At 36.3% G+C, this 57671-nt stretch carries 50 protein-coding genes (2 of these 50 cut by a window edge); 22 read left to right on the forward strand and 28 right to left on the reverse strand.

Features of this window, described 5'->3' with window-relative positions:
• From ACSVH5_RS08100 to ACSVH5_RS08130, 7 genes are all read left to right on the forward strand, one after another.
• Positions 1–1511, forward strand: partial view of a serine hydrolase gene (locus ACSVH5_RS08100; RefSeq protein WP_438060938.1) — the 3' portion only. The gene continues 40 nt to the left of window position 1, outside the view; the window shows 1511 of its 1551 coding nt (coding positions 41–1551); its start codon lies off the left edge, out of view; the stop codon is at positions 1509–1511.
• A 158-nt stretch (positions 1512–1669) separates the two neighbouring features.
• Complete coding sequence (locus tag ACSVH5_RS08105; RefSeq protein WP_438060939.1) at positions 1670–3892, forward strand: RelA/SpoT family protein; 2223 nt, start codon at positions 1670–1672, stop codon at positions 3890–3892.
• 83 nt (positions 3893–3975) lie between these two features.
• Positions 3976–4434, forward strand: a complete 459-nt coding sequence (locus ACSVH5_RS08110) for a Fur family transcriptional regulator (protein ID WP_438060940.1) — start codon at positions 3976–3978, stop codon at positions 4432–4434.
• 78 nt (positions 4435–4512) lie between these two features.
• A complete protein-coding gene (locus tag ACSVH5_RS08115; RefSeq protein ID WP_438060941.1) occupies positions 4513–5784 on the forward strand; it encodes an adenylosuccinate synthase in 1272 nt (423 codons plus the stop codon).
• 58 nt (positions 5785–5842) lie between these two features.
• Positions 5843–6463, forward strand: a complete 621-nt coding sequence (nudK, locus tag ACSVH5_RS08120; protein WP_438060942.1) for a GDP-mannose pyrophosphatase NudK — start codon at positions 5843–5845, stop codon at positions 6461–6463.
• Between the two features lie 289 nt (positions 6464–6752).
• Entirely contained in the window at positions 6753–7841 is a 1089-nt protein-coding gene (gene meaB, locus ACSVH5_RS08125) for a methylmalonyl Co-A mutase-associated GTPase MeaB (RefSeq protein WP_438060943.1), read from the forward strand.
• 85 nt (positions 7842–7926) lie between these two features.
• Positions 7927–9855 (forward strand): LTA synthase family protein, encoded by a 1929-nt coding sequence (locus ACSVH5_RS08130; protein WP_438060944.1) that lies wholly within the window; start codon positions 7927–7929, stop codon positions 9853–9855.
• A 74-nt stretch (positions 9856–9929) separates the two neighbouring features.
• Here the strand turns inward: ACSVH5_RS08130 and ACSVH5_RS08135 are convergent, their stop codons facing one another.
• The 3 genes from ACSVH5_RS08135 to ACSVH5_RS08145 all read right to left on the reverse strand — a co-directional run bounded on the left by ACSVH5_RS08135 (position 9930) and on the right by ACSVH5_RS08145 (position 12660).
• The gene (locus ACSVH5_RS08135; RefSeq protein WP_024982332.1) at positions 9930–10160 is read right to left on the reverse strand and encodes a hypothetical protein; all 231 of its coding nucleotides are present in this window, start codon (positions 10158–10160) and stop codon (positions 9930–9932) included.
• A 141-nt stretch (positions 10161–10301) separates the two neighbouring features.
• Complete coding sequence (locus ACSVH5_RS08140; RefSeq protein ID WP_438060945.1) at positions 10302–11207, reverse strand: prohibitin family protein; 906 nt, start codon at positions 11205–11207, stop codon at positions 10302–10304.
• Between the two features lie 70 nt (positions 11208–11277).
• Positions 11278–12660: an MATE family efflux transporter gene (locus tag ACSVH5_RS08145; RefSeq protein WP_438060946.1), complete on the reverse strand. Its 1383-nt coding sequence runs from the start codon at positions 12658–12660 to the stop codon at positions 11278–11280.
• Between the two features lie 203 nt (positions 12661–12863).
• Between ACSVH5_RS08145 and ACSVH5_RS08150 the strand changes: the two genes are divergently transcribed.
• Positions 12864–13703: a DUF6929 family protein gene (locus ACSVH5_RS08150; RefSeq protein ID WP_438060947.1), complete on the forward strand. Its 840-nt coding sequence runs from the start codon at positions 12864–12866 to the stop codon at positions 13701–13703.
• Between the two features lie 280 nt (positions 13704–13983).
• On the opposite strand, the gene mtaB is transcribed toward ACSVH5_RS08150, so the two are convergent.
• From mtaB to ACSVH5_RS08230, 16 genes are all read right to left on the reverse strand, one after another.
• Entirely contained in the window at positions 13984–15312 is a 1329-nt protein-coding gene (gene mtaB / locus ACSVH5_RS08155; protein ID WP_438060948.1) for a tRNA (N(6)-L-threonylcarbamoyladenosine(37)-C(2))-methylthiotransferase MtaB, read from the reverse strand.
• A 189-nt stretch (positions 15313–15501) separates the two neighbouring features.
• Positions 15502–16296 carry a Cof-type HAD-IIB family hydrolase gene (locus tag ACSVH5_RS08160; RefSeq protein ID WP_438060949.1) on the reverse strand — a complete coding sequence of 265 codons (795 nt, stop codon included), beginning with the start codon at positions 16294–16296 and terminating at the stop codon, positions 15502–15504.
• 321 nt (positions 16297–16617) lie between these two features.
• Positions 16618–17805 carry an NRAMP family divalent metal transporter gene (locus ACSVH5_RS08165; protein ID WP_438060950.1) on the reverse strand — a complete coding sequence of 396 codons (1188 nt, stop codon included), beginning with the start codon at positions 17803–17805 and terminating at the stop codon, positions 16618–16620.
• Positions 17798–18547: a 5-oxoprolinase subunit PxpA gene (locus tag ACSVH5_RS08170; RefSeq protein WP_438060951.1), complete on the reverse strand. Its 750-nt coding sequence runs from the start codon at positions 18545–18547 to the stop codon at positions 17798–17800. The genes ACSVH5_RS08165 and ACSVH5_RS08170 overlap by 8 nt, the downstream gene beginning before the upstream one ends.
• Entirely contained in the window at positions 18528–20168 is a 1641-nt protein-coding gene (gene pxpB, locus ACSVH5_RS08175; RefSeq protein ID WP_438060952.1) for a 5-oxoprolinase subunit PxpB, read from the reverse strand. Before pxpB ends, ACSVH5_RS08170 begins: the two co-directional genes overlap by 20 nt.
• Positions 20169–20288: 120 nt before the next feature.
• Positions 20289–20507 carry a putative signal transducing protein gene (locus ACSVH5_RS08180; RefSeq protein ID WP_159682878.1) on the reverse strand — a complete coding sequence of 73 codons (219 nt, stop codon included), beginning with the start codon at positions 20505–20507 and terminating at the stop codon, positions 20289–20291.
• 71 nt (positions 20508–20578) lie between these two features.
• Positions 20579–21220: a DEAD/DEAH box helicase gene (locus ACSVH5_RS08185; RefSeq protein WP_438060953.1), complete on the reverse strand. Its 642-nt coding sequence runs from the start codon at positions 21218–21220 to the stop codon at positions 20579–20581.
• A gap of 91 nt (positions 21221–21311) precedes the next feature.
• Positions 21312–22475 carry a sigma-54-dependent transcriptional regulator gene (locus ACSVH5_RS08190; protein ID WP_438060954.1) on the reverse strand — a complete coding sequence of 388 codons (1164 nt, stop codon included), beginning with the start codon at positions 22473–22475 and terminating at the stop codon, positions 21312–21314.
• Positions 22476–22529: 54 nt separating this feature from the next.
• Entirely contained in the window at positions 22530–23846 is a 1317-nt protein-coding gene (locus tag ACSVH5_RS08195) for an ABC transporter permease (RefSeq protein WP_438060955.1), read from the reverse strand.
• A gap of 14 nt (positions 23847–23860) precedes the next feature.
• The gene (locus tag ACSVH5_RS08200; RefSeq protein WP_438060956.1) at positions 23861–24781 is read right to left on the reverse strand and encodes an ABC transporter ATP-binding protein; all 921 of its coding nucleotides are present in this window, start codon (positions 24779–24781) and stop codon (positions 23861–23863) included.
• Positions 24782–25575: 794 nt separating this feature from the next.
• Positions 25576–26685, reverse strand: a complete 1110-nt coding sequence (dnaJ, locus tag ACSVH5_RS08205; RefSeq protein ID WP_438060957.1) for a molecular chaperone DnaJ — start codon at positions 26683–26685, stop codon at positions 25576–25578.
• 50 nt (positions 26686–26735) lie between these two features.
• Positions 26736–27311 carry a nucleotide exchange factor GrpE gene (locus tag ACSVH5_RS08210; protein ID WP_438060958.1) on the reverse strand — a complete coding sequence of 192 codons (576 nt, stop codon included), beginning with the start codon at positions 27309–27311 and terminating at the stop codon, positions 26736–26738.
• Positions 27312–27627: 316 nt separating this feature from the next.
• The gene (gene hisS / locus ACSVH5_RS08215) at positions 27628–29001 is read right to left on the reverse strand and encodes a histidine--tRNA ligase (protein ID WP_438060959.1); all 1374 of its coding nucleotides are present in this window, start codon (positions 28999–29001) and stop codon (positions 27628–27630) included.
• 108 nt (positions 29002–29109) lie between these two features.
• The gene (locus ACSVH5_RS08220; protein ID WP_438060960.1) at positions 29110–29997 is read right to left on the reverse strand and encodes a CorA family divalent cation transporter; all 888 of its coding nucleotides are present in this window, start codon (positions 29995–29997) and stop codon (positions 29110–29112) included.
• Position 29998: 1 nt separating this feature from the next.
• Positions 29999–31399 carry an McrC family protein gene (locus ACSVH5_RS08225; RefSeq protein WP_438060961.1) on the reverse strand — a complete coding sequence of 467 codons (1401 nt, stop codon included), beginning with the start codon at positions 31397–31399 and terminating at the stop codon, positions 29999–30001.
• The gene (locus ACSVH5_RS08230) at positions 31353–34139 is read right to left on the reverse strand and encodes an AAA family ATPase (protein WP_438060962.1); all 2787 of its coding nucleotides are present in this window, start codon (positions 34137–34139) and stop codon (positions 31353–31355) included. Before ACSVH5_RS08230 ends, ACSVH5_RS08225 begins: the two co-directional genes overlap by 47 nt.
• Before the next feature lie 390 nt (positions 34140–34529).
• Between ACSVH5_RS08230 and ACSVH5_RS08235 the strand changes: the two genes are divergently transcribed.
• On the forward strand, positions 34530–35774 hold the full coding sequence (locus ACSVH5_RS08235; protein ID WP_438060963.1) for an ABC transporter permease: 1245 nt from the start codon (positions 34530–34532) through the stop codon (positions 35772–35774).
• 465 nt (positions 35775–36239) lie between these two features.
• Here ACSVH5_RS08235 and prmC read toward each other — a convergent pair whose 3' ends face one another.
• The gene (prmC, locus tag ACSVH5_RS08240) at positions 36240–37094 is read right to left on the reverse strand and encodes a peptide chain release factor N(5)-glutamine methyltransferase (protein WP_438060964.1); all 855 of its coding nucleotides are present in this window, start codon (positions 37092–37094) and stop codon (positions 36240–36242) included.
• A gap of 34 nt (positions 37095–37128) precedes the next feature.
• Positions 37129–37614 (reverse strand): GNAT family N-acetyltransferase, encoded by a 486-nt coding sequence (locus tag ACSVH5_RS08245; RefSeq protein WP_438060965.1) that lies wholly within the window; start codon positions 37612–37614, stop codon positions 37129–37131.
• Positions 37615–37924: 310 nt separating this feature from the next.
• Here ACSVH5_RS08245 and ribD point away from each other — a divergent pair, with 310 nt between their 5' ends.
• From ribD to ACSVH5_RS08260, 3 genes are all read left to right on the forward strand, one after another.
• Positions 37925–38974 (forward strand): bifunctional diaminohydroxyphosphoribosylaminopyrimidine deaminase/5-amino-6-(5-phosphoribosylamino)uracil reductase RibD, encoded by a 1050-nt coding sequence (gene ribD, locus ACSVH5_RS08250; RefSeq protein ID WP_438060966.1) that lies wholly within the window; start codon positions 37925–37927, stop codon positions 38972–38974.
• Positions 38967–39572, forward strand: a complete 606-nt coding sequence (locus ACSVH5_RS08255; protein WP_438060967.1) for an HAD family hydrolase — start codon at positions 38967–38969, stop codon at positions 39570–39572. Before ribD ends, ACSVH5_RS08255 begins: the two co-directional genes overlap by 8 nt.
• Positions 39573–39827: 255 nt before the next feature.
• Positions 39828–40454 carry an IMPACT family protein gene (locus ACSVH5_RS08260; protein ID WP_438060968.1) on the forward strand — a complete coding sequence of 209 codons (627 nt, stop codon included), beginning with the start codon at positions 39828–39830 and terminating at the stop codon, positions 40452–40454.
• A gap of 29 nt (positions 40455–40483) precedes the next feature.
• Here the strand turns inward: ACSVH5_RS08260 and ACSVH5_RS08265 are convergent, their stop codons facing one another.
• A complete protein-coding gene (locus tag ACSVH5_RS08265; protein ID WP_438060969.1) occupies positions 40484–40888 on the reverse strand; it encodes an acyl-CoA thioesterase in 405 nt (134 codons plus the stop codon).
• Positions 40889–41076: 188 nt separating this feature from the next.
• Here ACSVH5_RS08265 and dnaA point away from each other — a divergent pair, with 188 nt between their 5' ends.
• From dnaA to scpA, 7 genes are all read left to right on the forward strand, one after another.
• Entirely contained in the window at positions 41077–42504 is a 1428-nt protein-coding gene (gene dnaA / locus ACSVH5_RS08270) for a chromosomal replication initiator protein DnaA (protein ID WP_438060970.1), read from the forward strand.
• Positions 42505–42513: 9 nt separating this feature from the next.
• A complete protein-coding gene (locus tag ACSVH5_RS08275) occupies positions 42514–42981 on the forward strand; it encodes a low molecular weight protein-tyrosine-phosphatase (protein WP_438060971.1) in 468 nt (155 codons plus the stop codon).
• Positions 42982–43023: 42 nt separating this feature from the next.
• Positions 43024–43746: an SAM-dependent methyltransferase gene (locus tag ACSVH5_RS08280; RefSeq protein WP_438060972.1), complete on the forward strand. Its 723-nt coding sequence runs from the start codon at positions 43024–43026 to the stop codon at positions 43744–43746.
• 302 nt (positions 43747–44048) lie between these two features.
• Positions 44049–44657 (forward strand): uridine kinase, encoded by a 609-nt coding sequence (gene udk / locus ACSVH5_RS08285; RefSeq protein ID WP_438060973.1) that lies wholly within the window; start codon positions 44049–44051, stop codon positions 44655–44657.
• 29 nt (positions 44658–44686) lie between these two features.
• Positions 44687–45019 (forward strand): FtsB family cell division protein, encoded by a 333-nt coding sequence (locus ACSVH5_RS08290; protein ID WP_438060974.1) that lies wholly within the window; start codon positions 44687–44689, stop codon positions 45017–45019.
• Positions 45020–45029: 10 nt separating this feature from the next.
• Complete coding sequence (locus ACSVH5_RS08295; protein WP_438060975.1) at positions 45030–46394, forward strand: methylmalonyl-CoA mutase subunit beta; 1365 nt, start codon at positions 45030–45032, stop codon at positions 46392–46394.
• A gap of 40 nt (positions 46395–46434) precedes the next feature.
• Positions 46435–48561, forward strand: coding sequence for a methylmalonyl-CoA mutase (gene scpA / locus ACSVH5_RS08300; RefSeq protein WP_438060976.1), 2127 nt, complete (start codon positions 46435–46437; stop codon positions 48559–48561).
• Positions 48562–48903: 342 nt separating this feature from the next.
• Here scpA and ACSVH5_RS08305 read toward each other — a convergent pair whose 3' ends face one another.
• The 5 genes from ACSVH5_RS08305 to dapF all read right to left on the reverse strand — a co-directional run bounded on the left by ACSVH5_RS08305 (position 48904) and on the right by dapF (position 52917).
• Positions 48904–49536, reverse strand: a complete 633-nt coding sequence (locus tag ACSVH5_RS08305) for a peptidoglycan-binding protein LysM (protein ID WP_438060977.1) — start codon at positions 49534–49536, stop codon at positions 48904–48906.
• Between the two features lie 97 nt (positions 49537–49633).
• Positions 49634–50512, reverse strand: a complete 879-nt coding sequence (locus ACSVH5_RS08310; RefSeq protein WP_438060978.1) for a DUF2279 domain-containing protein — start codon at positions 50510–50512, stop codon at positions 49634–49636.
• Positions 50513–50532: 20 nt separating this feature from the next.
• On the reverse strand, positions 50533–51573 hold the full coding sequence (gene mltG, locus ACSVH5_RS08315; RefSeq protein ID WP_438060979.1) for an endolytic transglycosylase MltG: 1041 nt from the start codon (positions 51571–51573) through the stop codon (positions 50533–50535).
• Positions 51574–51584: 11 nt separating this feature from the next.
• On the reverse strand, positions 51585–52118 hold the full coding sequence (locus ACSVH5_RS08320) for a GNAT family N-acetyltransferase (protein ID WP_438060980.1): 534 nt from the start codon (positions 52116–52118) through the stop codon (positions 51585–51587).
• A gap of 16 nt (positions 52119–52134) precedes the next feature.
• On the reverse strand, positions 52135–52917 hold the full coding sequence (gene dapF, locus ACSVH5_RS08325; protein ID WP_438060981.1) for a diaminopimelate epimerase: 783 nt from the start codon (positions 52915–52917) through the stop codon (positions 52135–52137).
• Positions 52918–53053: 136 nt separating this feature from the next.
• Here dapF and ACSVH5_RS08330 point away from each other — a divergent pair, with 136 nt between their 5' ends.
• Positions 53054–54454 (forward strand): Do family serine endopeptidase, encoded by a 1401-nt coding sequence (locus tag ACSVH5_RS08330; protein WP_438060982.1) that lies wholly within the window; start codon positions 53054–53056, stop codon positions 54452–54454.
• A gap of 156 nt (positions 54455–54610) precedes the next feature.
• The gene (locus tag ACSVH5_RS08335; protein ID WP_438060983.1) at positions 54611–56059 is read left to right on the forward strand and encodes a glyceraldehyde-3-phosphate dehydrogenase; all 1449 of its coding nucleotides are present in this window, start codon (positions 54611–54613) and stop codon (positions 56057–56059) included.
• Positions 56060–56258: 199 nt separating this feature from the next.
• Here the strand turns inward: ACSVH5_RS08335 and ACSVH5_RS08340 are convergent, their stop codons facing one another.
• Positions 56259–56717, reverse strand: coding sequence for an Lrp/AsnC family transcriptional regulator (locus ACSVH5_RS08340; RefSeq protein WP_159682727.1), 459 nt, complete (start codon positions 56715–56717; stop codon positions 56259–56261).
• Positions 56718–56917: 200 nt separating this feature from the next.
• Here ACSVH5_RS08340 and ald point away from each other — a divergent pair, with 200 nt between their 5' ends.
• Positions 56918–57671 carry the 5' portion of an alanine dehydrogenase gene (gene ald, locus ACSVH5_RS08345; RefSeq protein WP_438060984.1) on the forward strand. 377 nt of this gene lie beyond the right edge of the window, so only the first 754 of its 1131 coding nucleotides appear in the window; the start codon lies at positions 56918–56920; its stop codon lies beyond the right edge, outside the window.

Genomic DNA, 57671 nt, shown 5'->3' on the forward strand with positions numbered 1-57671 from the left:
GTGTTTTCAGCACTTTTGCTCAAATTACCTCAGAGCAAATCGACCAAGTAACCGAGAAAGCCATTCAAACCTTTAATGTACCTGGAATTGCCGTAGCAGTCGTAAAAGATGGCAAAGTAATTCATTCCAAAGGATATGGCGTAAAATCTATTTTGACCAAAGAAAAAGTAGATGGCAATACCTTATTTGGGATTGCTTCCAACAGTAAAGCCTTTACCACATCCGCATTAGCCATGCTGGTTGAGGAAGGAAAGCTACAATGGGACGATAAAGTAATTCAGTACTTGCCCAATTTCAAAATGTACAATGACTATGTTACCAACGAATTTACCATTCGAGATTTAGTAACGCATCGAAGTGGATTAGGACTTGGCGCGGGTGATTTAATGATTTGGCCTGACGGAAGCGATTTCACTTCAAAAGATATCATCGAAAATCTACAGTACTTAAAACCTGTTTCTGGCTTTAGAACCAAATTTGATTACGACAATCTTTTGTACATCGTGGCTGGTGAAATTATTCACAAAGTAAGTCAGCTGAGTTGGGCTGATTTTGTAGAGCAACGCATGATGAAACCTCTAGAAATGAACAATAGTGTAGCCTCATACAAAAGGTTAAAAGATACTACAAACGTAATTGCTCCACACGTTCCTGTAAACGGTCAATTAAAAGTAATCAAGCCATACACCAATCAGCTTTTTGATGGGGCAGCGGGTATTTATTCTAGCGTAAATGACTTGAGCAAATGGGTGCTTTTGCAACTCAACAAAGGAAAATACGGACCCGAAAACAAAGCTTTATTCTCTGAAGCGCAGCAAAATGAAATGTGGCAATTACAAACCATCATTCCAGCTACCACTCGCCCACCTTACAACACTCACTTCAATGGTTACGGATTGGGATGGTTTTTGAATGATGTTAAAGGATATAAGCAAGTTTCACATACCGGAGGTTTAGAAGGCAATGTCACTCAAGTAACACTACTTCCAGAGCTACAATTAGGGATAATTGTTCTGACCAATCAACAAGAAGGAGCAGCTTTTACAGCGATAACCAATACGATTAAGGATAGTTATTTAGGTATTCCTGCTCAAGACTATGTAACGCTGTATCATAATCGCATCAAAGCCAATGTTGCTACTGCCGACAAAGTGACCGAAGAAGTTTGGACTACTGTTGCAAAAAACAAAAAAGACAAAGTAAAAACCGATTGGAAATCTATTGTTGGAACTTACAAAGACAATTGGTTTGGTACCATTGAACTTTCAGAAAAGAAAGGAAAAATTTATTTTCAATCGAAACGTTCTCCGCAATTAGCTGGCGAAGTTTTCTTTTACAAATCAGGTAATCTTGTGGTGAAATGGAACAATGCTTTTTTCAATGCAGATGCCCATTTATTCCTAGAAAATGATGCTTCAGGAAAAACGATTGGCATCAAGATGAAACCAATTTCAGACTTAACGGATTTTAGTTATGATTTTCAAGACTTAGACTTCAAAAGAGTCAATTAGTCGCCATCAAAATATTTTATTTTTGTCCGATAAAAAATGATTGTGCTTTTTTTATCGGACAAGTTACTTTTAAAAGCTTTTAAATAAACTTTATTAGTCAATTTCGCCTTGCAAAAATGGGATTTATTGCTTAGTTTTAGAAATTGAACCATGCCGTTATGACAGAATTAGAAATAGAGAAAGAAAACAAAGCGATTGCGCAAGAATACAAAGAATTATTGCGCATTAGTTACCAAACTTTAACACCTACCGACAAAAAACTGATTCGAAAAGCCTTTGATGTAGCCGTTGATGCACACAAAGACCAAAGAAGAAAATCAGGAGAAGCTTATATTTTTCATCCCATTGCTGTGGCGAAAATCGTTGCTTCTGAAATTGGTTTAGGTGCCACCTCTATTGCCGCTGCATTGCTGCATGATGTTGTAGAAGATACACCCATTACTGTACACGACATTGAAAAACTTTTCAATCCAAAAGTAGCGCAATTGGTTGAAGGACTTACCAAAATTTCTTTGGTTCAAAAAGACCTAAACGCCTCCATTCAAGCTGAGAATTTTAGAAAAATGATTCTTACTTTGAATGATGATGTCCGAGTAATCTTGATTAAACTTGCGGATCGCTTGCACAACATGCAAACCATGGATTCGATGCGCGAGGACAAACAAACCAAAATCGCATCTGAAACACTCTATATTTACGCACCCTTAGCGCATCGATTAGGTCTATACAATATTAAAACCAAGTTAGAAGATTTGGGTTTAAAATATACCGAACCCGAAATTTACAATGAAATTGTTAGCAAAATAAAAGAAACTAAAGAAGAGCAAGATGCCTACATTAAAGACATCTCAGATATTTTAAAAGATTCCTTAGACAAAGAAGGAATCGATTATATCATTAAAGGCAGACCAAAATCCATCTACTCTATTCGTAGAAAAATGCGTGCACAAAACGTAAGTTTTGATGAAGTCTATGACAAATTTGCACTCAGAATCGTATACAAATCAGAGCCTAACGAAGAAAAATTTCTGGCTTGGAAAATCTATTCTATAGTTACTGACCACTACAGACCAAGTCCAAGTCGATTGAGAGATTGGATTTCGTCCCCTAAATCTACAGGTTATGAAGCTTTGCACATTACGGTTATGGGACCAAGAGGACGCTGGGTTGAAGTGCAAGTGCGTAGTGAAAGGATGGACGAAATTGCAGAAAAAGGGTATGCAGCACATTACAAATACAAAAACGGCGCTACCGAAGAAAGCGGTTTAGACGTTTGGTTGAATTTACTAAGAGAAGCTTTAGAAAATTCTGAAACAAATGCAGTAGATTTTGTCGAAGATTTCAAAATGAATCTCTATTCTAAAGAAATTTTTGTGTTTACCCCAAAAGGAGAAATCAAATCATTGCCAAAAGGTGCTACTTCGTTAGATTTTGCCTTTAGTATTCACTCTGAACTAGGGATAAGAACAAGAGGAACACGCGTTAACGGAAAGTTAGTGCCTTTGAATTACGAACTCAAAAGTGGGGACCAAATTGAAGTTATCACCTCTCAATACCAAAAACCAACCGCTAACTGGTTGGATTATGTAACTACTTCAAGAGCCAAAACAAAAATTAAAAACGTTCTTAACGAAAACACTAAAAAAATTGGTGAGGAAGGAAAAGAAATTCTAACACGTAAACTCAAACATCTAAAGATTACTTTAAATGAAAATGTAACAAATGAATTGGTGAATTTTTTCAAACTTAAAACCAGTTTGGATTTGTATTATAGAATTGGTATTGGCGCCATTGAAAATCAGCAATTGAAAGAATTTGCAGCCAAAAAAAGCAATACATTCATTAATTTCTTTAAAAATAAAATTAAGCGAAATCAGAAAAACACCGCCGACATTGATATCAACAAACCAGAAATCAACAGCAATTACGATTTATTGGTTTTCGGTACAGAACATGACAAGTTAGATTACAAACTAGCACCATGTTGCAATCCAATTCCTGGTGACGATGTTTTTGGTTTTGTCACTATAAATGAAGGAATAAAAGTGCATAAAAAAGATTGTCCAAACGCCATCGGAATGCAATCCAACTACGCCTATAGAATCATGAGTGCCAAATGGATCGATTCTACTCAGGAAGAATTCAAAGCCCTTTTGGACATTACAGGAATGGATGTACTTGGTTTGACAAACGAACTTACTAAAGTGATTTCAAACAATATGCATGTCAACATACAAAGTATTTCATTGAGTACCAATGCTGGGCTTTTTCATGGTCAAGTAGCTGTAATTGTACAGAATAACACCATTCTTAAAAAAATGATCAACAACATCAAAAAAATTGACGGAATTGAGAAAGTGACTAGAGTATATCACACATAAAAACAAGCTGAAGTACTATTTATTAAGAAACTTTAAAACTAGGGACTTTAATCTTTAAACAAAATAATTTATCTTTGCCAGATATGACACTCATCTCCACAGAAAACAATAAAAATCAAGAAATTGTAAAAAATGTTTTTACGATGTATCTTGAAAATAAAGGACATAGAAAAACGCCTGAGCGGTATGCTATCCTTCAAGAAATCTACAATAGTGAAGAGCATTTTGATATCGAAAATTTGTACATCAAAATGAAAAACAAAAATTATCGTGTGAGTAGAGCGACACTATACAATACCATAGAATTATTACTAGATTGTGCATTGGTGCGTAAACACCAATTTGGTCAAAACCAAGCACATTATGAAAAGTCCTATTTTGATAAACAACACGATCATATCATTATGACCGATACAGGAGAAGTCATTGAGTTTTGTGATCCAAGAATTCAATCCATCAAAAAAACAATTGAAGAGATTTTTGACATTGAAATCACCAATCACTCGCTGTATTTATATGGCAACAAAAAGAAAACAGAATAATTTTTATCGACTATAAAGAAGACTGGACAACACAAGCGTTGTCCAATTCTATTTAATTAACAACAAACAATACACATAATGACCGTAGATTTATTATTAGGATTACAATGGGGGGATGAAGGAAAAGGAAAAATTGTAGACGTACTAACCTCTAATTATGATATCATTGCCCGTTTTCAAGGAGGACCAAATGCTGGACATACTTTAGAATTTGATGGCATCAAACATGTTTTGAGAACCATACCTTCTGGAATTTTCCACAAGAACTCTATTAATATTATTGGAAATGGTGTAGTGATTGATCCTGTGGTTTTTCAAAAAGAAATAGAAGGTCTTCAGAAATTTGATATCGATATCAAAAGTAAATTAATCATTTCTAGAAAAGCGCATTTAATTTTACCAACCCACCGTTTGTTAGATGCAGCTTCTGAAGCGGCAAAAGGAAAAGCGAAAATCGGATCTACTTTGAAAGGAATTGGACCAACGTACATGGACAAAACAGGTAGAAATGGTCTTAGAGTTGGAGATATCGAATTAGAAGATTTCGCTGATCGTTACAGAGCTTTGGCAGACAAACACGAAGAAATGATTAAATTCTATGATGTAGCTATTCAGTACAATTTGGCTGAAATGGAAGCCGAATTTTTTGAAGCTATCGAAGAATTGAAAAAATTAGATTTTATTGATAGTGAAGACTATTTACACCAAGCGCAAAAAGCAGGAAAATCTATTTTGTGTGAAGGGGCTCAAGGTTCATTGTTGGATGTTGATTTTGGAACCTATCCATTTGTAACTTCATCTAATACTACAGCTGCTGGAGCTTGTACAGGTTTAGGTATTGCTCCTAACAAAATCAAAGAAGTATATGGAATTTTCAAAGCCTATGTTACACGTGTAGGTAGCGGTCCTTTCCCAACTGAATTATTTGATGAAGACGGAGCTACTATGGCCAGAATTGGTAACGAATTTGGATCGGTTACTGGAAGACAAAGACGTTGTGGCTGGTTGGATTTAGTAGCATTAAAGTACGCCGTACAAGTAAATGGTGTAACCCAATTGATGATGATGAAAGGCGATGTGCTTTCTGGATTTAACACCTTAAAAGTGTGTACAGCTTACCAATACCAAGGAAAAGAAATCACTCATTTCCCATACAATATCGAACCAGAAAACGTAACTCCTGTATACCAAGAATTCAAAGGTTGGGCGCAAGATTTGACAGGAATGACCACTTATGAGGAATTACCAAAGGAATTAAAAGAATACATTGAATTTATAGAAAAAGAGGTAGAAGTACCTATAAAAATAGTATCTGTTGGACCAGACAGAAAGCAAACTATTTTGAAATAAAAACCAAACGCTCTGAAATTTCAGAGCGTTTTTTATAACAACCAAAAAAAACCTAACTATGTCAAATCCGAAATACAAAATAAAAGAGACCGAATTACTATCCGACAATTGGTATATTTTGAACAGGGTCACTGTTGATTATCAAAAAAAGGATGGCACCTGGGATACACAAAAACGAGAGGTGTACGATAGAGGCAACGGAGCTGCCATATTGTTGTATAATGTTCAAAAAGGGACTGTAGTTTTGACACGCCAATTTCGATTGCCTACTTATATGAATGGAAACAAAACAGGCTTGTTAATTGAAGTATGTGCGGGTTTACTTGACGAAGAGGATCCAGTAGCTTGTATCATTCGCGAAACCGAAGAGGAAACAGGCTATCGCCTTTCATCGGTACGAAAAGTATTCGAATCGTATATGTCACCTGGAGCTGTAACAGAGATTTTACATTTTTTTGTTGGTGAATACGATGCAAGCATGAGAGTGAGCTGTGGAGGCGGATTGGATCAAGAACATGAAGAGATTGATGTGATTGAAATTCCGTTTGAACAAGCGTACTTAATGATCGAAACTGGACAAATAAAAGATGCCAAAACGATTATGCTTTTGCAATATGCCAAAATTAATACGCTTCTCCCCAATTCCACACGACTCTCTGAAGACTACATCAACGAATAATTTTTTTTTTGCCAACTGAAAAGCCTTATTTTTCTGAGTAGCCCTGATAGGAACGGCATCCTCCTGACTTGTGACCGAACAAGGCAGGAGATATAGTGGATAGCAGGAAACCTGCCTCCCGAAAAAGCCAATTGTTTAGCTCCAAAAAAACTTTACTATCAAAATTAATCTTAAGGTTTGTTTTGCAAGAGCAATGAATAAGAGGTTTTTCATAAGTAACTATTTTTACATTTATTTTTACATAAACCCATAAGATTTAATTAATTTTACTAAGTTAATCTTTCTTATCTTGTCTCTACCATATCAAAAAAAATCAACGCTACACGAAGTTCCGGGTATTCCTTCACCCGAGAGTGTTAGCATTGTAGCGGCTAACACCATTCAATCGTTTCGAAAAAAAACGCCTACTCCTGCGGAATTAGTTGAAGGGATTTTGGCTGGTAACATTACTGCTTTGAGCCGTGCGATTACAATAGTAGAAAGCACCAACCCCAAGCATTTGAGTCAAGCCAACGAAGTCATCAATTCGTGTTTGTCGCACGTAAAAGAATCCGTTAGAATTGGCATTACAGGTGTGCCTGGTGTTGGCAAAAGCACTTTTATTGAAGCCTTTGGGAAACACTTAACGAGTTTAGGCAGAAAAGTGGCAGTTCTCGCCGTCGACCCTAGCAGTACCATTTCGCACGGAAGTATTTTGGGCGATAAAACCCGAATGGAGGAATTGGTGAAAGATAAAAATGCTTTTATTCGACCTTCGGCATCTGGGGAAACCTTGGGCGGTGTAGCGCGAAAAACTAGAGAAACCATTACTTTGTGCGAAGCTTTTGGCTTTGACACCATTATCATCGAAACCGTTGGTGTTGGCCAAAGTGAAACTGCGGTACACAGTATGGTCGACTTTTTTTTATTGCTAAAAATTGCTGGAGCAGGCGATGAATTACAAGGCATCAAACGCGGTATTATGGAAATGGCCGATGCGATAGTCATCAACAAAGCGGATGGCGACAATATCCGCAAATCAAATTTGGCAAAAGTAGAATTCAACCGTGCTTTGCATCTTTTTCCAGCCAAAAAATCGGGTTGGACACCAACTACAACTACTTGCAGTGCTATAACAAAAGAAGGAATTCCAGCCATTTGGGAAACCATTTTGAGCTACATAGGAACCACTCAAGCTAATCAGTATTTTTTTGAAAAAAGAGCGGCACAAAACCAATATTGGATGCTCGAAACCATCAATGAGTATTTGAAAAACCATTTTTACAATCATCCAGAAATAGTTCCACTACTAGAAAAAAATAAAGAAGCCGTGGCCAATAATGCGCTTTCTCCCTTTGCTGCTGCACAGGATATTTTGGATACCTACTTCAAAAAATAACTTTTTTTCTTTTGGTTTATGCATACAAAAGCATTACAATTCTTTCACTAAATAGTATTTTTGCGCCACTAAATTTTAATTTCTCTTGAAAAAAATAGCCCACTTAAAACCAATTGTAAACTTTTTGTTACTTGGTTTATGCATCACTACACTGAGCCGAATCGTTTTATTTTTTCTTTTTAAAGAACGTGTAGTTGCTACCGAAAATTACGGGTATCTTTTTCCTATCGGTCTAAGAATGGACATGATATTACTGTGTTATATTTCGCTACTTCCAGCTGTATTGATTAGTCTTTTTCCAGAAAAATGGGTATACAAAATCCAGTCATTTTTGACGGTTTACTTTATCTTTTTCCTCAGTTTATTGCTGTTCTTTGAATTGGCAACACCAAATTTCATCGCACAATACGACACACGTCCTAACCAACTCTTTATTGAGTATTTGATTTACCCAAAAGAAGTGATTGGAATGTTATACAAGGGCTATTTGCCTTCTATTTTGGCTACCATCGTTTTTTTGTTGGCCTTTATTTATGCATTAATTCGGTTTAGAAAACAGCTTTTTGGAGTTGGAAATACGTCTTACAAAACCAAAATACTCCTATTTCCTTTAGTCGCTTTTTTATTGTTTTTTGGTGCGCGTTCTAGTTTGACTTCCAAAAGACCAATAAATGCTAGCAACGCCATTTTCTCTACAGACCAATTAACGAATTGTTTGGGATTGAACTCCTTTTACACGCTTGGTTTTGCTGTGTATTCCTTAAAAAATGAAGGAAACTCCGATAAGATGTACGGAAAAATGAAACCCGAAGAAGCCATTCCTCGCGTAAAAAGATATATGGATGCAAAACCAGAAGATTTTGTTGATGCCAATTTTCCTTTACTGCACAAAAGCAAATCCGATACTATACTACATAAGCCTTACAATATTGTTATCATTTTGGAAGAAAGCTTAGGCGCAGAATATGTGGGAAGTTTGGGTGGGTTGCCTCTAACACCAGAATTTGATAAATTAACCAAAGAAGGAACGCTTTTTACCAATATGTACTCCACTGGTACTAGAAGTGTCCGCGGAATTGAAGCCGTTGTTACTGGTTTTCTGCCTTCGCCATCAGAAAGTGTGGTCAAACTGAATAACTCTCAAAAAGACTTTTATACCATTGCTAGTTTATTGAAAGCAAAAGGATATGACACCAGTTTTATTTATGGCGGAATGGCCAACTTTGATAATATGGGTGCTTTTTTTAACGGAAACGGATTTAGCACCATCATTGACGAACCGCAATACAACCCTAAAACTAGTGCTTTTCACGGCACTTGGGGTTGGTCTGATGAAGATGTAATGGTAAAAGCCAATACGTATTTCAAAACACTAAAAGACAAGCCCTTTGTATCACTCGTTTTCTCCTCTTCTAATCACGAACCTTTTGAGTTCCCTGATGGCCGAATTCAGTTGTACGAAAAGCCTAAAAACACCGTACATAATGCAATGAAATATGCCGATTATGCTATTGGAAAGTTTTTTGCATTAGCCAAAAAAGAGGCCTATTACAAAAACACCATTTTCTTGGTCATTGCCGACCACAACACTAGAACTTACGGAAAACATTTAGTGCCTATTCATAAATTTCACATACCCGCTTTGTTGATTGGTCCCAACATTCCAAAAAATACCAAATATGAAAAATTGTGTAGCCAAATTGACATCCAACCAACCACATTGAGTAAAATTGGAATGAATGTTATCACGCCAATGCCGGGTCGAAATCTGTTCCGTTTGCCTGCTACAACCCAAGGAAGAGCAATTATGCAGTTTCACGATGTGAATGCCTTCCGAGTAGAAGACCAAGTGGTTATTATGCAACCCCATAAAGAACCTTTGCAATTTAAAGTTTCAAAAGATACTATCTTTACTCCAGTACCTCTCAACAAAGAACTGGCAAAAGATGCGTTGAGTCATGTGATTACGGCTTCGTATTTGTACAAAAAGAGTAAATACTCAACCCAAAAATAAAGTAACTAACCAAAAAAGGGTAGTGTTTAACAATTTCACACTACCCTTTTTTCTATTATGAGATTAATTCCAACTTATTCCTCTTCAAATCGTGCTATTTCGCGGTCATAAAACGCATTAGCTTGTTCGATTAAGCCTTCCATTTCGGCGTTCAATTCGGCTTCGTCTAGGTCTTCTGGTTCTTCTAAAAACTCTACCTCATCATCTTTAAGATTAATGATAAATCTTGGATAATCCATATGAATGATAAAGATATCGTCTGGAAAGTCGGTATTGTCGCCTAATAAAAATTTTGGTAATTCCATTTTTGTTTGTTGTTTATTGTTCGTTGTCTATTGACTATATTTTACTTCTAAGCTATGCAAAGCGTATAACTTTTTACAAATTTAAGCATTCAGTTCGTAACAGTTAACCGATTAAACAAATAACCGATTAACCTCAAAAAACTATTTATCTGAAAGAATCACTGGTGCGCTACCTTTTCCCATAAAAATAATTTTGGTGTTGGGTGAAGTAGCGATTTCTTTTTGCGCTTTGATTTGTTCGTATTGCAATTGTTTATCAGTAAGCCCCATAGAAATGATGCGTTGGTAATCTGCGATACCTTGTGCTTCTACCCTTTTTCGTTCCGCTTCTTGTTTTTCTTTTTGCAAAACAAAAGTCATTTTTTGAGCATCTTGTTCTGCATTAATTTTACTTTCGATGGTTTTCTTTACAGATTCTGGCAAATTGATATTTCGAATCAACAATTGCTCTAACACCAATCCTCTAGATTTAAAATCGGCTTCGATACTTTTGAAAATACGTTGTTGGAATTCATTTCTTTTGGTTGAATACAAAGCCACTGCATCATAATAAACAGCGTTGTCACGAATACGGGTTCTGGTTACTGGACGTACAATTTTGTCGGTGTAGCTTTCTCCAATTCCTTTCAAAATTTTGGGTGCTTCATTTGGGATTACACGATACAAAACCGTCAAGTCAATAACAACCTCCAATCCGTCATTGGATAAAACTCTGATGGCGTCATCACCTTCAAGAGCCCCTTCGTTGTGAACCGCTGACATCGTATAGTTTTGTGTTTGTACATCAAAAACAGTAATATCCAAAAGCGGATTAATAATATGAAGTCCGCTCTCTAGAATATCAGGTTGTACACTACCATAAAGCGATTTCACACCTACTTTACCAGCGTCGATTTGTTTGAACATCGAAGAAAAAACTCCGATTAGCAATACTACAATACCAATAATTTTTAAAAGATTAGAAAATTTAGATAAAGGATTAGCGTTGTTGTTTACAGAAAAACTAACGACTAACAAAATTATTCCGAGAATAATAAATACTATCATTTTTTTAGGTTTAGTTGATATGCTTATTATACGAGGAAATAAAGTAGAAGTTACATTTATAAGAAAAACTTTATTCGGCTGTGTTCAAAAGAACCAGTTTTTTGGTCAAACGAGAAAATCGAATGTATAAAAATACAGCCGCCGCTGTTAATCCCGCCAATAACCCAATCCAAATTCCTACCACCTTTAAATCTGTATATTTTCCTAAGTAAAAGGATACGGGAAATCCAACAATCCAATAGGCTACAAAAGTAATGTACATTGGAATCTTCACATCTTGAAGCCCTCTCAATGCTCCCAAAACAACCACTTGAACCCCATCTGAAATTTGAAAAACTGCTGCAACCAACAGCAATTTAGCCGTAATCATTATAATTTCATTGTTATCGGCCAATTGAGAAACATCGGCAGTATTCAAGAATAAATGTGGCAAATAATTATGGAAGACAATAAATAAAATGGCAAATAGCGATTCAATCAGTATCGCCAATAAAAAAATAGAACGGGCTACAACAATTAGTCCTTTAAAATCGGCCGCTCCTTTGGCGTGACCGACACGTATCATTGCTGTTACATTCAATCCCATTGCGACCATAAAAGTTGAGGAAGCTAAAATTAAAGCAATTTGATTGGCCGCTTGGCTATTCTTCCCCAAAGTTCCTGAAAGCCAAATCGCAGCGGTAAACAAGGTCACTTCAAACAACATTTGCATCGCTGAGGGCAAACCTAGACTGATGATTTTTTTTAATATCGTTTTTTTTATTTCTTTAAAGGTAAAATTTTTAAAATAACTTTTCATGACAGTATTTTGCTTCATTATATAATGCATAAAAATCACCATCAAAATTCTAGAAATTACGGTACCTAAAGCCGCTCCTACTATCCCCAATTTTGGAAAAAACCATACGCCATAAATCAAAACATAATTAAAGAAAACATGCACTACATTCGCAAAAAAGATGGCATACATTGAATATTTGGTTTGTGATAATCCATCGGCAAATTGTTTGTAGCCTTGATAAATGATTACAGGAATCAACGAAAAAGCCACCCAATCAATATATGGTGCTGCCAAAATCACTACTTCTTTGGGTTGATTCATAAAATACATCAGTTGCTTAGACAAGACGGTCAAAGCAAACAAAACAATACCCAAAACAGTACATAATAGTAATCCATGATGAAAGATAGTACGAATTTTCTTTTTGTTTTTTTCAGCGTCGGCCTCTGCAATCAAAGGCGTAATGGCTGTAGAAAAACCAATACCAACAGAGAGCGCCAAAAAAATAAAACTATTGCCTAACGAAACCGCTGCCAATTCCGTTGACCCCAAATTACCAACCATATAATTATCGACAATACCAATTAAGGTATGCCCTAGCATTCCTAAAACTACAGGATAGGCTAATTTTATATTATAAGAAAACTCTTTGGTATATTGGGAAAAGTTCATTCTTTGAATTTTTTAAGGATCGCAAAGGTACTTTTTTTATTAAACTCTGCTTTGTTTTTTAAAATGAATAAAAAAAAGTAATCACAAAATAGGTTATTTTTGAGGAGCTATTTCCAGCTATACGCTATATCTTACTAGGCGAACACCGCCTAGTAAGGATGCCGCTTCTATCTGGGCTAGCAATCATTTTCAAAACACATTGTATGGAAAAATTCACACTCGAGCTTTTATTTCAAATCATAGGAATTGGCTCTGCTTCTGGTCTTATTTTCAAATCACCTTCCTTATATGTTATTGGTGATAACAGCGGCTATTTGTACGAATACAATATCGAAGCCAAAGACTTGCAGCAACACGCTATTATTGAAAACGCCAGCGCAAATATTGCCAAAAAAGACAAACCTGATTTTGAAGCTATCACGAGTTTTGAAGACAAATTGTATGTTTTTGGTTCGGGTTCTACTCACAAACGCAACAAAATGGCAGCAATAAACACAACCGAAAAAGAGGTAAAAACCAACGATTTGACAGATTTGTATGGCGTGATGCAAAGCTTTGGTCAAATTAAAGCCGATGATTTTAATCTTGAAGGTGCTATCTATACAGGAAAAGAATGGCTACTTTTTAATCGGGGGAACGGAAAGAAGGGCAAGAATGTGATTTTTACGATTTATGGTAAAAACCTAATCAACGAATTTAATATGATTAGCAACGAGTATAAGTTGCCCAAAATTAATGGGGTGCGCAGTAGTTTTACCGATGCTGTTTTGGTGGATACTAAAATTTATTTTTTGGCTACTGCCGAAGATACACAATCGACGTATAATGATGGTGAAGTAAAAGGAAGCTTAATTGGTGTAATAGATGTGGCAACCATGAAACTAGAACTTACACAAAAAATAAGCGATACCCATAAATTCGAAGGCCTTACCCTCTATCAGAATTCGGACAAAACCTTGGAGTTTTTGTTATGCGAAGACAAAGACTCTGAGGTATTGGAAACGAATATTTATAAATTGGTCCTTGATAAGAATAAGCTTTGATTGTAAAATTAACACGCTCATGAAAAGGTAATTTTTGCCTTTTGAACCCCGATTGCAGAGGAAATCCTTTTTTTATTTACACCTGACAGGTTTTAAAAAACTGTCAGGTGTAAAAAAAGAGTATAACAAAAGCAGAACAACTAGTGATTAGAAACAAAATAGTGTCGCTTCAATTAATAAACAATACTCTTAGAAATAAAAAACCATTAAGAAAATAAGAAAACTAAACCTTTCGCTTCATCAACTTAATCCCTTAATGGTAAAAAAAAAATCGTATCAATTATACCTCAACATTCAAAAACTCCATACGAACGCTTCCGTCTTCGTCTATTTTGGTTAATTGAATATCATGCAATGTGTTTACTAAAGCTGGGTCCCATGGGGTTTTCACTTTTACATAATTTTCGGTAAATCCGTGAATGTATCCTTCCTTATTTTCGCCCTCAAACAAAACGGTTCTTTGGGTACCCAATTGACTTTCGTAAAAAGCACGGCGTTTCTTTACTGATAAACCACGTAACATTTTGCTTCGTTTGGCACGAACGTTATTAGGAACCACGCCTTCCATCACAGCTGCCTCGGTATTATCGCGTTCTGAATAGGTAAAAACGTGCAAATAAGAAATATCTAAATCATTCAAAAAATGATAAGTTTCTAGGAAATGCTCATCGGTTTCTCCAGGAAATCCTACGATTACATCTACACCAATACAAGCGTCTGGCATTACTCTACGAATATTGGCAACTCTGTCGGTATACACTTCACGTTGGTAACGACGTTTCATTTTTCCCAAAATCTCATTACTTCCAGATTGCAAAGGAATATGAAAATGTGGTACAAATGTTCGGCTTTTGGCAACAAAATCAATCGTTTCGTTTTTCAACAAATTGGGTTCGATAGACGATATACGAAGGCGTTCGATTCCCTCTACTTCGTCCAGTGCTTTTACCAAATCAAGGAAGGTATGTTCGTGTTTTTTGTTCCCGAACTCTCCTTTTCCGTAATCGCCAATATTCACACCCGTAAGCACTATTTCTTTGATTCCTTGTTGCGAAATTTCGGCAGCATTTTTTAATACATTTTCTAAAGCATCACTTCTAGAAATTCCTCTCGCTAATGGAATTGTACAATAAGTGCATTTGTAATCGCAACCGTCTTGTACTTTCAAAAAGGCTCTTGTTCTATCGCCAATAGAATAACTGCCTACATAAAAATCGGCTTCGGCGATTTCGCAAGAATGTACTTGACCAAAATCGTTTTTTGATAAATCGTTAATATAATCTGCCAATTTGAATTTTTCGGTGGCGCCTAGAACCAAATCTACACCGTCAACATCGGCGAGTTCTTCTGGCTTTAATTGTGCATAACAACCCACAGCGGCTACAAAGGCTTTGTCGTTTAGCTTCATCGCTTTGCGCACGACTTGCTTGAATTGTTTGTCTGCATTTTCTGTAACGGAGCATGTATTGATAACATACATATCCGCTACTTCTTCAAAATCCACCCTTTCAAAGCCTTCTTCTTGAAGATTTCTCGCTATGGTTGACGTTTCTGAAAAGTTCAATTTACAACCCAGCGTATAGAAGGCCACACGTTTTTTATTTTCCATAAGATAGCTCAATTAATGAAATCGTTGTCAAAAAATTGAGGGTGCAAAATTACATATTAATTCTAAGAATTAAAAATGAAGTAGTTAGATATTTTAAAAGGGATATAACTAAAAAATATCCGATTTTTTTCATTGTACTAGATGAAAATTATCTGATATTTTTAATTCTAAAGAAACAAAAGAGGTTTCTTAACTCAAAATATAACGTTCAATCACTTCAGCCACGCCATGATCATTATTCGAGGCGACAACAACATCACCAAAACCTCGCAATTCGGGAGTAACATTATCTACCCAAACCCCCAATCCCGCATATTGAATCATGGTCAAATCGTTTCCAGCATTGCCTACTGCAATAATTTCGCTTTGGTCTATGTCTAATTTTTTCGCCAAAAATGCTATACTTGCCGCTTTATCAATCCCATTAGGTGCGACTTCCAAAAAGAAAGGTTTCGACATGGACACACTTAAATCGGGCATCGCTAGTTTCAAATCGTTTTCTACAGTTTTCAAATATGAAGGATCTTCTAATAAAATACATTTTACTGCATTAGAAGTAACGGCAGATTTAAAATCAGGTACCAATTCATGTGGCATACCCGTTATGCTTCGCTCTACCTCAATGAATTCGGAGTGGGTTTCGCTAACAATCGTATCATTAATATACGTAATGATATGCGTTTTCATTTTCAAACTATAATCATGTAGCTCATGAATTTGCTCTTTAGTCAACGATTGTTCAAAAATAACTTGATCGTTTTTTAAATCACTAACTACAGCTCCATTAAACGAAATCATGTAATTATTTTGCAAGTCTTTTGCATAATGCGTCATTGCAGGCGTAGGACGTCCTGATGCCAAAACTACTTGAACTCCCTTTGCTTGTGCCATTGCAATCATGGCTCGATTTTCTTTAGAAATGGTATGATTGTCTGTCAACAGCGTGTCATCCATATCTAAAACTAACATTTTATATTTCATCATCAACTATCTTTTATAAAATTCCCACACCATAAGTAGGAATTATAAATATTCTGCAAAGATAGACTAAACAAAATTAGTCAAGAAACAACTTATGCATTGCTTCAGGGCAAACGCATCATTTATTTTTTTGCCACGAATGCCACTACTACGCACTAATTTTGTGATACTAAAATTTAAATGACACGAATCTTATCTTTCTTTGGCAGATTTGTGCTATTTATGACATTTAATTTGTGTTAGTTTGTGTAATTCGTGGCTCTAATTTTTATTTTTTCAAACTCATGCGTTTGCCCTGCATTGCTTAACTAATGCAAGCTAAAATCAACCAATTACTTTTTGAAGCTCGTTAAACAGAGTTACTCCACCAAAAATGAATAATAAAACCGAGACAATACCACCTAAGACGAATAGCATTTTAGGGTGTGTATACGAATTCATAATACGCTTTTTAGTGGCTGCCACTAACATAATTCCGATAGAAAAAGCCAAGATAAAACCATTAAGAGCTCCTGCAAAAATCAATACTTTTACAGGTTTGCCATAAAATACAAATACTAAAGTAGCTACGATTATAAAAGCGACAATGCAATAGCGTTTGTATTTTTCAATTAGGGGATGATAGGATTCTGCGAAAGAAATAGAAGTATAAGAGGCTCCAACAACCGAAGTTACCGCTGCAGACCAAATTACAATTCCGAAAAATTTATACCCTAAATTACCTGCCGCTAATTGAAAAACAGATGCTGCTGGATTGTTTTCATCAATCGACAAGCCTTGCATCACAACACCTAAAGAAGCCAAAAACAATAAAATTCGCATTACAGAGGCTATACCAATTGCGGTAAATGCAGACCTATCCACCTCTTTTAAATTATCTGAACCACAAACGCCAGCTTCTAATAAGCGATGAGCTCCTGCAAATGTAATATAGCCTCCCACCGTTCCTCCCACAATGGTGATGATAGACATTACATCGATTTGATCAGGTACAATTGTTTTATGAATGGCCTCTAGTATGGGTGGATGTGATGAAAAAGCAACATAAATGGTTAAAACTATCATTATCATTCCTAAGATTTTGGCAAACCAATCCATCGCTTTTCCTGCATCTTTTATTAAAAAAACGATAATACTTAAACCAGCACTCCATAAGGCACCTGTAGCCAAATCAATCCCAAACAATACTTGTAATCCCATGCCACAACCTGCAATGTTACCAATGTTAAAAACCATTCCACCTAGAATAATCAATAAGGACAAAAAATTACCCAAACCCGGATACAACTCATTTGCAATGACTTGAGCAGGTTTATTAGTGACGGTAATGATTCTCCAAATAGTAACTTGGGCAATGACATCAATGAGTATCGAAATTAATATAGCAAAACCAAAACTAGCTAGAAGTTTAGAAGTGAACAGCGTCGTACTAGTTAAAAAACCAGGGCCTATCGCCGAGGTTGCCATCAAAAAAGCCGCTCCATAATAAGCGGAATGTGTTTTTTTAATCATGGATCGAGTGTATTTGGATACCATTTTGTAGTAAGGTTTTTCGAATCATTTTCACAAAATCAAGTGCGTGTTCCCCATCTCCATGAACACAAATAGTGTCTGCTTGTATGGGAATCAGCGTACCCTTTGCCAAAACTTTTTGCTGCAATGCCATCTGTACTACTTGGGATTGTACTGCTGCGGTTGTATGTAATAGAGCCTCTCTTTCAGATCTTGGCGTTAAGCTCCCATCCGTTTGATAGGTTCTATCTGCAAAAACTTCGGCACAAACTCTCAATTGCTTTTCTTGAGCTTTTCTATATAAAACACTACCACTTTGTGCATATAAAATCAAATTGGTATCGACCGACAATATGGCTTGGCAAATGCCTTCAGCTACCGCTTCATCTTTGAAAGCTTGGTTGTAAAGAGCGCCATGTGGTTTCACATGATGCAGCACCGCATGGTTCTTTTTCGTAACTTCTAATAGCGATTCGATTTGTTCTTGCACCATATTTGCAATTTCTTGACTTGAAAAATGCATGATTGTTCTTCCAAAATTTACTCGATCTGGAAAAGAAGGATGTGCTCCAATTTTTACATTATTTTTTATTGCCAAGACCACCGTTTCTTGCATAATAATCGTATTCCCAGCATGATACCCACAGGCAATATTGGCTGACGAAATGAATGGCATAATGGCCTCATCATTAGGCATTCCTTCGCCCATGTCACAATTCAAATCAATTGAAAAAATCTTCATAGCTATTTTGTTGATTTAGGTACAGCTTTTCTGCTTCAATAAATGAAATCATTTTAAAACTAACTTCATCTGTGGGGCGTAATTGGGCTAAAATAGGCATATCAACAGCAGCAACTTGTGCTACACGTGGATAGCCTCCTGTAGTTTGACAATCATTCATTAATACAATAAGCTGCCCGCTTGGCGTGAGTTGAATGGTTCCTTTGACCACTGCAGTTGAAAGCAATTCTTGAGTTGCGTTTGTTTTTAATGGAACTCCTTGCAAATGATAGCCCATTCGATCACAACGATTCGTTAAAAGAAAAGCTTCTGAACCCAATATCAGCTTGCTTTTTGAATCGAGCCATTCATATTCAGCCCCTTCTATGATACGAATAGTAGTAGACAATTCAAAATTAGGAAAAACCAAGTTGGCACAATCTCTAGTTAGTTTTGTAGGTGATTTACCAAAATAAAGTGCATTCCCTTTGGTTAATACACTTCCAATGTTAATTTTAGGCGTTGCACTTTTACTATTCAAAAGCCTAGCAGTTTCAAAACCACCCTCCACAGCAATATAAGTCCGCAACCCTAGATTAGAAAATTTAATCTCTAACACAGAATTTGCTTTAACGAGTTGTTTTTTATTGGAACTAATGGTTTGTGCATCTACCTTTCCTTTTCCCGCACCAGTAACTACCACATAAGTGTTTTCAAAAAACTGAATCGCCAAGCCTCCCATAGTAACTTCTATGGTGGCTGCATCTATGGTATTACCAACTATTGCGTTGGCCAAATGATGTGATGCGATATCCATAGCGCCACTCTCAGGAACTCCAAAAGCTCGATAGCCTTGCCGACCACTATCTTGAAAAACAGCAAACACCCCGGGTTTCAATACTACAGCATTGGGTTTGGCTTCAGAAATGGTTACTTTTGGTGAAGGCTCTTTTTTCAAGGCATTAAATTGTTCTTTTGAAATCGGTTTAAATCGGATGCGATTCCCATTTGTAAAGTAAAAAATTGGATCATTATCTAAGTCAAATAAATTTAAAGGTGTCCTGCCTACGATTTGCCAACCTCCTGGGGAATCTAAGGGATAAATTCCTGTTTGATTTCCAGCAATACCCACTGATCCAGCAGCTACCCAACTTCTTGGAGATGCTTTTCTGGGTGCTACCAACTTGGGATGCACCTCTCCCATATAGGGAAAGCCAGGCAAAAAACCCATCATATACACTTTGTATTCCTGCTCACTATGCAATTGAATTAGGGATTGAATCGAAATATTTTTTTCTTCTGCTAAAGAAGCTAGATCATACCCAAACGCTTCGTCGTAACAAACCGGAACCACAATAGTATCCGATACACAATTGGTTAGTGGCTTTTCTTTGGCAAGTAAGGTTTTTAAATACTGTACAACAAATTCAGATGGAGATAATGGCGATGCATTGATTTTTTTGGGTGCGTAAAAAACTGTAAGTGTAGTGTAGGATGGAACCGTTTCAATAAAACCTTCAAAAGGTTCTTTGTACAATAACTGATTCAATTGCAAGACACCCTCATAATACGATTCTTGGATTGTTTTTCCAAAAACAACACTTATCGCATACTCCGCAATCGAAACAAGGGTTACATTCATCTGGTTGCTTTTAATTCTTTCAAATATATTAAAAACATTGGTTGTGTCGCTTTTTAGCCATAAAAAAGCCCTGAACATCAACACGAATTCAGGGCTCACTTCATTTTTCCTTATTGTAATTTATATACTCATTCTAAAATCCTCGATAACTGGATTCGCCTTAGCAAAATCTGTTTCTTGAATAAAAATTTCAATGGCCAAATCAGAACCACCAAATCCACCCAAACGAGCCGATTGAATATTGTCTTTTTTTACGGTATCGATTCCCGCTGTTTCTAATTTTTCTTGCAAGGCTAGTGCTAAAATTTCACTACCTGAAAACACTTTCATTAATCCCATGGTATTTATTGTTTGTCGTTGATGATTTGTGGTTAACTTAACCGCAAAGTTTTTTTTTTAAAATCTACCTTCTAACTTTCTTCTTCATCTTCTTCAACTTCTTCATCGAAATCAAACTCAAAAGGTTCGATTAGCATTTTCTCTGCCAACAAATCAATTCGTTCCGAGAACTGTTCTGCAAAAATGATTCGCTGCGTTTTGGCAATACTATTTGAAATACGCATAATTTTGGTTTCATGACGTAATTTCAATATGGGATCGGTGTCATCAATAATGAACATTTTTAAGCGATTCACATTGTAGCCCGCAGAAGAAAACATTTCATTCAATCGACTAGGTGTCCCAATCAAAACATCAATACCGGTTGAAATATAATTTTTGTCATAATCCAAATCACCTTTATCGTGTACACCGTATACCTCTAACTTGGTATACTGATTGTATTTATCAAAAAGCTCCTCCATTGCCAATACCTTAGCTTTGTCTTCTACTACGATAAGTGCTCTTGGAGATTCTTCATTGGAACCCGCCAAACGCTGAATTACATTGATTACAATAGTCGTTGTTTTTCCGCTTGCTTTCGGCGCAACAATCAAACAATCTGCTCCGCTTTTAAGCGTAGAAAAAGTATCCTGTTGCATAGCATTGGCTTCTACCAAACCATTTTCAATCAATGACTTTTGAAGATTCTCGTTTATTTTTTTTAGTTTCATTAGTTCTTATTAAAAAATTGAAAAATTGAAAAATTGAAAGATTTATTACATTTATTACTCTTTACATTTTTCAACCTTCAAATCATTACATTTATTTTGAAGCAAACAACTTCACATCCGTTTCAGAGATTTCGCTTCCACCCAGAATTATTAAGCGTTCCACTACATTGCGTAACTCTCGAATATTTCCTGTCCAATCGTATTCTTGCAGTAAGCTAATGGCAGCTTCCGAGAATTTTTTCACAGCATTTCCTTGTTCTGAAGCAATTTTCTCAGCAAAATGTGTAACCAACATCGGAATATCGGTGCGACGTTCATTCAAAGCAGGAACTTTAATCAAAATAACCGCCAAACGGTGGTACAAATCTTCTCTAAAACGACCTTCAGCAATCTCTTGTTTCAAGTCTTTGTTGGTTGCAGCAACTACACGAACATCGACTTTAATGTCTTTGTCTGCTCCCACCCTCGTAATCATACTTTCTTGTAAAGCACGCAACACTTTGGCTTGAGCCGAAAGACTCATATCGCCAATCTCGTCCAAGAAAATAGTGCCTTTATCGGCTGCTTCAAACTTTCCTGCACGGTCTTTTACAGCCGAAGTGAAGGCGCCTTTTACGTGTCCAAACAACTCACTTTCTATCAATTCTGATGGAATAGCAGCACAGTTCACTTCGATTAAAGGAAAACTTGCACGTTCGCTTTTCTCGTGCAATTGATGCGCTACCAATTCTTTTCCAGTTCCGTTGGGTCCTGTAATTAATACCCTAGCTTCGGTAGGCGCCACTTTATCAATCATCATTTTGATATGATTAATGGCTTCACTCTCGCCAATCATTTCGTAGTTTTTGCTGACTTTTTTCTTTAGAATTTTATTCTCAACTACTAATTTTTTTCGGTCTAAGGCATTGCGAACGGTATTCAATAATCGGTTCAAATCTGGTGGTTTTGAGATGTAATCAAAAGCGCCCAAACGCATCGTATTGATGGCCGTTTCCATATCACCGTGTCCCGAAATCATCACCATTGGAATCTCAGGTTTGATTTTTTTGACAGCTTCCAATACTTCGGCCCCGTCTAATTTTGGCATTTTGATATCGCAAAGCACCAAATCGTAATCGGTATTTTTTATTTTCTCTAAACCTACAGCACCGTCTTCAGCTTCGTCTACCTGATAGGTATCATTCTCTTCTGAAAGAATCTTGACCAAAACTCTACGAATCGCTGCTTCGTCTTCTATAATTAATATTTTACTCATTTTTAGTTTAATCGGTTATGTGTTTAATCGTTTAACCGATTAAACAGTTAAACTTTAATATTTCAACCACTTATACAATTCTTTCCAACTTGGTTTTTTGCCGTACATCAAAATGCCCACGCGATAAATTTTGGAAGCAAACCAAACTACCAATAAAAACGTTCCGAATAAAAGTACCATCGAAAGCAAAATTTGCCACAAAGGTACGCCAAAAGGAATGCGCATTAGCATTACAATCGGTGAAGTCAAAGGCACAATCGAGAAAATGGTGGCTACCGTGCCGTGAGGGTCATTGATTACCGTAAAAAACCCGATGTAAACACCCAAAATCAAAGGCATAATAATCGGCAACAAAAACTGTTGCGAATCGGTTTCGTTGTCAACAGCTGCACCAATTGCAGCATAAAATGAACTGTACAAAAAGTACCCTCCAATGAAATAAATCACAAAACAAGTCAGTAAAGTTCCAATCGGAAGATTCCATAATTCGGCTATATACAATTGGGCCGTACTAGCTATTTCGTGTTGCGCTGCTTGCATAACTTCGGGTGGAACTTTAGAAGTAGGTCCCAAATTAACACCGAAAAACAGCGAAGCACCCAAAAACAATCCTAAACCTATAATCGCCCAAATTAAAAACTGAAGAATTCCTGCCAACGAAGTTCCAATGATTTTCCCCATCATCAACTGAAAAGGTTTTACCGAGGAAATAATGATTTCGATGATACGATTGGTTTTTTCTTCGATTACGCTTCGCATCACCATATTGCCATAAATCACAATAAACATCATAATCAAATACCCAAAGGCACCGCCAATGGCAATTTTAATTTCATTCAATCCTTTCAAACTTTCCTCGCCTGAGGCTTTACTCAAACTGATGCTAATATTGGACTGCGCTTTATGTATCGCCACCGTATCCAATTTTGCGGATTGAAAATTGAGTTGGGTAATTTTTTTATCCAAAATATCCTGAACTTCCTCAATAAAAGTGATACTTGGACTATCATTGGATATGAATTGAATCTTCTTATCTAACTCAGCAATAGATGCCGTTTTAGGAATTTGTAACACGCCTTCAAAACGCTCTTGCGTGATGCTATCCTTAAGGGCTTTCAGGTCCAAAACCGACAAATCCAAATACTGGTATTCGCTATCTTTTTTATTTTTAGCCATAAAATCAGCAACAAACAAACCCGTTTCGTCGTGAACCGCAATTTGCTTGGTATCGGCTTTCATAGACGCCAAATAGCTAACAAAAACAGCAATTCCAACAAACAATAACGGACTCAAAAAAGTCATTACGATAAACGATTTGTTGCGCACCTTGGCTATAAATTCTCTTTTTATGATAAGGGATAATTTGCTCATTATTTTTATAGAATTTACTCGGTTACAGTTTTAATAAAGATATCGTTCACACTTGGAATTTTTTCGACAAAATGGGTCACTTGACCACGTTGCGTAAGGACTTGCAACAACTCGTTGGGTGTACCTGTACCTAGCTGAATTTCTAATTTTAGTTCTTGATTCAATGATTTGAAATTGGCTGGACCCACGGTAAACTTCAGTGTCAAATCATACATTAATCCTTCGACATTATCCGTCAAAATACCCACTTCAAAACTATTAGAGCGGTATTGGCGTTTTACTTCTTCCAATTTTCCCTCAATGAGTTTGTTCGATTTATGAATCAAAGCGATATGGTCACACAATTCCTCTACACTTTCCATTCTATGGGTAGAGAAAATAATAGTAGTACCTTTTTCCTTTAAGCCTAAAATTTCATCTTTGATAATATTCGCATTCACAGGGTCAAAACCTGAAAACGGCTCATCAAAAATCAACAATTTGGGTTGGTGCAACACACACACTACAAACTGAATCTTTTGTGCCATTCCTTTGGACAACTCCTCTATTTTCTTGTTCCACCAGCCTTTGATGTCTAATTTCTCAAACCAATAGTCCAACTGAATTTTGGCTTCTTTTTTAGAAAGCCCTTTCAGTTGCGCCAAATACAAACACTGCTCGCCAACTTTCATCGATTTGTACAAGCCTCTTTCTTCGGGTAGATACCCGATTTGCTGAATGTGATGGGGCTGTAATTTTTCGCCATCCAAAAGTACTTCGCCACTATCGGGCAACGTAATCTGATTGATGATACGAATTAAAGAGGTTTTTCCGGCACCATTGGGTCCTAATAAACCATAAATACTGCCTTTGGGTATCGTAAGCGAAACAGAATTAAGCGCTACATAATCGCCATATTGCTTCACTACATTTTTTACCTCGAGAATACTACTCATAGCTTGATTTTTAGAATTGCAAAAATAGGTAATTAGTAGTCAACAATGCCCAATTGTTACAGAAAATGCGGCTTTTTACAGCAATAAAACCAAACGAACTAGAACGCTAAATTGAAGTCATTTCCTGTTATTTGTAAGCAGTACTTTTGGTATTTCAACCACTAATCGATTTACTATTTCAAATGTCTTTTAAAGTTATCAGGTTATCGACCGCAAATTCGCAAATTATCCAACTAAAAAACATTCAAAATCTGCGAATCTGCAGCAATCAATCACCATACTTTTATAAAATAACCTGCGAATCTGCAGCAATCCAACAACACACTTTTAAAAAATAATTTGCTAATCTGCGGTAATCCAACAACACACTTTTAAAAAATAATTTGCGAATCTGTGGCAATCCAACAACACACTTTTAAAAAATAATCTGCGAATCTGTGGCAATCCAACAACACACTTTTAAAAAATAATCTGCTAATCTGCAGCAATCAATCACCATACTTTTAAAAAATAATTTGCGAATTTGCGGTAATCCAACAACACACTTTTAAAAAATAATTTGCGAATTTGCGGTAATCAAAAAATACACTTTAAAAAAAATAATTTGCGAATCTGTGGCAATCCAACAACACACTTTTAAAAAATAATTTGCGAATTTGCGGTAATCAAAAAATACACTTTAAAAAAAAATAATTTGCGAATTTGCGGTACTATCATTTATCAAAAACTAAACAGCAAAAAAAATCCCCATGCTACAAAAACATAGGGATAAATATAAAATAAGATTAAAAAAATTAAGAAAACATATCTTTAACTTTCTCAAAGAATGATTTGTCTGATTTTTCAGGATGCGGCGTAAAATTATCGTCATTCAACGCATTTTCAAAGAATTGTTTTTGTTCTTTGGTCAATGTTTTTGGTGTCCAAACATTCACGTGAACTAATAAATCGCCACTTCCGTAACCATTAATACTTGGAATTCCTTTTCCTTTCAAACGCAATATTTTTCCAGATTGAATACCTTCTTCTAATTTGATACGCACTTTGCCATTTACCGCTTCGATATCTTTAGAGACTCCCAAAACCGCTTCCGCAAAACTAATGTACAAATCGTAGTGTAAATTCTCTCCTTCACGTTTCAAGAACTCGTGCTCCAACTCTTCAATCGCTACAATCAAATCACCAGGAATACTATTTCCAGGAGCATCATTTCCTTTTCCAGAAACTTTCAATTGCATACCGTCAACTACACCTGCTGGAATTTTGATAGAAACTGTTTCGTCTTCTAAAATCATTCCTTGCGCATCGGCATTGTTTGGTTTTTTATCCAAAATTTGTCCTGATCCTCCACAAGAAGGACAAGTTGACGCCGATTGCATACGACCCAAAATAGTATTGGTCACACGCATCACTTGACCTTGACCGTTACAAGTTGAACACGTTTTATAAGTAACACCAGGTGCTTGCACCTTACGTTTTACTTTTACTTTTTTCTCCACACCATTGGCAATTTCTTCCAATGTTAATTTGACTTTAATTCGCATATTGCTTCCTTTGGCACGACGAGAACCGCCGCCTCCACCTCCGAAACCACCAAAGCCACCTCCGAAAATATCTCCGAATTGGCTAAAAATATCTTCCATATTCATCCCGCCGTGACCACCTCCAAATCCGCCAGCTCCATCAAAAGCTTGGTGACCGTATTGATCATACTTGGCTTTCTTTTGAGGATCGCTTAATACTTCATAGGCTTCGGCAGCCATTTTGAATTGCTCTTCGGCTGCAGGATTGTCAGGGTTTTTGTCAGGATGGAACTCTAATGCCTTTTTTCGGTACGCTTTTTTGATATCATCACCCGAAGCACTCTTAGAAACCCCTAATGTTTCGTAAAAATCTTTTTTCATTGTATATGGTGCTATTACATTTAGCTACAAATGCGCTATTTAAATTCTGATTATTGTCCAATTACCACTTTTGGAAAACGAATAATTTTATCGCCTAGTTTATATCCTTTTTCCAATACGTCTACAATTTTACCTTTTAAATCGTCTGATGGCGCAGGAATTTGAGTTATTGCTTCAGCAAAATCAGCGTTAAAAGCGTCACCTACATTTACATCCACTACTTCTAACCCTTTGGTCACCAAAGTTCCTTTTAGTTTCTCATGAATCAACTCTACCCCTTTAGTCAACAACTCATCTTCTGACTTGTTGATTTCAACCATAGCGCGATCAAAATCGTCTAAAACAGGTAGCAAAGCCAATAAAACTTCTTGATTGGCTGTTTTGAATAACTCAATACGCTCTTTTGTTGTTCGTCTTTTGTAATTTTCAAACTCAGCGAATAAGCGCAAGAATTTATCTTTTTCTTTGGCTAAATCTTGTGCTAATTGTTCTTCAACACTTAATTCTTCAATGATTAGTTGCTCTCCATTTGCATTATTCTCCAACGTTGCATCATCTATTTCTTGATCGAACTCTGTATTTTCAGTAGTCATATTGCTTTTATTTTTAAAAAAATTTTTAAACATCCTTTTTGATTCTATACATTACTTGTCAAAAGTGTTGCCAAAACTAGCAAAATGTCAAATTGTCAGATACCAAAACTTTGCTGTTCATTTCTAAGGCAAAAAAATCAATTGTTTTACATTTTTACGAACTTCATAAAAATTTAATATAATTTTAAGACTATCACGAAATAGTTTACCTAAATTTGTCATTCTATTATTTCAATATATAATTTATATACAGAGAATTATTTCCGTTTTTAGTTAATTATTAATTCAGCATTGTTTATAATAAAAAAAGCTTCGTTTATCTAAACGAAGCTTTTTTTGTTAGGGCTATTTACCTTTCTAATTCTCGTTGTAAGCCTTCATAATCAAAGACTACTTGTTCACCGGTTACTAAGTTTTTTAAAGCAAATTTCCCCGATTCTATTTCTTGCGCACCAATAATCACAGCAAACGGAATACCTCTTTTGTCAGCATATTGCAATTGTTTCCCCATTTTGACAGCATCAGGATACAATTCTACTTTAATGCCTTCGGCTCTCAATTTTTGAATGGTTTGCATCGCTACAAAAGCTTCGGTTTCGCCGTAATTCACAAACAACGCTTTTGAAGTAGCAGCAACCGTATCTGGGAACAATCCCAATTCTTCGATAACCAAATAAATGCGGTCCAAGCCGAAAGAAATCCCCACACCACTCATATTTTTCAAACCAAAAATACCCGTTAAATCGTCATATCTTCCGCCACCGCCAATGGACCCCATAGCAACGGTTTTAGGTGGAGCAATTTCAAAAATAGCTCCTGTATAATAATTCAATCCTCTTGCCAAAGTCACGTCCAAATCCAACTGTGCAGTAGCTAGTCCTAATTGGGTCACTTTTTCACAAATGAATTGCAATTCTTCAACACCTTTCATCCCTTCTACAGAGGCAGAAAGCAACTGCGACAATTGATTGATTTTCTCTGTAATCGTTCCTGTAAAACTAAACAAGGGTTGCACTTTGGCAATCGCTTCTTCGGAAATGCCTTTTTCAATCATTTCTTTCTTAACACCGTCTTCGCCAATCTTATCCAGTTTATCCAATGCCACGGTAAAATCAATCAACTTATCCGATGCGCCAATCACCTCAGCAATTCCCGATAAAATTTTACGATTATTGATTTTGATGGTCACGCCTTCTAATCCTAAAGCGGTAAAAACGGTGTCATACAATTGTACCAACTCCACTTCCTGCCACAATGATTTGGAACCTACCACATCAGCATCGCACTGAAAAAATTCTCTAAAACGCCCTTTTTGTGGACGGTCAGCGCGCCACACGGGCTGAATTTGATAGCGTTTGAACGGAAACTCAATTTCACTTTGATGTTGTACCACGTAACGTGCAAAAGGAACAGTCAAATCATAACGCAAAGCTTTCTCAGAAATACTCGCGGTCAATTTTAAACTGTCTTTGTTTTCTATATGCGTAGCATTGGCTTTTGACAAATAATCGCCCGAATTCAAGATTTTAAAAATCAAGCGGTCGCCTTCTTCACCATATTTTCCCATCAAAGTATCTGAATTCTCGAAGGATGGAGTTTCTATAGGTTGAAAGCCAAATTTTTCAAAATTTTTTTTTATCGTCTGAATAATGTACTGTCTTTTGGCCACTTCGGCTGGCGAAAAATCGCGCGTTCCTTTGGGTATACTTGGTTTTGAAGCCATTGTAAAATGAATTTTCAATTAGGTTTGCAAATATCTTACTTTTTAAAAGAAATCCTATCCAAAAAAAGTGGGTTTTATCGGGTCAACTTATGATTTCTTACAACTAAATCAGAGAATGCGTTTTCTTTTGAACCAAAAATAAATGACCAATGCAATGACTACCATCGCACCCAAGATCATAAAATACCCCATAGGCCATTGTAACTCGGGCATATGTTCAAAGTTCATTCCATAGATACCCACAATAAAAGTCAAAGGCAAAAAGAAAGCAGAAAAAATGGTCAACAATTTCATCACATCATTGCTTTTTTGTGCGTTAACCGATAGATAGGTATTCAGTAAATTGTTCGCATTTTCGAGCACTTCGTCATAATTGAGTAGCAAACTCAGCAGCTTGTCTTTGATGTCTTGCAAAGCGGTACTAGAGGATTCATTCACTTCGAGTTGGTGAATGACATTTTGAAAAATCTGCAATAGTTTTTTGGTGATACGGGTTTGCGCTTTCAAGAAATACAGCTCTTCCAGAGATATTTTGGAATAGTCTTGCAGGAAAATCGTCTTTTCGATTTGAATGATTTTTTCGTCCAAGTCGTTCAAAGGAACTTGATAAGTTTCTACCATTTTGTGGATGAGATAAATCAAAATCTCCTCAGGCGTTTTGTGGTCTTTTTTTACCGTTTCCAAAAATGCAAACGGATTGCGATGAATCGTGATGATTTTGTGTCCGTTGTAAAAAAAGGCGATTTTATGCGACAATTCATTGATGGTTGTCGCTTTACTGGCCATTCTCGGCGTAAAAGCTCTTAGAATTAAAAAATTATAATTGGGCTGCTTTTCAAATTTAGGCAAATGGCCTCGCTCCAAACTGTCTTTAATTTGAAAATAATCCAATTGGTATTCTTGGGCAATTTTATCTAGATTTTCTTTGTTGGGTTGGCAAATATCTATCCAAACAAAGTTGTCGAATTGTGTTTTTGTGAGGGTTGGTGGTGTCATTTTATTTTTGAACTAATATTTTTTCAATTGATTCTTTTAATTCATTTTTTGTCAGGTCGAACAAATCATTTAAGTCAGTTTTTGTATTTAGTTCTTGTTTTAGTAACTCTTTATTTATTATTGGTAATTGAAATGCTTTAATTGAAATTGTTTTATTATTTGCTAAGGTGTCTTTAATAAATATTTCTGCTGAATTTTCTTGATTGTGTTTTATTGTATCTGGATAAAACAAAATTATTTCGTCAACTTCAAAACGAACTGCATAAGCAAGCATTTGATAAAGGTCGTTTTGAGAAATTCCTTTTTTAGGATCTTTTTCATCCGAGTAAACAATTTTGTATTTAGTGTCAGCTATTAGAGATTTGAATTCCGTTTTTAGGAATAAGTCTGGTTTAAGATTAAATGCTTTTGATTCGTCTAGATAAATGTCACTGCGTTGAGCCTTTGCTACAATTGACGGAATTTCCTTTTCAATAAATCCAAAAATAAAATCCTCGAAGACGTACTCCATTGGAAGAAGAAAGGCAAAGAGTTTTAAATCATTTTTATAGTCAAATGAAACGCAGTTTGTCAAAAATAACTTGCAATAATCTCTTACAGTTTCAAATTCGCCAAACATTGGGTTAAAAGTTATTTTTTCGCATTGCTCAGCACTTGCTTTTTTGTCTGAAACTTCATCTAGTATAAACAATATTTCTCTTAAATTCTTTTTGTTGTCTTGACTTGCAGTTACATTGAATAATATGGTTGATACATATTTGATAATGCGGTTAAATTCATTGTCAAATACAAATGCATCGTAAGTGCAATTTAAATGATGCCATCTGCCTTTACTAATATTTTCATTTATGTACTCGTTAATATTTAATCTACCTTTCATGAATGACAATTCTTTATTAACCTCCTCGTATTGTTGGTAAATGGAACTGCTCAATAACTCTCTTGTGTATTTCGAGAATAAATAAATTAGAACTTCGAAAAAATCACTTTTTGCACTACCGAGTGAAGCTTGGTAATTGGGGAATTTAATTTTTCTACAATAGCTTAACCACCATAAAATATGATTTTGAATTTGATTTACTTCTTCAGTTTTATATTCTCTGTTTGAATCGAAAAATATTTTTGGCAAAAGGTTTATCTTGTTGCCATTAAATTGAATTACTCCAACGTATTTGTTTGATTTTAATTCATTGGTTTTATGGATAAATTGAAGAAATCTTTGCGATTCTATTCTGTCTTCCGAATTTTCAGAGTAAAAAGAATTCTTTTCGCGTTTTGCCCAAATTTCATCTAAAAAACTTTCTAGACCATCAAAATCATCTTTGATAGCTATTTTGTTTTGATATTCAAATAAATTAAGCACGTTTACCTGTGATTTTAATTGGCCATGAATCTTCTTCAATTTGAAGACCTGCATTATATAATATGCCTTTTACTTCTTTTTCATCATTCATAAAGTACTCTAACAAGAGTGGAATTACTTTTTTATTCATTCTCTGTATTAAATCTTCATTCTCACCCATAAAGTAAGCATGCCCAATTTGAAAGTCATGCCCTTTAGATTTTATTATTTGGTCATTTATATTGAGTAATATCTCCTTATCGAAAATTTCAGAACCATTAATTTCATACAATGGATACATAGATTCAAATTCAAAACGCCTTCTCAGCGCAATATCAAGTAACGCAATTGATTTGTCTGCAGTATTCATTGTTCCGATAATGTATAAATTGGAGGGAACAATAAATGAATCACCAGAAGGCAATCTCGCTTCTAAAGGTATCGCACCATTTGATCTTTTATCAGGTTCTATTAAAGTGATGAGTTCTCCAAAAACACGAGAAATATTAGCACGATTGATTTCGTCGATAATAATCACAAAATTTTTCTTCTCAACTTTTACTAGAGCATCTATCTTTTTAGGCAAGAGTTTTATTATCTTCTCGTAAACTAAAAAGTAATACGTTGCGTGTTGACTAGCCAACCCTGAAATGTTGTTTAATTGTTTAACATCTTTTCTGCTTTTTACTCCGTTTTTATAAAACTCTTTTAAGTCACTAAATTTCATTCGTAAACCATTTGCATGGTTTGTCCATTTATCGGCAGTATATCGGAAAGCATCCACTTCAACTTCTATAATATAGGCCGTCTCATTAATTGGATAGTTAGAATCATTTTCTTCTACAACTTCTTTGAATTTTTCAAGAGCATTGTCAAATAAGGCTTCGTTAGAAAGCTCTTCTGGAGCTTTCTCTGATAGTTTTATGTTTTCTAAGGCTTTCTCCGCAATTTTTTTAAAAACACCATCTTTCTTATCAAATGTTAATGATGATTTATTATCTGTTTCTGGTCTTAGGCCTTGAATAAAATCTTCATAACTATAGTTTTGATGGAAAGTTATAAATTCAATTCTATTATGAAGATTGTCTTTAAATATATTTAATGCTTCATCATAAGAATCAATCTTTCTATTTTCAACTATTTCGGCAGCTCTCAAAATTGTATTGTAGGTTTTCCCCGTTCCAGGAGGGCCGTAAAAAATAGTATTTAAAGCAAAATTCATACCTTCTTTCTCTACAATTTTATTATTTTGTCCCATTATGCCCAATAGTCTTTCGTAGTATTTACTGTAATCAGCGTGATCTGATCTATATTTTGTAATGTCCGTTAGTGTTTTTAAAACAAGACTGAAATCAGTCCTCCAATTTCCTTTGAGTTTCCATTCAACTTTTCGTGTCTTTTGAAAATTCTTTCGGTTTTCATCGAAGATGTAATCTGACATAACAATTCCATATCCAAGTAATTCTCCTCGTCCTTTTTTGGCAATTATTATATCACCAATTCTGACTTTATTAAGAAAATCATCATTAGCGGAAACATCATTTTTCTTAGAACCTGTTCCACTGTATGCTTTTACTAGAGCTTTTTTAATTTCATCACGACTTTGTAATTTCGATAAATCACCAATTTTATCCCAACCAAGCCCCATAATACCCTGTTGATAAAATTCATCCCACAAAGAGGCATTTTCTCCAGGTGCATAAAGCCAATACTGTTTTTCATTAATGCTTTGAGATAAATCTAAAATTGCCTGATATTCTTCTTCAGTCGCAGAAAAGTTTGTTCCTTGGTTTCCAACCTTTAAATTGCTCAATTCTTCTATATCAGCAATTTCTTCACTAAGAATTGGATAATCAACCAAGTTGTGGGTTATTTTAATTCCTACTTTTAAGGAGCTTTTATTTTCTCCCTTCCACAAATGGTCATCTGGGGATGGTATCTTTTGGTGAGGCTCAGAAGTTACTTCTGCAAGTGCATAACATCCTGATTTATCACCAGTGATCCATAATATTACTTGGTCTCCAACTTTTATTTTATCTTTGTGAGCACTAACAGTCCAATCTGTTAGGATTTCATCACGTAATGCAGTTTCAAAATTGAATACTTTTGGATTGCCTTGAAAAATCCAATAATTAACTTTTTTTTTCTCATCATTCCATTTCCAAGCCTCATAGGACAATTCATAAAATGGAATACTTACTTTTAATTTTATCTGTTTTAAAATAGAAAGATATTCTGTGTATGTATTAAATTTTGGATCAATTCCAAGTACTTCTTTAAGATAAGGTTTGGTGGGACCGTTAATAGGAAAAAAATTTTCAGGCAAAATAGAAAACAAACCTTCTGTTAGCTTAGCCTTGCCAGTAGATTTTATTTGTAAAACATCTTCAAACTGTTCATTTTTTATTTCTCCTTTAATTGCACTTTCAAAAAAATCCCAAAGTCTACTAATTTCGTTTTTTTTTCTTGATGATTCATATGGAAACAAACATACTTTTTGAGCATTTACCGACGGGATTCCAAAATCATCTGTTGGAAAAAAAACATTAAACTCCTTGGCAATATCTTGAAGGTATTTTAACCTTCTCCTACTACCATATTTGTATAAATAACAAAAAAATGAAAAGGGGTCAATTTCTTTCAATTCAAATCTCTCCCCTTGGACATTTTCATCATGCAATCCAGATATTCCAACTTTTTTTAAAACATGAATTAATTGAATTTGTTGATTTCTTTTTTGTCTAATTATATCAACTAACTCCTTATGTGTTTCTACCCAAGTAAATCTATTTTCACTCATTCTCAATGATATTTAAAAATTGATTAGTAACAAACTTCTCCTACTTCTTCTTACAACTCATTTTACTATTCAAACCAAATGTTACTAAATTCGCTTTATGTCTTCCAAATATAACACTAATCCCTTACAAAACTGGATAAAAGTAGCTTCTTTTTCGAGTAATACTTCTAGCAAAGTGTTCGATTTTTTAAATTTAACCGCAAGGTTCGCAAAGTTTTACGCAAGGTTCGCAAAGTTGAATAACATATAAGTCATTACTGTTTTATTTTGAACCATATAAGAAATGTTAGGGCATTTAAGTTTTGCTTTACATCCGAAGTGCTTGGTGAAATTTAGTGTTTTTTGAAAACCAAACTTGTAACAAAAATTGTATTTTCGTGACAAACTTACATGATGCTAAAATTATTCAAAGAAAATATTAAAATTGCGTTGGGTTCAATCAAAACGCAATTGCTGCGTACCATTCTTACGGTACTGATTATTGCTATTGGAATCACGGCTTTGGTGGGAATTTTGACCGTGGTGGCGGCCTTAGAAAATCAAATTTCGTCGGATTTTGCCTCAATGGGTGCCAATACTTTCAACATCAATCAATACGAAAATACAACGCGAAACCGTGGCGGCGGCGAACGAGAAATCATCAACCCGATTATCTCTTACCCAGATGCCGTAGCGTTTAGAAACAAATACAAATATCCTTTTACCGAGACTTCAATTTCGTTTACCGCAAGCTCTGCTGCCGAAGTGAAATACCTGAACACCAAAACAGACCCAGAAAACAAAATTGTAGGCGTAGACGAAATGTATGCGGTGAATTCGGGATTGGAATTTAGTGCGGGGCGAAATTTTACGAGTTTTGACATTGCCAACAATGCCTTTGTGTGTATCGTAGGTTCGGATTTTGAGAAAGGACTTTTGAAGGACGTCAATCCTATCGACAAAATCATTTCGATTCGCGGAGCCAAATTCAGAGTCATAGGCGTGCTCAAAGAAAAGGGTTCCACTTTTGGCAACAGTCAAGATTTGCGCGTATTGATTCCGATTCAAGTAGCGCGTTCGCTCTTTAGTGCCCCGAACATCAATTACAGTTTGAGCGTAATGGTGGGTCGAAAAGAATTGTTGGACCAAGCCGTAGACAACGCCACTAGCGTAATGCGTCGCGTGCGAAAATTAAGCCCCGTAAAAGACAACAACTTTGGCGTAGTGCGCAGCGATGATTTAATCAACCGAATTCTAGGCATCACTCAATATTTAGGTTTAGCTGCTTGGCTCATTGGGGTGATTACCATTTTTGGTTCTTCCATCGCTTTAATGAATATTATGATAGTTTCGGTTACCGAAAGAACCCGAGAAATTGGCGTTCGAAAAGCCTTAGGCGCCAAGAAATCGACCGTAGCCATTCAGTTTTTTATCGAAACCTTACTCATTGGTCAAATCGGCGGACTCGTCGGAATCTTTTTCGGAATCTTAATCGGTTTTGGTATCGCGAGCGCTATGGATTTTGCTTTCGTTATTCCGTGGGGCGCCATCTTAGCCGCTTTTGCTACTAGTTTTATGGTTGCCATTGTTTCTGGATTGTATCCCGCGATAAAAGCCTCCAAACTCGACCCAATTGAGGCATTGCGATATGAATAAATATTTGGGCGTGACCCCATAAAAAAAAGGGACCTACTCAGCAATCGTGCTAGTCGGTCCCTTTTTTTTATGCGGTCGGGCTATACGCACTACTTCGGTAGTTAGCTCCTATCCCTCACGCGCAATATCATTAAGTTAAAGAATTACTCTTTTTATTTTCACGCAGATTTCGCAGATTTACGCAAAAAAATCAGTAAAATCTGTTGAATCTGCGTGCTATTTTTTTTCTTTTTCCTCTTAACTTAATGACATTGCCCTCACGCGGAACAACGAGTAAAGATTTCAAATTTGACATCAAAAATCATCAATCAACAATCAAATCCATACTCCTTTTTGTACAAAAACTAGATTAAAATACTCTAGAAGTACTGTCAAATCGAGCGCAGTCGAGATTCACAAGCTGTTCTCGACTGCGCTCGAACTGACAAAAAATAATTAATTAAATATTTTACAGCAAGTGCTCAGCTACAAAGAAGCCAAAATCATCCTATCGTTTCCATAAATGTCTTTTCGTAATTCCACGTTTTGAAAACCTAAATCTTTTAACAAATCAACCGTTTCTTTGCCCAAATACTGATTGATTTCAAAAAACAACTTTCCGTTGGGACGCAAACTTTTCAATGCTAACGTTCCAATTTTTCTGTAAAAAATCAAAGCATCATCATCGGCTACAAACAATGCCAAATGCGGCTCATATTCCAACACATTGTTCTTGATTTCCTGCTTTTCTAAATTGCGAACATAGGGCGGATTCGAAACAATGACATCATAGCTTTCCAACAAATCGGTTGTTTCCAAAATGTTTTGCAGTATAAAATTTACTTCTACTCCATTTAACTTCGCATTGCCTTTTGCCACTTCCAAAGCCTTCTCCGAAACATCAATAGCCGAAACTTTGGCCATTGGCAACTGTTTCTTCAAACTAATCGGAATGCAACCACTTCCCGTTCCTATATCAAGAATTGAAAATTCTGCTGTTGTATCTGTTTTGTCACAATCCTCAAGAATCCATTCGACCAACTCTTCGGTTTCGGGTCTTGGAATCAACACGTTTTCATTAACTTCAAAATCCAATCCATAAAAATTGGTTTTTCCCAAAAGGTACTGTATCGGAATTTCTTTTTTTAAATCTTCCAAAATGCTATTCCAAACCACGAGTTCGACCTCAGAAAAAGTCAAATCAGGTTGCAAGGCCAAATCGATTCTTTTGAGTTGGCGCTTGGCTTCCAAAATCAAATAGAAAAAACTTTCGGCCTCGCCTTCCTCATAAATAGAAGAAAGTTCCTGAATAAAATGAGTTCTGTAGGCTCTTATTGTCATAATTAGCGGTTAACTATTGATTTAAAAGTAGTGTTTACAAATCTTTCAGCATCCAAACCGGACAACTGCTATGACCAGTATTGCCCATTGCACTACACAAGTACTCAAAACCTGTTTTCTTATACAACTTTTGAGCGGAATGCATAAACGGCATCGTTTCGAGATAGCACTGCTCAAAACCAAACGCTTTGGCCGCTTGCAAACAAGTAGCCATCATTTCGCTACCAATTCCTTTTCCTCGAGTGGCTGGTAAAAAGTACATTTTTTGCAATTCACAAATGGTTTCTTTTTCATTGGCCAAAGGCGCAATACCTGCACAACCAACTACTTCGCCCTCTTGCTCCACCACAAAATAAACAGAACGTGGCTTGCTGTATTCCTCGAACATCAAATCCAAATAGGGGTCTTCATAGGCGGTGCCTACTTTTGGAATTTCCAATTCATCAAAAACAGCTCTAATTAGCTTTGCTACGGCTGGATTGTCCTTCTTTTCAATTTTTCTAATAGTCCAAGATGTCATTGTACTTTATCTTCTTTGGTTAGTCTGACAAAAATAGCATTGTTAATTGACAAATTAGCAAAACTATAAGGCATTCGCTTTTTTAAAATCAGCCACGAATTCACAAATTGCAGCTTGAATGCAATCTAAATTGGAATAAAATCACACAAATAATAGGGCTTAAAGATTGTGTGACTTGTAAAAGGAGGAGCAAATTAAAATACTTTGAATTTTTTTTTTCTTAGTGTAATTCGTGGCCATTACACATAAAAGCGAACGTGTTGCTCAAAGAAAACGAAATCTAACTCCCAAAAAATAGTACTTTTGCATAGTGAACTCAAATGAAACTTATATAAAACGTTGCATCGAACTAGCCAAAAATGGCTTAGGTACTACGTACCCTAACCCGATGGTGGGAAGTGTAATAGTCGCCAACGGAAAAATAATTGGCGAAGGTTGGCACAAAAAAGCCGGAGAACCTCACGCAGAAGTGCACGCCATCAATTCAGTAAAAGACATATCGCAATTAAAAGACGCTACTATTTATGTAAGTCTTGAACCTTGCAGTCATTTTGGAAAAACACCACCTTGTGCTGACTTGATTGTTCGAAGTGAAATTCCAAGAGTAGTTATTGGAACGGTAGATCCTAACCATCAAGTGGCAGGAAAAGGCATAGAACGTTTGAAAAATGCAGGCATTGAAGTGACTGTTGGTGTACTCGAAAAAGATTGCCAAGAACTCAACAAACGCTTTTTTACATTTCACAACCAAAAACGCCCCTACATTATCCTAAAATGGGCCGAAAGCCAAGATGGTTTCATCGCTCCATCACCAAAACCGAATCACGAACGCGCTCCGATTTGGATTACCAATAGCTATTCACGTCAATTGGTACACAAATGGCGTAGTGAAGAGCAGGCAATTTTGGTGGGAACACAAACGGTACTTGCCGACAATCCAAAGTTAGACACTAGAGATTGGCACGGACAACATCCAACTCGAATACTAATTGACCGAGAAGGACGCCTACCTGAAGGAAGTTTTGTATTAGACCAAAGTGTTCCGACACTGATTTTTACCTCAAAAAAACACAAGGAAAACAAGGAAAATTGTACTTTTGAAACTCTAGATTTCAATCAAAACATTGTACCACAACTCCTGCAAAGGTTATATGATCACCGTCTTCAATCTGTTATTATTGAAGGTGGCACCACTACCATTCAGCATTTTATTGATTTGAATATGTGGGATGAAGCACGGATTTTTATTGGAGCAGTTTCATTTCATTCTGGAACAAAAGCACCGATACTCCAAAAAGAAAATCCAATAAAGTTAAGAATTGCAACAGACGAACTTTTAATACTTAGCAATCATGATTAATGCTATCATTTTTGATTTTGGAGATGTATTTATCAATCTAGACAAGCAAGCCACGCAAGACCAGTTACAAGCATTGGGTCTCAAGGCTTGGAATAAAGAATTGGACGCTCTAAACATCGCTTTTGAAAAAGGCGATTGTACACGAGAAGCTTTTTTAAACGGTTTTCAAAAACAAATTCCCAATGCGAGTCACGAAGAAATTCTTGCAGCTTGGAATGCAGTCTTACTTGATTTTCCCTTGTATCGTTTAGAATTTTTACAATTATTATCGCAAAAATACCGCTTATTTTTGTTGAGCAATACCGACGAGATTCATATTGACACCTTTGAACAAAAAACAGGAAGTTCGTTTTATGGCGCTTTTTACCAATGTTTTGAAAAAGTGTATTTTTCTTTTGAAGTAGGCATGCGAAAACCCGATGCCGAAATTTATTTGCACGTTTTGCAACAAAATGATTTGTCACCCAAAAGAACCTTGTTTGTAGACGATAAAAAAGAAAACACTGATGCAGCTCAAGCGCTCGGACTTCAAGTTTGGAACCTTCAAGTCGGTAAAGAAGATGTTGTGGATTTATTCGAAAAGAACAACTTGGGATAAAATTTTTAAAATGTAACCAAAAAAGCCTGTTGTTCCTCGTTTAGCCCCGATTGCTTCGCCAGTTCGCTTCGCTCGTGTGGAGCGGCATCCTTTTTTTTATTTCACCCTGTCAGGGTTTTGAACCCTGACAGGGTGAAATAAAAAAAAGATATAGCGGATAGCGGGAACCCATGCCTACTGAAAATACCTTGGGTTGGGCTCCAAAAAAAAACTACTTTTGCATCAAAAAATATCCCTTTTGGAGAAGTACACCGAATGAAAGACACGTATCAAACTATTGCTGCACCTAACGAACCCATATTGTTTAAGGAGAAAAACAGTAAGTTTTTTGGATACACTTTTCCGATTAGCAGCGAGGAGGAAGTAAAACCCATTATCGAGACCCTCAAAAAAGAACATCCGCATGCGGTGCATTATTGCTATGCGTATCAAATTGGGACCGAATCGGTGGTTTTTAGGGCTAATGACGATGGGGAACCGAGCAATACGGCCGGGACGCCAATTTATGGACAAATTCAATCATATGGTCTAACGAATATATTAATAGTAGTGGTTCGCATCTTTGGCGGCACCAAATTAGGAGTGGGCGGATTAATTGCAGCCTACAAAACCACAGCTCAATTAGCGATAGAAGCGAGTGAAATTGTGGAGAAAACTATTGATGTCTTTTTCGAAATCACTTTCGATTATAAGAACATGAACAAGGTCATGCGTGTCATAAAAGAAAAGCATCTTCAAATTGTAAATCAAGAAATGGAAATCGATACGGAAACGAATTTACCAATTGGCAAAATTGAATGCTGTATTCGAAAAAAAAATGCCGAAATGGTATTCGACATTTTTGAGAATATGTTTGAGATTCAAATTGAAAAAAAAGGGTAAATTATGTTTTTTATCGATGATTTTTGTTGTTAGTCGATAGTTTTTAAAAGTTCCAAAATATTTTGTGGGGGAGCCGTTGGTCGACCAGTCTTTATTGAGACAAAAACAAGCACAAAATCTGCAGTTGTTAACAACTCTTGAGCTTCATTGAAAATAGCACACTCAAATTCAATCTTCACTGTCGTCTGACTTTTAAAACGGGTGCGAATCGTAAGTAAATCATCATAACGAGCTGGTTTCTTATAATTTATATTCATCGAAACAATAGGAAGCGCAATTCCATTCTCCTCCATTGATTTATAGGAAACCCCTTGACTTCTAAGCCATTCCACTCGTCCAATCTCAAAATAGGGTATATAATTTCCGTGGTAAACTACACCCATTTGGTCGGTTTCAGAATACCGTACCCTGACTTCTACTAGCTGTTCTCTCATTGCTAAATACTTATATAAATTAGGCTATATTTTAATCTTCTTACAACTTTTTTTTTGAAAAAAAATGACAGTTTAATTTTTTTTTAAAAAAAATTATTCACATTTTTGTTAACGTCAAAAAAACATAAAAACTCATTGTTTTTTTACGTTTCACTCATCATTAAAGTTAAAATTATTTCGCCAAATCTATGAATAAAACTGCACAATCGGTATGGGAAAACTGTTTATCTTTCATAAAGGACAACATCCAAGAGCAAGCGTACAAAACTTGGTTCGAGCCTATCAAATCAGTTGAGCTAACCGACAATGCTTTATACATTCAAGTACCAAGTAAATTTTTCTACGAATGGTTAGAAGAGCACTATGTAAAATTATTAAAAGTGGCCCTTACCAAAGAATTGGGTAAGAACGCAAAATTGCTTTACAAAATTAAAATGGAGAATACTTATGGCAACAAACAACCTTATACAGAACAGTTGCCTAGCGCCAATCGTGTGGCTATGAAACCACAAGAAGTAGATGCTCCTATCAAAAATTTGAATCCAGAATTAAAAAATCCATTTGTGATTCCAGGCATACGCAATCTAAAAATTGAATCTCAATTGAATCCAAACTATAGCTTTGATAATTTCCTAGAAGGAGATTCTAATAGATTGGCTCGATCTGCAGGTATGGCTGTTGCCAACAAACCAGGAGGAACTTCTTTCAATCCGTTATTGATTTTTGGTGGCGTTGGATTAGGAAAAACACACTTAGCACACGCTATTGGTGTAGAGATTAAAGACAAATATCCTGAAAAAACGGTTTTATACATATCAGCCGAAATTTTCACACAACAATACATCGACTCAGTTAAGAAAAACAACCGCAACGATTTCATTCACTTCTATCAATTAATCGATGTTCTAATTATAGATGACGTTCAGTTTTTATCTGGTAAATCTGGAACTCAGGATGTATTTTTCCACATCTTCAATTATTTGCACCAAAACGGTAAGCAAGTAATTTTAACGTCGGATAAAGCTCCTGTAGACATGCAAGATATTGAGCAACGTTTGTTGTCACGTTTCAAATGGGGATTGTCTGCAGAGTTGCACCAACCCGATTACGAAACTAGAATTTCGATTCTTAAAAACATTTTATATCGTGACGGTGTTGACATTCCGGATGACATCATTGAGTATGTTGCTCGTAATATCAAGTCAAACGTTCGTGAATTAGAAGGCGCTATCATTTCGTTAATCGCACAATCTTCTTTCAACAAAAAAGAAGTAACCATTGAGTTGGCCAAAAGTGTGGTGGAGAAATTTGTCAAAAACGTCAAAAGAGAAATATCTATCGATTACATACAAAAAATTGTTTCAGATTACTTCCAACTGGATTTAGAAACCCTACAATCTAAAACTAGAAAAAGACACGTGGTTCAAGCCCGCCAATTAGCGATGTTTTTTGCCAAAAAATTCACTAAAGCCTCTCTAGCGAATATTGGTTCACAAATAGGCGACCGCGATCACGCTACAGTTTTACACGCGTGCAAAACAGTAGACAACTTAGTAGCGACAGACAAACAATTCAAAAAATTTGTTGACGATATCAACTCAAAATTAACGCTATAAACGCGGATTATGCCTGTAAAGATTTTAATGGTATGTTTAGGCAATATTTGCCGTTCGCCCTTGGCTGAAGGAATATTAGCTTCAAAACTACCTATGAATCAATTTGTAGTTGATTCTGCTGGAACGGGTTCTTGGCATATTGGACATTCTCCAGACAAGCGTTCCATTGCAGTAGCAGAGCGCCATAACCTTTCGATTGCGCATCAAAAAGGAAGGCAATTTAGCACCAAAGATTTCGATACCTTCGATTATATCTATGTAATGGATGCCTCCAATTATGATACTGTGATTGAAATGGCTAAAAACGACACCCAGAAAAACAAAGTTCAAATGATTTTGAACGAATTATTTCCAGGAGAAAATGTCGATGTACCCGATCCATACTACGGTTTAGCCAATGGTTTTGAAAATGTATATCAAATGCTAGACGAAGTTTGCGATGTGATTGCTACTAAATTAATCTCAAAACACGGTTAACACTTTCTCAAATTCCCTTTTATCACCATTAGCAAAAAGGCTATGACTACAACTTCTTCTTTCGGCAAACTGTATTTAATTCCAACCACTATGGGCGATTGCGACCCTATGGATGTTTTGCCGCAAACCATCAAAAGAAGCATCGATTTTATTGACCATTACATAGTTGAAAACGAAAAAACGGCCAGAAAATCAATCAAAATAGTACAGCCCGAAAAAAAACAATCCGAGTTGGTGCTTTTTACCCTAAACAAGCATACCGAAAACAAAGAGCATTTGGCTATGATCCAACCCTTGCTTGAGGGAAAAAACATGGGATTAATGAGCGAAGCTGGTTGCCCAGGCGTAGCCGATCCGGGAGCAGTCATTGTAAAAATAGCACACGACAAAGGCATACAAGTTGTTCCATTGGTTGGCCCTTCCTCTATTCTCTTAGCCCTTATGGCTTCTGGGATGAATGGACAAAGTTTCACCTTCAACGGCTACTTACCTATCGAAAAAGAAGAGAAAAAATCTGCCTTGAAGTTTTTAGAAAAAGTATCTTTCGACAAAAACCAATCACAAATTTTCATCGAAACCCCTTATCGCAACAACAAACTACTCGAAGATTTAATTCAAATCCTACATCCCGAGACCCATCTTTGCGTAGCCACCGATATCACCTTACCCACCGAATACATCAAAACCAAAAAAATAGCGGCGTGGAAAAAAGAAAAAGTAGACTTACACAAACGCCCTACTATTTTTATTGTGCACAAAATGTAAATACAACAACACAACTATTATTATTGTTTCCATTAGGAGCAGAAAAAATGGGCTTACCAGGAAACATCGTCCCGTGATCCGTTCTATCTTTGCTGCCGAACCCCGGCAGCAAAGGATGCCACTCCTCCCGGGGCTAAAAGCTAATATTTTGATTATTTGTGGTCATCTAAAAAACCATCCCATTTCAAAACAACTCTCACCTAATCTTTTCAGCAACAAGACTTTCAAAAATAGTCTGCAAAAACAAATCCGTATCTCTTTTAATTCTTATTTTTGTATCAAAATTTAAAAGTAACGTTAGTATGCTCATCATAGGAATTGCGGGAGGAACCGGAAGTGGAAAAACAACAGTAGTACATCAAATCATGAACGAACTACCTGATGCTGAAGTGGGTATCATCTCTCAAGATTCTTATTACAAAGAAAACAAAAATATGAGTTATGAGGAACGCTCCAACATCAACTTTGACCATCCAAGAGCGATCGATTTTGAATTACTTGTTACGCATTTAAAAGAACTAAAGCAAGGAAATAGTATTAATCAACCTGTTTACTCCTTCATCAAACACAACAGAACCAGCGATGTAGTCATTACTCACCCCAGAAAAGTAATGATTATAGAAGGAATTTTAATATTTACCAATCCTGAATTGCGTGATTTATTCGACATCAAAATTTATGTTCATGCCGATTCTGACGAACGTTTAATCCGCAGATTACGTAGAGACATTTCTGAGAGAGGGCGCGACATGGAAGAGGTATTGAGCCGCTACCAACACACCTTAAAACCGATGCACGAGCAATTTATAGAACCAACAAAAGCTTACGCCGATATTATTATTCCTAATGACAAATTCAACACCGTAGCTATCGATGTAGTTCGTGCTGTCATCAACCAACGCATTTTGTAAACCAACAATTTTTGATTCCTTAACTAGCCATGATCAATCCCTATAAAGACAAAAAATGGTTCAAATTACTCAGTAACAAATACATTTGGGTAACCTTATCATTCCTTGTTTGGATGACTTTTTTGGATACCTATTCTTATTTTGATCATAAAATTCTAGACAAAGACATACAAGAACTTGAAGAAAACAAAAAATACTACCTAGAGGAAATCAAAAAAGACAAACAACACATTCAACAATTACACAATTCTGAACAAGTTGAAAAATATGCTCGCGAAAAATACTACATGAAAAAAGATAGTGAAGATATTTATATCATAGAATTTGAAGGTGATAGCATTACAAAAAACGACCCCAACTAATACAATTACAATGGCGAACAATCTATTTGAAGATTTCAATCCTGTTTCGGCAAAACAATGGAAACAAAAAATCCAATTTGAACTCAAAGGTGCCGATTACAACGAAACAGTGATTTGGAATTCCCCAGAGGAAATAAAAGTAAAACCATTCTACGACAAAGAAGATGTAAAAGGTAGAGCTAACGTTCACACCCAAGCTACAGCCTTTAGTATTTGTCAAAATATTTTTGTTCACGACTTAGACAAAACCATCGAAAGAGCTTTAGATACGATCCAACGTGGCGCAACTAGCCTCCGATTTACGATTCCTAATGAAAACATCGCTATAGAAAAATTATTGGCAGCACTTCCTTTAGCGACAACAACCCTATATTTTCATTTCCAATTTCTTTCAATCGATTTCGTTACAAAAATCGATCAAATTGCCAAAGAAAAAGAGGCCACTATTTTTTGCTTATTGGATCCTATCGGACAATTAGCCCAAGACGGCAATTGGTTTTCATCAGCAGAAAAAGACAATTTCGAGACCCTTAAATCGCTTTTTAACAGTACCCAAAATTGCTCACTATTGAGTGTCAATATGGGCTTGTATCAAAATGCAGGAGCCACTATGGTTCAGGAATTAGCCTATGGTTTAGCGCATGCCAATGAGTATTTCAACCATATCCCGAATGGCAAGAAAAGTGTGGTGTTTCAAGTCGCCATAGGAAGTAACTACTTCTTCGAAATTGCAAAGTTAAGAGCCATACGCCAACTTTTTGAAATCGTATCCACTGCCTATGAATTGGATATCGATTGTCATATTCTAGCCACTCCAACTAAAAGAAACAAAACGATTTACGACTACAATGTCAATATGCTACGAACCACAACAGAATGCATGAGTGCTATTTTGGGAGGAGCCAATGCGGTGGCTAATTTGCCTTATGACGCCTTGTACCACAAAGACAACGAATTTGGAGATCGTATTGCTAGAAATCAATTGTTGATTTTGAAAAACGAGTCGTATTTCGACAAAGTCAACAATCCAGCGGACGGAAGTTATTATATAGAAAGCATTACACAACAGTTAGCAGAAAAAGCGCTTCAATTGTTTAAAGACATCGAAAAAAACGGTGGTTTCTTAAAACAATTGAAAGAAGGAACAGTCAAAAGAAAAATCCAAGAAAGTGCCGACAAGGAACAAGCTTTATTTGATGCTGGTAAAAAAATATTATTGGGAACCAACAAACACCCCAACCCAACCGATCGGATGAAAAACGATTTGGAATTGTTTCCTTTTGTAAAAATCAATCCACGAAAAACACTGATTACCCCGATAATTGAAAAACGTTTGGCCGAAAAAATCGAACAAGAACGACTCGCCACAGAGTAAGCTTATTCCAACCAAAACGTTTCACCATTACTATTCAGCCATGAAAAGAAAAGACCTTCAACATATTACCTTAGACCATTCCACAAAAAGTGCTAGTATCCCTAATCAAGAGCCTTTCCTAACAGCGGAAGGGATTACGATTCCGCCTACCTATTCTGAAAAAGACATCGAAACCTTAGAGCATTTGGATTTTGGTGCAGGTTTTGCGCCAAACTTGCGTGGACCATATGCGACGATGTATGTTCGTAGACCGTGGACGATTCGCCAATATGCGGGCTTTTCTACTGCAGAAGAGAGCAATGCTTTCTACCGACGCAATTTAGCCGCGGGTCAAAAAGGACTTTCAATTGCTTTTGATCTTCCAACGCACAGAGGCTATGATTCCGATCACGAACGTGTGGTTGGAGACGTTGGAAAAGCAGGTGTAGCCATTGACACCGTGGAAGATATGAAGGTCTTGTTTGATCAAATTCCACTGCAAGAAATGTCGGTATCCATGACTATGAATGGAGCTGTTTTACCTATCATGGCTTTTTATATTGTAGCAGCAGAAGAACAAGGCGTAGCTCCGGAACAACTTTCGGGAACGATACAAAATGACATTTTAAAGGAGTTCATGGTGCGAAATACCTACATCTATCCTCCTACTCCTTCTATGAAAATTATTGCTGATATTTTTGAATTTACCAGCAAAAAAATGCCAAAGTTTAACTCTATATCCATCTCTGGTTACCATATGCAAGAAGCAGGAGCTACCGCAGATATTGAGTTGGCTTACACCCTAGCCGATGGGTTAGAGTACATTCGAACGGGTTTAGCAACCGGAATGAAAATCGATGAATTTGCGCCAAGATTATCTTTTTTCTGGGCCATTGGAATGAATCATTTTATGGAAATCGCTAAAATGCGTGCGGGCAGAATGCTCTGGGCCAAATTGCTCAAAGAATTCAACCCTGCAGATGAAAAATCATTGGCCTTGCGAACGCATTGTCAAACTTCTGGCTGGAGCTTAACCGAACAAGACCCTTTTAACAACGTAGCACGAACCGTAGTAGAAGCGGCTGCCGCTGCTTTTGGAGGCACTCAATCACTACATACTAACGCACTAGATGAAGCCATTGCGTTACCCACCGATTTCTCAGCGAGAATTGCAAGAAATACCCAAATCTATTTACAAGAAGAAACCCAAATTACCAAAACCGTAGACCCTTGGGGAGGCAGTTATTATGTAGAAAGCCTTACGAATGAAATTGCCGAAAAAGCTTGGCAATTGATTCAAGAAGTGGAAGCCTTGGGCGGTATGACCAAAGCCATTGAAGCCGGTATTCCAAAGTTGAGAATTGAAGAAGCTGCCGCTAGAAAACAAGCGCGAATCGACAGCGGACAAGATATTATTGTAGGGGTCAATCAATACCGATTGGAAAAAGAAGATCCTTTGCAGATTTTGGATGTAGACAACCAAATGGTTCGCAAACAACAATTGGCGCAATTGGAAAAAATCAAAGCCAACAGAGACGCTGAAAAAGTAAAAAGTAGTCTCGAAAAATTGATTCATTGTGCCAAAACCAATGAAGGCAATTTATTAGAAATAGCCGTAGAAGCAGCGAGAAACCGAGCAACCCTTGGCGAAATAAGCGATGCCTTAGAAACGGTTTTTGGACGTTACAAAGCACAAATTAAATCCTTTAGTGGCGTGTATAGCAAAGAAATTAAAGACGACAAAAGTTTTGAAAAAGCCAAGCAACTTGCCGATGCTTTTGCCAAACAAGACGGAAGAAGACCCCGAATCATGATTGCCAAAATGGGGCAAGATGGACACGACCGTGGAGCCAAAGTAGTAGCCACTGGTTATGCCGATGTAGGTTTTGACGTAGACATTGGCCCATTATTTCAAACACCAGAAGAAGCGGCCAAACAAGCCGTAGAAAACGATGTACATGTTCTTGGTGTTTCATCCTTGGCAGCAGGTCACAAAACCTTAGTTCCTCAAGTGATTGAAGAGCTCAAAAAATACGGCCGCGAAGATATTATGGTAGTAGTAGGTGGCGTCATTCCAGTGCAAGACTACCAATTCCTTTTTGATGCTGGAGCCGTAGCCGTTTTTGGTCCTGGAACTAAAATTAGCGAGGCTGCTATTAGTATTTTGGAGATATTGATGGAGGAATAATTGGATATCAAACCTGACAGGTTTGCACTGAACAATTGCCGTTTTTAGTTCTGGAAACAAAATTAGCGAGGCTGCAATTAGTATTTTGGAGATATTGTTGAAGGAATAATTTCAAACCTGACAGGTTTTAAAAACCTGTCAGGTTTGCATTGAGCAATTGCCGTTTTTGGCTATGGAACCAAAATTAGAGAGGCTGCAATTAGATTAAACCTGACAGGTTTGCACTGAGCAGTAGCCGTTTAATGGTTCGCTGTACGATGATAACCTATGAGTATTGTCTTCCTGCTCAAAAAAAAAGCTATGAGTTGAATCATAGCTTACTTTAAAATAATTGTAAAAAATTTAAATAGAATGCACTGTTGCATTACTATTGGCCACAATAAACGAGGTGTCGTATCCTCCAAAAGCTTTTAAATAACTTCGTAATGAAGTTCCATAAGCATCACGGAAATACCTTTTGCCATTGTGTCTGAAAAATTTCTTTACTGTTCCGGCTCCTGCCAAATGTGCGGCAGCCAAAATACCAGACTCGGTAATCAAAATTCCATCAATTACGGTTCCTTCGTGTTTCTCGATAACTGATTGCAACAAGGATTTGTTTTTGGACAAAAGCGCAATAAAGGCTTTTTCTTGTAATGCTGGATTGTTTAAAAAATGATGCTGGTTTTGTACACCAATCGCTCGAAGTGTTTGCACACCAAATTGGTATTTCCCTAAGTAACCAAAAGAATTTACTTTCTGATATTTACCTCTAGATTCTTTGTGAGCTAAGGCTTCTTTGAAACCTACAAATAAATTCTTGGTAAAGGGAATGTCTCTATGAGACGTTTCGTTGGAAGGAAAAGCTAAATTTGTAGTTTCCTTTTCTACAGGTTGAACCACCGGACTGAGGCTCTTTTTTTCGTTTTTAAAACCTAAGCTTAAAAAGGTAACAATACCCATTAAACTCAAGAAAAAATACCATTTCTTTATCATAAATTGGTTTTCTTCACGCGCTGTCACCTTGTGAAATTTCTACACGCAAAGATACCACTTTAAAAAAGGAGACTGAAAAACAGTAAGTTAAAAATTGTTAAAAATACAATGAGTGTGCCTTAAAACCTCTTGTAGCGCTATATGACAAAGTGGGAGCAGGTACTTTTATGGTGTTAAAAACCGAAAAAAAGGTCTTTAAAAAGGAAGAATTAGTAGTAATTTTCGCAAGATCGACATCAAAACTGAGATAAAACTGTCTGTATCGTTGATCTGTTGGGTCAATTCCGGAGAGCATTCCATCGGCACCATATCCAAATGCTAAATTGAGCCATTTTGGAATTTTAGAACCTTTGAAAAAAGAATGCATATTGACCGATAACCAATAGGTTTGCCCATTGTAATCTTTCAGTAGTTGTTCTGAAAAAGTGCTGCCTAATTTATTGGGATTTTGAGCAGCAAATGAAGTAGTATGAAAAGAAAATTTAGGAGTAATTCGTTGTTCCTTCCAAAGTAACTCTTGCGAAACGTAAAGCCCAGTTCCAAGGGTATTGGCCAAAATATCACCAGATGACGCTCCCCATTCTGCAGAATAACCATCCATCACTTCGACAATAGACAAAAAGGCAAAACCTAAAGTAGCGCCATAAATCAGTTGATCTTGTTTTCGAACGCCGCTCCATTGTAAAGCTTCGGCACCAAAACGACCCAAATGATAAGCTGAGTACAAATGACCTATTTTATCCATCTGCAACCACTCGGCATTATCATTTATAAAATGAAAATTTGATTTGGGATAATCCGCATACCAGAGTTGATTCAGTCCGACCAAAGTAGCGCCTCCCAACACCGTTTCGGTAATGATAACAGCGTTCCGTCTTTGAATATTTAAAGAATCGGATGGGGTAAAAAAAGAGTTTGGAGCCTCTTGTGCAAATAGCCCAAAAGTGCTCCAAAAAAAAAGTAGCAATCGAAACATGATATTTCGAAAGGCGATAATTATCGTTTTACACCTTGATTGTTGATCCAATCTGAATACTTTTTGGCATTACTATTATGTTCTGGCAAAGTAGCAGCAAACTCATGGTAACCAAAACGATCTACACTAGCGCAAAAATAAATATAATTGTGTTTTTCAGGTGCCAAAACCGCTTCAAGTGCTGTGATATCAGGCATAGCAATTGGTCCTGGAGGCAAACCAATATTTTTATAGGTATTGTAGGGCGAATTCAGGAACAAATCGTTGTAAAACACGCGTTTTATAACTTGATTAAAATCATTGCTTTTCTTTTTTAAGGCAAAAATCACAGTAGGATCTGCTTGCAAAGGCATCCCTTGTTTCATTCGGTTCAAATACACTCCTGCAATTCGAGGTCTTTCGTCTTTTTTTACCGATTCTTTATGAACGATTGAAGCTAAAATCGTAGCTGTAACAGGTGATAACCCTTGTTGATCCGCTTGTTTTGTTCTTTTTTCATTCCAAAAAGTACGGTATTCTTTGATCATTTTATCACGGAATTTTTCGGCTGTAATGTTCCAATACACTTCATAAGTATTGGCAATAAACATTACAAAAACATTATCCTCTGTAAAACCGTTTTCTTTAAGGAAAGTCGAATCTTTAAAAGTAGTCAATAACGATATACTATCCGGTTCGATTTGTGAGCCCACACGTCCTGCTAAGTTTTCTAAACGCTCTTGGTTGTTGAAAGCTAATCTAACAGGATCATTGATTCGCATGGTTTTCACCAAATCATAACTATTCATTCCATTTTTTAGCAAAAATCGACCTGACTTTACATTTTCTGGATAACTGGTTTTCCCAGCAACCAATTCAAATCGTTGCATGTCTTCAACATAAGGCGAAATGAGTTTTTTGACCGCCTCATAATCAGAACCCGTAGGAACATAAACATATACTTTTTCCTCACTGAATTTAGTATTGGCACTAAAGATTTGACGAATCAAAACGAAACCGTAGATTAACAATACAGCGGCAATGACTACAGCTCCAATTGAAATGATTTTTTTTACGTTCAAAATATAAAATTTTAAAATTTATGATTAATTAACTGAAAGATAGCCTCGTCTTTATACGTACCATGTACTAAAATCCAATCTTTTTTTGTTCCAATTTTTTCGAAGCCAAATTTAGTAAAAAGAGCAATACTAGCGGTGTTTTCAACGCTGATATTTGCATAAAGCTGATGTAAATTCAAGTCATAAAAAGAATACCGAATCAAAAGTTCCAAAGCTTCAGAACCTACTTGCTGATTTCTATTCCCTTCAGCCTGAATAACGATTCCAATTCCTGCCCTATTATTTTTAGGATCAAATTCAAACAAATCAATGAGTCCAACCGCAGGAAAATCTTGGTCCTTACATATCGCTAACCGCAATTGTTTGGCTTCATAGATGTCTTGATGGGCATTTTCTAAATACTGCTTGACCAAGTAGCGACTGTAGGGAGTTTGGGTGTTGCTCACTTCCCAAATGCTTTGGTCGTTTTCCATAGCATACACAAACTCCAAGTCATTGGGCTCTAGAGCTCGCAAATAAATCGTGTTTCCTTTTAATGTATTCATCAAGATGTTAGAATAATTAGATTTCGATTTGACCTTTGAATACGAATTGAGCAGGTCCTTTTAAGAATACATTGGTATACTGACTTCCTTCTTGATCAAAGGAAACTTCAAGCTTCCCTCCTTCTACCTTCAAATGAATCGCATTAGAAGTGGTAACTCCCGTTGCATTCATAGCGATTGCAACTGCTGTAACCCCTGTACCACAAGCCAAAGTTTCATCTTCTACACCACGCTCGTAGGTACGAACTGCAAAAGTATCTTCATTTATTTGTGAAACAAAATTGATGTTGCTACCCGCCTTGCCATACAAATCACTGTATCGAATAGCTGCGCCATTCTCTTTTACATTATAATGTTCAAGGTCATCTACAATTTGCACATGATGTGGTGAACCAGTATTCAAAAAAGAAAATTCAGGAGTAATTTTGAGTTCCTTTACATCTATCATCTGCAAAGAAACTAAGCCATCAGAGGCTATCGTAGCGTGATGCAAACCATCTGTGGCAATAAAAGTTGTAGTATTATCAATAACGTTCAATTGTTTTGCAAAAGCCACCAAGCAACGGCCTCCGTTTCCGCACATCGAGCTTTCATTCCCATCAGAATTATAATAAACCATACGAAAATCGGTATCGGTATCATTTTCGAGTAATATCAAACCGTCTGCCCCAATACCAAATCGTCTATCGCATAAACGTTCAATAAGTGCTACATCTTCTTTTGGAAAAAAAAGTGAGCGATTATCGATCATTACAAAATCGTTTCCTGTTCCTTGGTATTTATAAAAATCTACAAGCATTTTTCTTAATTTTAATGTACAAAAGTACGATTAATAATGAAAAGTTAAACACTGTTAAAGTGCGTTAAACTGTTTTTTGAAAATCGTTTTATCTATTATGTTTGTAACTAAATAACTAATAAAACTAAATTGTATTATGAAAAAATTTTCATCCTTATTTTTGGTATCGTTACTTAGTGGCGTTACCACATTGGGCGCTTACAAGCTATTGTTTGAGGGCAATGGGTATTTTTCTAATGACAAAAAAGGAATCGTAACAGTAGCCTCAGAAAATTATGGAAGAAATGTTGGTATCTCAGCCGAAGCAGTTGATTTTACTGAAGCAGCTGATAAAACTGTACATTCAGTTGTTCACGTAAAAAACGTATCGCGTAGAACGGTAAGCAATCCAATAATGGAATTCTTTTATGGATATGGGGGCGGACAATTACAAGAACAAGTAGGTACAGGTTCGGGAGTAATTATCTCTGAAGACGGCTATATCGTTACGAATAATCACGTAATCAAAGACGCTTCTGAAATCGAAATCACACTGAACAACAAAAAAACCTATCCAGCCAAATTAATTGGAACCGATTCTAAAATGGATATCGCTCTGTTGAAAATCACTGCCGATGAAAAGTTGCCTTACACGGTTTTTGCTAACTCTGATAACGTAAAAGTGGGTGAATGGGTTTTGGCGGTTGGAAATCCTTACAATTTAAATTCAACAGTAACCGCAGGGATTGTTTCCGCAAAAGCTAGAAATTTAGATGCCAGAGGTATTCAATCGTTTATTCAAACGGATGCTGCTGTAAACCCAGGGAATTCTGGTGGTGCATTGGTTAATGTCAGAGGAGAATTGATCGGAATTAACACAATGATTTCATCTCCAACAGGAAGTTACACAGGTTATTCGTTTGCAGTACCTTCTAATAATGCTAGAAAAATCATTGAAGATTTAATGGAATTCGGTAACGTACAACGAGGAATTCTTGGCGTTGAAGGTGGCGAATTGAACAGTAAAACTTCAAAAGATTTGGGTGTTACCGAAACGCAAGGTTTTTACATCAATAAAGTGAGTAAAAACTCAGGAGCTGAAAAAGCTGGTTTGCAAAAAGGAGACATCATCGTAAAAATTGACAACCAAAACATAGCCACTTTTGCTGACTTGTCAGGATACATTAATACCAAACGCCCAAATGACAAAGTAGTAGTAAACTATATTCGTGAAGGCAAAAACAAATCCACAACTGTAACGTTGAGCAAAAACGAATATTTTAGTTCTGAATTCAAAGGTATTGAGGTTGAGAATATCGATGCTGCCGACAAAAAGAAATTCAAAATTGATTATGGAGTAAAAATCAAAGCCATAACCAATGAACGTTACCTTCCCTATGCTGAGGAATTACAAGGCAATATTATTTTGAGTATCGACAATGTAAAAGCTACTAATGTAGAAACCGTTTCAAAAATCATGAAAAACAAAGAAGAGCAACAAAGCATCCGAATTGAAATGATCAATCGAAATGGTGAAATTTTCAGAATAATTATCTAACACTACATAACAGAAATCCAATAGCCATCACGCTCCAAAGCATGATGGCTTTTTTTTATGAAAAAAAATTGCAAAACAGTTTACGAAATCGATTGAAATAGGGTACTTTTGCAAAAAATTTAAAAAACACAACTTTATTTTTTACAAATTTACAAGATGAGTACAACACATTTATACGAAAAAGAAGTTACGTTACAAGCCGACAGAAGACGGTCTGGAGTAGAATTAATCAAAATCATTAGCGATTTATGGTATGACAAATCCATCGAATTGGTTTTATTCAGAAACCATTTGATTGACAGAAATGTGAGCGAAATTCTAAACTTGCACGAATACGCTGGTGAATTTGTCGGAAAACCCATTTCAATTTCAGATTCTGTAGAGATAGCTAGTGAAATTCTTACTTTAGATTTACCGCCTTCCAAATTAGATATTGGAAAATTGACTTATGAATACGGTCTTTTGGACGAAAAATACCCAGATGCAAGACATTTTGTAATTGACAAATTAAAAGAAGCCAAATTCACCGAAGAAATTCAACCTAAAGATGTAGTATTGTACGGTTTTGGTAGAATTGGTCGCTTACTAGCTCGTGAGTTGATGTCCAAAACTGGAAAAGGCAATCAAATGCGTTTGAGAGCCATTGTTACTCGAGATAAAAACGATGCTATTAGCTTAGAAAAAAGAGCGTCTTTATTGCGTTACGATTCCATTCATGGTGATTTTAATGGTTCTGTTATTGCCGATCCAGCCAACAATGCTTTAATCATCAATGGAACTACCGTTCACATGATTGCCGCCAACTCTCCAGAAGAAATCGATTATACTGCTTATGATATTGACAATGCTTTAGTAATTGATAATACAGGAGCTTTCACTACAAAAGAAGCTTTGAGTCGTCACTTAACCTCAAAAGGAACCGATAAAGTATTGCTTACGGCACCAGGAAAAGGAGTGCCAAATATTGTACATGGTGTAAACCAGAACGAATACAATCCAGACGAAGTGTCTATTTTCTCAGCGGCTTCTTGTACAACCAATGCCATTACTCCAATTTTGAAAGCTATCGAAGATACTTTAGGAGTAGTAAAAGGTCATTTAGAAACCATTCATGCCTACACCAACGATCAGAATTTAGTTGACAACATGCATAAAAAATACCGTCGTGGTAGAGCTGCTGCATTAAATATGGTAATTACCGAAACAGGTGCTGGAAGTGCGGTTGCCAAAGCCTTACCATCATTAGAAGGAAAATTAACTTCAAACGCTATTCGTGTTCCTGTTCCAAATGGCTCCTTAGTGGTTTTGAATCTTGAAGTGAACAAAGCAACTACTGTCGAAGGTATTAACAACATTATGAAAAAATACGCTTTAGAAGGCGAATTGGTAGAGCAAATCAAATACTCGTTGAACAACGAATTGGTTTCTTCGGATATTGTGGGAACTACAGCACCTTCAATCTATGATAGCAATGCTACTATTGTTTCTAAAGACGGAAAAAACATAGTATTGTACATTTGGTATGACAACGAGTATGGCTACAGCCATCAAGTTATTCGTTTGGCCAAATACATTTCAAAAGTAAGACGTTATACTTACTATTAGTAGATACAACCAACGTTAATTATAATTCAACAAACCATCAAGAGGCAACTTTTGGTGGTTTTTTTTTTAAAATCATATTTTGAGAAAGTAACACTTTTACCACATGCAGCACATTTAACCGTAAGGCCCGCAAAGATTAACGCAAAGTTCTCAAAGACTTAAACAATAAACAACAAACTATAAACAACAAACATTTTTTTTAAATCGGTAACACCGTTGTGCTTTTCACTTCAGAAATAATAAAAAAACTATTGATCAAACTAACCTCAGGCAAGACCGATAACTTCTTTTGATGAAAATGGTGGTAACTTTCCATATCAGGCAATACCACTTTTAGCAAATAATCAAAGCTACCCGAAACAAAATCACATTCCACTACCTCAGGCAAATTCAGAATCGCTTCATTAAAAGCCTCCGAGATGTCAAATGTCTGTTTTACAAGAGTAACTTGACAAAAAACTGTCAAATTCTTCCCTAACTTTTTCTTATTGAGCACCGTAACATATTTATCAATAACTCCCTCTTTTTCAAGACGTTTCACTCGGTCGTGAACTGGTGTTAAAGACAAATTAATTTGGTTTGCAATGTCTTTTAGCGTCAAATGTGCGTTCGCTTGCAAAAGCCGTAAGATTTTTTTGTCGGTTTCATCTATATTCATAATGAAGGATTTTTTTTAGGGCGGTAATCTTTAGATAATTTTTCTTTTTCAATTCAAAAAAACGATTTCGCAAAGAAATATTTAAGGCTAATTTACATAAATAAATTAATTTTTTCCTATTTAATGGTACTATGTAAAAACTTTTTCTTTTTAAATTACTTTTATGCTTTCAAACAAGTAGTAACTTAAAACTCTCTCATATGATTATTGGTGTTCCAAAAGAAATCAAAAATAACGAAAACCGAGTAGCTCTTACACCAGCTGGTGTAGCCGAATTCAAAAAACAAGGGCATACCGTATATGTACAAACAAATGCTGGAATCAACAGCGGTTTTGCTGATCAATCTTATGTAGATGCAGGAGCATCCATTCTTCCAACTATAGAAGCAGTGTATGACATTGCTGAAATGATCATAAAAGTAAAAGAGCCCATCGCTTCTGAATATCCTTTGATTAAAAAAGACCAATTATTATTCACCTATTTCCACTTTGCTTCTTCTGAGCCTTTAACACACGCAATGTTAGAGCGTGGAGCCGTTTGTTTGGCTTACGAAACGGTAGAAAAAGCAGATCGTAGTTTGCCTTTATTGGTACCAATGTCTGAAGTAGCGGGACGTATGTCTATCCAAGAAGGAGCTAAATATTTAGAAAAACCTATGAATGGAAAAGGAATCCTTTTAGGTGGTGTACCAGGTGTTCCTCCAGCAAACGTAGTAGTTTTAGGTGGTGGAATCGTAGGAACTCAAGCTGCTAGAATGGCCGCTGGTTTCGGCGCTAAAGTAACCATTATGGACGTAAGCTTACCACGTTTGAGATACTTAGCAGATGTAATGCCAGCCAACGTAGTAACTCAAATGTCAAATCATTACAACATTTGCGAAGCGATCAAAACTGCCGATTTAGTTATTGGTGGTGTGTTGATTCCTGGAGCCAAAGCGCCTCACTTAATCACTC

The sequence above is a fragment of the Flavobacterium sp. RSSA_27 genome (genome assembly GCF_051547125.1).
GTDB lineage: Bacteria > Bacteroidota > Bacteroidia > Flavobacteriales > Flavobacteriaceae > Flavobacterium.

What these genes read in the sequence shown, in the direction of transcription:
- ACSVH5_RS08265 (WP_438060969.1), bottom strand. Translation starts at nt 40,888, where the DNA reads ATGAGAGAACAGCTAGTAGAAGTCAGGGTACGGTATTCTGAAACCGAC.
- ACSVH5_RS08320 (WP_438060980.1), bottom strand. Translation starts at nt 52,118, where the DNA reads ATGAATACATTAAAAGGAAACACGATTTATTTGCGAGCTCTAGAGCCC.
- ACSVH5_RS08160 (WP_438060949.1), bottom strand. Translation starts at nt 16,296, where the DNA reads ATGATGAAATATAAAATGTTAGTTTTAGATATGGATGACACGCTGTTG.
- ACSVH5_RS08330 (WP_438060982.1), top strand. Translation starts at nt 53,054, where the DNA reads ATGAAAAAATTTTCATCCTTATTTTTGGTATCGTTACTTAGTGGCGTT.
- ACSVH5_RS08275 (WP_438060971.1), top strand. Translation starts at nt 42,514, where the DNA reads ATGCCTGTAAAGATTTTAATGGTATGTTTAGGCAATATTTGCCGTTCG.
- dnaA (WP_438060970.1), top strand. Translation starts at nt 41,077, where the DNA reads ATGAATAAAACTGCACAATCGGTATGGGAAAACTGTTTATCTTTCATA.
- ACSVH5_RS08135 (WP_024982332.1), bottom strand. Translation starts at nt 10,160, where the DNA reads ATGGAATTACCAAAATTTTTATTAGGCGACAATACCGACTTTCCAGAC.
- dnaJ (WP_438060957.1), bottom strand. Translation starts at nt 26,685, where the DNA reads ATGAAAAAAGATTTTTACGAAACATTAGGGGTTTCTAAGAGTGCTTCG.
- ACSVH5_RS08165 (WP_438060950.1), bottom strand. Translation starts at nt 17,805, where the DNA reads ATGATTAAAAAAACACATTCCGCTTATTATGGAGCGGCTTTTTTGATG.
- ACSVH5_RS08260 (WP_438060968.1), top strand. Translation starts at nt 39,828, where the DNA reads ATGAAAGACACGTATCAAACTATTGCTGCACCTAACGAACCCATATTG.
- ACSVH5_RS08290 (WP_438060974.1), top strand. Translation starts at nt 44,687, where the DNA reads ATGATCAATCCCTATAAAGACAAAAAATGGTTCAAATTACTCAGTAAC.
- ACSVH5_RS08140 (WP_438060945.1), bottom strand. Translation starts at nt 11,207, where the DNA reads ATGATAGTATTTATTATTCTCGGAATAATTTTGTTAGTCGTTAGTTTT.
- pxpB (WP_438060952.1), bottom strand. Translation starts at nt 20,168, where the DNA reads ATGAATGTAACCCTTGTTTCGATTGCGGAGTATGCGATAAGTGTTGTT.
- ACSVH5_RS08280 (WP_438060972.1), top strand. Translation starts at nt 43,024, where the DNA reads ATGACTACAACTTCTTCTTTCGGCAAACTGTATTTAATTCCAACCACT.
- ACSVH5_RS08185 (WP_438060953.1), bottom strand. Translation starts at nt 21,220, where the DNA reads ATGAAACTAAAAAAAATAAACGAGAATCTTCAAAAGTCATTGATTGAA.
- dapF (WP_438060981.1), bottom strand. Translation starts at nt 52,917, where the DNA reads ATGCTTGTAGATTTTTATAAATACCAAGGAACAGGAAACGATTTTGTA.
- ACSVH5_RS08235 (WP_438060963.1), top strand. Translation starts at nt 34,530, where the DNA reads ATGATGCTAAAATTATTCAAAGAAAATATTAAAATTGCGTTGGGTTCA.
- ACSVH5_RS08105 (WP_438060939.1), top strand. Translation starts at nt 1,670, where the DNA reads ATGACAGAATTAGAAATAGAGAAAGAAAACAAAGCGATTGCGCAAGAA.
- ACSVH5_RS08180 (WP_159682878.1), bottom strand. Translation starts at nt 20,507, where the DNA reads ATGGGATTAATGAAAGTGTTTTCAGGTAGTGAAATTTTAGCACTAGCC.
- udk (WP_438060973.1), top strand. Translation starts at nt 44,049, where the DNA reads ATGCTCATCATAGGAATTGCGGGAGGAACCGGAAGTGGAAAAACAACA.
- ACSVH5_RS08230 (WP_438060962.1), bottom strand. Translation starts at nt 34,139, where the DNA reads ATGAGTGAAAATAGATTTACTTGGGTAGAAACACATAAGGAGTTAGTT.
- ACSVH5_RS08305 (WP_438060977.1), bottom strand. Translation starts at nt 49,536, where the DNA reads ATGATAAAGAAATGGTATTTTTTCTTGAGTTTAATGGGTATTGTTACC.
- ACSVH5_RS08295 (WP_438060975.1), top strand. Translation starts at nt 45,030, where the DNA reads ATGGCGAACAATCTATTTGAAGATTTCAATCCTGTTTCGGCAAAACAA.
- ACSVH5_RS08110 (WP_438060940.1), top strand. Translation starts at nt 3,976, where the DNA reads ATGACACTCATCTCCACAGAAAACAATAAAAATCAAGAAATTGTAAAA.
- ACSVH5_RS08170 (WP_438060951.1), bottom strand. Translation starts at nt 18,547, where the DNA reads ATGAAGATTTTTTCAATTGATTTGAATTGTGACATGGGCGAAGGAATG.
- ACSVH5_RS08245 (WP_438060965.1), bottom strand. Translation starts at nt 37,614, where the DNA reads ATGACATCTTGGACTATTAGAAAAATTGAAAAGAAGGACAATCCAGCC.
- nudK (WP_438060942.1), top strand. Translation starts at nt 5,843, where the DNA reads ATGTCAAATCCGAAATACAAAATAAAAGAGACCGAATTACTATCCGAC.
- ACSVH5_RS08255 (WP_438060967.1), top strand. Translation starts at nt 38,967, where the DNA reads ATGATTAATGCTATCATTTTTGATTTTGGAGATGTATTTATCAATCTA.
- ACSVH5_RS08190 (WP_438060954.1), bottom strand. Translation starts at nt 22,475, where the DNA reads ATGAGTAAAATATTAATTATAGAAGACGAAGCAGCGATTCGTAGAGTT.
- ACSVH5_RS08200 (WP_438060956.1), bottom strand. Translation starts at nt 24,781, where the DNA reads ATGAGTAGTATTCTCGAGGTAAAAAATGTAGTGAAGCAATATGGCGAT.
- ACSVH5_RS08220 (WP_438060960.1), bottom strand. Translation starts at nt 29,997, where the DNA reads ATGACACCACCAACCCTCACAAAAACACAATTCGACAACTTTGTTTGG.
- ACSVH5_RS08195 (WP_438060955.1), bottom strand. Translation starts at nt 23,846, where the DNA reads ATGAGCAAATTATCCCTTATCATAAAAAGAGAATTTATAGCCAAGGTG.
- ACSVH5_RS08340 (WP_159682727.1), bottom strand. Translation starts at nt 56,717, where the DNA reads ATGAATATAGATGAAACCGACAAAAAAATCTTACGGCTTTTGCAAGCG.
- hisS (WP_438060959.1), bottom strand. Translation starts at nt 29,001, where the DNA reads ATGGCTTCAAAACCAAGTATACCCAAAGGAACGCGCGATTTTTCGCCA.
- ACSVH5_RS08115 (WP_438060941.1), top strand. Translation starts at nt 4,513, where the DNA reads ATGACCGTAGATTTATTATTAGGATTACAATGGGGGGATGAAGGAAAA.
- mtaB (WP_438060948.1), bottom strand. Translation starts at nt 15,312, where the DNA reads ATGGAAAATAAAAAACGTGTGGCCTTCTATACGCTGGGTTGTAAATTG.
- scpA (WP_438060976.1), top strand. Translation starts at nt 46,435, where the DNA reads ATGAAAAGAAAAGACCTTCAACATATTACCTTAGACCATTCCACAAAA.
- ACSVH5_RS08145 (WP_438060946.1), bottom strand. Translation starts at nt 12,660, where the DNA reads ATGAACTTTTCCCAATATACCAAAGAGTTTTCTTATAATATAAAATTA.
- ACSVH5_RS08335 (WP_438060983.1), top strand. Translation starts at nt 54,611, where the DNA reads ATGAGTACAACACATTTATACGAAAAAGAAGTTACGTTACAAGCCGAC.
- ACSVH5_RS08150 (WP_438060947.1), top strand. Translation starts at nt 12,864, where the DNA reads ATGGAAAAATTCACACTCGAGCTTTTATTTCAAATCATAGGAATTGGC.
- prmC (WP_438060964.1), bottom strand. Translation starts at nt 37,094, where the DNA reads ATGACAATAAGAGCCTACAGAACTCATTTTATTCAGGAACTTTCTTCT.
- ACSVH5_RS08210 (WP_438060958.1), bottom strand. Translation starts at nt 27,311, where the DNA reads ATGTTTAAAAATTTTTTTAAAAATAAAAGCAATATGACTACTGAAAAT.
- ACSVH5_RS08310 (WP_438060978.1), bottom strand. Translation starts at nt 50,512, where the DNA reads ATGTTTCGATTGCTACTTTTTTTTTGGAGCACTTTTGGGCTATTTGCA.